Origin of the sequence: Acetatifactor aquisgranensis, assembly GCF_943193215.1 — a bacterium.
Lineage (GTDB): Bacteria > Bacillota > Clostridia > Lachnospirales > Lachnospiraceae > Acetatifactor > Acetatifactor aquisgranensis.
Window position 1 is genome coordinate 57,672 of record NZ_CALPDH010000015.1, and the last position, 57,671, is coordinate 115,342.

The window sequence follows — 57,671 nt, forward strand, 5'->3', positions numbered from 1 at the left end:
AAAAATGCCCACGCATTGGGCATTCCTCCGCTTAGAGCTTGAAAATTCCTCCACGCTCAGTCCGGCCGTTCCTCATATGGGCCATACATGGCGCTCATCTCCCTGGTGGCTCCATTCAAATATATCTGATAGAAATTCCCCGATTCCGCCAGGATGTTCAGGATGCTATAGGTATCGTAGCCTATTCCTTCACCGATTCCCTCCACGCTGACCAGCTTCTCGCCCTCCGCCAGCGGGGCCCTCTCGAAATACCATTCCGCCAGTTCATGATCCGTCATCCCGTCCGGGTTCTCCGGCTTGTTCCACTGTATCACAGGGGAGAACCACACCGTCCGCTCCGTAGCCACGCCCATCTGTTTCACGCAGCTCTCGAACCCGGCATCCTCTCCATACACACGGTCATAGTATATCAAAGACGATTGTAATTCTTCCGGCGTGTTTGCGAAGCAAAAGTCTCCAAAGCGGGTTACCGTGAAGCACGCCTTGTCTATCTTCGTGCCGCTCCACTCGTACAGCTCCGTCAGCGCCTCCTTCGCCCAGTAGACGAACCGCTCCGTCAGCGCGCCGCCGTAGCGAGTGCCGTAATCCCATTCGTCCACCGCGGGCAGTGCATAATACGGCTCACAGTAGGTCAGGTCCAGCGTGGGGAAGACCGCGTCCGGGGACTGGTTCTCCTCCACGTACCGCACCATGTGCAGGATATTCGCCTCGTCAAAACGGTAATATTTCACAGAATGCTGCCCGTTGCCATCATCGGTAGCGCTCTTTATCAGCTGCGCCTCCGAATCCACCTCCACATTGGGAATCATATAGCCGGGCTCGAACCTTTCCCCCTGTGGATTCCACAGATAACAATAGTACGGAATATTGACAGTCCCCGTCCCGGCCTGCACACAGAAGTCCTGGTAGCCGTCGAAATTCAGATCCGCTACCACCACACTGCCGTCCGGCGCATCGGAATACATCTCTCTGTTCTCGTCTGCCAGAAACTTCTCCACCTCACGGGCCGGCAGGTCCTCCTCTGTGTACAGCGGTTTTGCGTACAGCGGTTCCCCCTCCAATGCATAATAGTACATCTGCCCGTTACCGTTCCGGATATCCTCCAGAGACCTTGTATACAAAACCCTCACATCCTCCGGCAGGATAGTCTGCAGCGTATCTTCCATCCTGTCATGGACCCAGTTCAGTTCAATCCGGTCAATCCGGTACTCGCCGTTTCCCGAAACCGCCTCGCCGACAATCTTCAGCGTGTATTCTCTCCCATCTCCCAAGTCGACGGGCCTGATGGCCGTACTCTCGGCAGGGCTGTCAAGAGAATTATCCGCAGAAAACGCATCTCCGGACTCTCCGGGTGCGCCATCCGTCTCCAGTTCCCTGCCGTCCACCTTTCCCGTGAAAGTAGCCGCCGTAAAGAATGCCGTCAGAACCATCACCAGCACCAGCGCTCCCGCCTGCCTTTTGGGCTCCCCCACGATGACCTGAAGTCTCTCCTTCAACAACTTCTTTCCGCTGGACATGGCAGTGGAAAGTTTCCACCCTCTCTGCCATACACTGCCCTGAGCGCTGAAATCCAGCAGGGCCCTGCCATAGCGAATCCGCTCTTCCTGGCCCAGAATCTCCAGCGTCCTCTCATCGCAGGCCAGTTCCCCGTCCTGCTCGGACAGGGCGGCCGCCATCCACACAAGGGGGTTGTACCAGTGGAGGCAGAGGCATGCCGCACGTACCACCACCCACAGATTATCGTGATGGCGATAATGAATGTTCTCATGGCAGAGCACATACCGCAGGGCAGCCGATTCCTGCGCTGCTTCTCTGCTCAGATATACCGCCGGATGTATCAGACCGAACATGCAGGGGCTGTCCACCACCGCGGAGACATAGACGGGAAGCCTGCTCCCTGTTTCCGCTCCGTACCGTTTCCGCGACCTGCGCACCCTTTTCCGGTACTTTCCGTTCAGCCAAAATGTGCCGCCCACGGACAGAAGCACTCCCAAAAACCAGATATGCCAAAGCACAGAATGCCCGGCAAACGCTGTCCCGCATGCCGACAGAAATTCCCTGCCCCTGCCTCCTCCCGCTGCGCGCTCCTCCCCGGGCTTCCTCCCGGCGCTCCGGTTGTCAGCCGCAGCAGACAGACCCTGTGTCAGAGGTTTCTGCCCATTGACGTCTGCGGTTCCTGACAGCAGCTCCGCCTCCGCTTTATGGTCTTTTCCGCCCGCTGCCACGCCTGTTTCCTCCGGCATGCCCATTCCCTGTGCCGACATGCCTGACTGCTCTGCCACCATGCCCGACTTCTCTGCTGCCATGCCCGTCATTTCCACAGGTCCGCTGACCGAAGATTCCTCTGCGTAAAGTCCGGACGCGACATCATTTCGTCCTGTCCGCTCCGCCTCCGGGTCAGCCTCCGTCTCCTGACTGTCCTCACTCCCCGCAAACTCAAAAAGATTCATTACGCTCAGACTGCTCTCCGAAAAGGACACCGGCACAAGCAGCCGCACCGCCACCACCAGCCACAGAGCATACCATACCCTCATGGCCAGCCTCTTCCGAAAGAAATAACGCAGAACAATGAGCAGCACAATCAATACACTTGAAGAAATAATCCACTCACCCATTCCGCTCTTCCTCTGCCTTATCCAAAATCTCCCTCAACTCCAAAAGCTCCTCGGCCGTCAGCCTCTGCTTTTTGATGAAGCTGCTCACCAGCATGCTGGCGCTGCCGTGGTAGACCCTTTTCAGGAAATTGTCCGTCTCCTTCTTCACGGCGGTCTCCCGCTCAATCAATGGCACATAGACCCTCATCCGCCCATTGTCCTCGCAGGCGATTATCCCTTTTTCCGTCATCCGCTTCAGCATGGTCAGCGTAGTGCTTCTGCTCCAGCCCACCCGGCCCGCCATGTCCGCCACGATTCTGCTGCCCGCTTTCGGGGATTCCTCCCACAGACTCTCCATGATATTCCATTCCGCTTCGCTTAACGCTTTCATGCAATCCACTTTCCTTTCGGAGGATTTCCGCTTTCTCTTCCGAAAACTTCTCCAGCTCTGTTGTCTACATTGTAAACATATGGTAACACAGTCTGTCTACATTGTCAACAGTGTTCCTTAAAAACAGAACCGGCGTTATGCAGTCAGGTTACTCGGAAATTTTAACTGTTAAGCAATATAAAATACCGCCGCAGCCATAAATCCCATCCGGATTTACTGCTGCGGCGGCATCTTTCATGTTTTCCCTCATCAGTCATTTGGCCTCTGATAGAACCGGCCTGACAGGCTTTCCGTACGGATCATGTTCACGAAAGCCGCGGGATCCGTCTCCCGCACGCGGTTCAGCACTTTGCGCACCTCGTCCCGGCCCACCACGGAGTAGAGGATATTGCACTCCTGCTTCATGTAGCAGCCCTCCCCCTTGATCAGTGTGGCATCATGGTTGGTCATCTCCTTGATCACCTTATAGACTTCGTCCGGCTTCTTTGTCACGATCAGCAAGGTCTGCTTCTGATACCGCCTGTGCAGCGCGTGCAGGACCTGGGTGGAAGTGAACTGGAAAATAATGGAATACAGCGCCTTGTCCCATCCGAACAGGGCACCTGCGATTCCCAGTATCACTACATTTCCGGCAAAGATGTAATTCCAGGAATCGATGTCCATTTTCTCCGACAGAAAAATCGCGATGAAATCCGTACCGCCCGCCGTAGCTCCTGCCATCAGGCAGATAATCATGGCAATCGCGTTGAACAGACCGCCGAACACGGACACCAGCAGCATATCCGTGGTCACCGCGTAGCTGGGAATCATATCCGTGATGAGACCCGATACCACGATCATCAGACAGGAATACATGGTGAATTTCTTGCCTATGAATTTAAAGCTAACCACGATAGGGATTGCGTTCAGCGTGAGATTGATCACAGTGAACGGCGGCTCGAAATCCCACAGCAGCTCGCAGATTTCCTGTATGAGCCTCGTCAGGCCCGTAAAGCCGCCGGGAATCAGGCCTCCTGTACGCACGAACGTCTTTAAGTTGACGGCCATGAGCACAGATGCCACCAGAATCATGGCTGTCCGCTTTGCGGTATCCAACATCGCATTTTCCACTTTTGTCTTCATTTCTTTTCTTTCTTCCTCCTAGCTTCCTTTGTGGATATTCATTCCACGTTTCCTTACAGTGTCTCAGAGCCTCTCGCCGGAACCGCCCGCGCCATCCCTGTCCGTTTGCTCCCGCTCCGCTTCCTCTGGCTCCGCGGAGCGCTTTTTTCGTCTCCCCATTGCCGTGACCGCGCCAAAAACCGCGATGCTCACCATGCTCACCGCAATTCCCGCTCCAGAGCCCTGGGGGACATATTTCATCTCAAACCGATACTCGCCCGGTTCCAAATCAAATGCCATGAGACAGCCGCCGAACAACTCTCCCTCTGTCTCCTGCCCGTTCACAAGCACCTGCCAGCCAGCCTCATAGGGCACGGAGAGAATCAGCCGTCCCTCTTTCTCCATGGCAATACTGCCTGTCAGGAAATCGCTCTCCCATGTGACCTGTTCCATATGCTGCTCTGAAAGCACTTCCAGCGCTTCTGTCAGCACCTCCTGATCCATCCGAAAGATATCTGCCTGAATTTTCGGATCCTCATCTTCCTCATCTCCATTGGTCAGGGTAATTGTCTGTTCTTTTTCCAGATATCCCAGGTAGAGGACAGAGCCCTTTTTCAGGTCGTTGAATTCCTCTTCCCCCGTACTGCCTCCGATACAGTCCACCTTTCTCGTTCCATAAGCAGTGAGAATAGCATAGTAATACCCTCCCTCCCGTGCCGTAAATTCCACATTATCTCCGCGCTCCTCACTCTCTGCCCGTTCAAACAATGTCCCCTCTATTCCCAAATCTTCCACCATGCGGTTCTGCAGCCTGATTCCGTCATACTCATACCCCTCCGGCAGGTCAAAGCCCACGGGGGCCACATAGCCAAAAGGCAGCGCGGCATTGCACTGATAAAGGAAGATGTCCCCGCTGTGTGTGAGCAGGCTGTAAAGACCGTTCTCATAATCCGCCGACTCTCCGAACATATATCGCACGTTCAGCATGGCGGAGGTGAGCGCCGTGGCTCCGTCAAAGCCGTAATACACCTTGCTGTGGCGCATCCCCAGTCTTTTGTACATGTCCATCACGCCGGAGTTCAGCGTGGAGGAGAACACGCTGGCGGTGGGATAGCCGGTCAGGGTTCCGTCATTTTTCGTCTTCCTGGTGAACTTCTCCAGACGGTAGAAGCCCTCTTCCCGCTTCAGCGTCTCTTCGTACAGCGCCTTATAATCTTCCTGCTGCTCCAGATAAGCGCTGCGGCTCACCGTGCCGATGCTGGTGGCGTACGTGTTGATCGCGCACTCCGCTACCACCACCGTCAGGGCCATGACCGCCAGCCCTCTGTGCAGCGTTTCATCCTTTTTGGTCCGGTACAGATACAGGAGCACCGCGTAAATGCTGACAAACACAAATGTCAGCAGCTTTACCCCCAGTTCGAAATCCTCATGGTCGATGAACTTTTCACAGAACAGGAAAAATCCCACCGCCCATAAATAGCCGTAAAGAATCTGCTGTCCGTCCATCTCCTTCACATGCCTCCAGGCGTCATAGCACATGGTCAGCACGAGAAAAATGTAGATAAAAGACTGCCTGGCCGGCAGGGAATCCGGATAGTTCAGCCCATGCCAGAGAAAATCCAGGATATTCGTGCCAAAGCCGAGCAGCAGGAAGCCTGCCAGCCCCATGCGGCAGAACTTCTCCCGGATGGAGAGATGCCTGTTCATCAGATACATAGGGACAAACATCAACACCGCGCTCCCGCAGTAGATATTGGGCCAGTGGTCCAGCCCCCGCTCCGCGTAGACGCACATACAGTGCCTGGCCAGCATGTCCAGCACGGAAAAATAGGACTCTATCTTCTCCGGAAAATCCATATCCCCGAAATCCGTCTGCAGAATGGCGCACACCTCCGGAATCAGCAGAACCGCCGCCATCCCTCCCGCCAGGAGGGAATACAGGGCGAAACGCGGGATGTCTTTTTTCCCTATGTCGCTGAGCTTCCTCCGCTCCGTCACCAGAAGCATCAAAAAATACAGCACAAGGAAGATGCAGATCATGATGGAGATATAATAATTGGTATAAATAGACAGGGCCAGCATGACGCAGTACAACCCGCAGCGCCCCTGTTTCACCAGACGCTCCAGGCCCAGAACAATCAAGGGCAGCAGCACCACACAGTCCACCCACATGATATTGTAGTTGTAAGCCGCCATGAAGCCGGACAGTGCGTAAAAGCAGGAAAAAAACAACGCTCCACCGTCTTTTCCTCCGGAACGGCTTTGAAGATAAATACAGGAGGTCAGCCCCGCCAGCCCAATCTTGAACACAATCAGATAGCTCATAAATTCCATCAGATGGCTTTCCGGAACCAGCAGGGAAAATATATGAAAGGGGCTTGCCAGGTAATATACAAAAAGCGCCAGAAAATTGGATCCTATCCCCACATTGAAAGAAAAGCTTAAATTTTCCCCTCCCCTTATCTTGTGGAGCAGCTCACTGAAAAAAGGCATGTATTGGTGGTACATATCGGAAAACAGGAAACTCCTGTCCCCAAAGGGATAGATCCGATTGACCACGAATAATGCCAGCATAATAACAGAAGGAATCAGCATTGAAAGAACCATTGCTGCTTTCTGCCAATCTCTTTTTAGTTTTATTTCTTTATTCCTCATCACCGTCAGTTACCACGGCCGGCCCTCAGGCCGGCAGATGCCTCCCTCAGCCGCAGGAATGGATTTTGAAGCGCGCGGCTGATGCCAACGTCATTATAGCTCAATCATACAGAAATGTCTACTTTCTTTTCATACTTTTCATTATCCGTTTTATGATTGTATCTTATACGCTAAAGGCATATAATAGAATCAAAGAACGATTCTATTATCAAAGTGCTATAATAGAATCAAAGAACGATTCTATTATCAAAGTGCTATAATAGAATCAAGATAAAATCATACAGACTTGGAGAGGCGGGAAAAATCCATGAAAATAGCTATCGCAGGAAAAGCGGAAAAAACCGGGAATTATGTCAGATATGTGACCGCTTTCGGCGCGGAGTCCGTCGTGGCTTTGCGGCCAGAGGAGATAGCTGGCTGCCACGGGCTGCTGCTTCCGGGAGGCGGCGACATCACACCGGCTTTTTATGGGGAACAGAACCGCGGCTCTGCGGACATCGACACGGAACTGGACATTCTGCAGCTGCAGGCTTTTGATCTGGCCGTGAAAAAAGGGCTTCCGGTGCTCGGCATCTGCAAGGGACTGCAGGTCATCAATGTAGCCTTAAAAGGCACCCTGATACAGAATCTGGAACCTCCTGTGGGAGAACGGCATCGATATGACGGGGAAGACAAGTATCACAAATCCGTAATCAGCAAGGCCACATGGCTGCACAGGCTCTATGGCGGCGAGACAATCGTAAACAGCGCGCACCACCAGGCCATTGACAGGCTGGGAAAGGGTCTTTCTGTAGTTTCCCGCTGCCCTCTGGACGACTGCATCGAAGCCGTCGCCCATGAGAGCCTGCCCATTATCGGCGTCCAGTGGCATCCGGAACGGATTGACTTTGAGAAATCCCGCACGGACGGAGGGAAAGTTCTTAAATATTTTTTAGAACTGATACATATGACAGGGCACAAAATCCTTTAATCAACAGCATACTTCCCCCTGCCGCTTTACAATGCAAGCGGCATCTGTCCCATGATTTTCACATATTCCTCCGACTTGTCGCGCATGACGCAAAGTCCTCTGTCCAGCTCCTCCAGTGGAAATCTATGGGAAATCAGCCGGCTTATGTCTATGCGCTTCTGTGAAAACAGCTCCAGCGCATAGTGCCAGTCGTCTGCCCGGTGGTGTGTAAAGGAAGAATTCCATGTGCCCCTGACCGTCAGCTGGTTGCGCAGTATCTTCCAATAGACATCCTTTCCCAAAACCATGTCGGAAGCCGGATTCCCCACCAGGCAGATTCTTCCTGACGGAGCGGCACTGTCCACAGCCTGCGTCATTGTCTCGTTTCTCCCTACACATTCAAAGACCACATCCGCGCCATGCCCCCGGGTCTGCTCCATTATCCATTTGCCGGCATCCTGTATGCGGCTGTCGCAGTAATCAGCCTCAGGCAACCCTAATTCACAGGCTTTACTTTTCTGCAGCTCCTTGTTCCCGACGACCAGGATTCTCTTGATGGACTGCAGTCCTGCCGCCCTTCGGGGCTCGGGCTCTGCGCCGGTTCCGCTTTCCCGGCCTGCCGGAACACTGCCCTGCTGTACCGGCACTGCGTCAAATTTCCTTCCGCCCCTGCCCTCTTCCAACAGCAGAGCCAGCAATAAAAGCCCTATTGTCCCCAGCCCAAATACTACTGCCGCCTCTTCCTCATTGTTGCCTGGTGCCCCTGGAACTCCTGCCGGCAGCACCCGCCTCACGGCATGGACTGCCACCGCCATAGGCTCCAGCATAGCTGCCTCTTCAAAGGATACATTGTCTGGCAGTTCTATCAGGTTCTCTGCAGGCACAGCCACATACTCCGCAAAGCCCCCGTCCCTGCGGGAGCCCAGATAACCGTAATTCCGGCACATTTCATACTGTCCCTTTATACAAGGCCCGCAGACCCCGCAGGGAATCAGCGGGAACACGCCTACCCGCTTCCCCAGCCAGGCGGAATCCGTCTCTTTCCCCACAGACTCCACCACGCCGGAGAATTCATGCCCCGGAATCAGCGGATGCCTGTGAGCCCCCGTCCGGTAAATCCTTGGGATATCTGAACCGCAGATGCCCGCAGCCTTTACCGCCACAAGCGCCTGGCCGCTTTCCAGGGCGGGCAGCTCCACTGTTTCCAGCCGTATCTCATTTATGCCGTGCAAGACCCATGCTTTCATCTTTTCATGACTCCTCTCTGGATATCCTGTTGTGTTTACTTCTGTCTGCCGCCGACTGACATTCTATATGCAGACCGCATTTCTTTTTGTGCCTGGTTGTTCCGTGGCTGCCATAGATTTGATGCCGTTTCAATGCCTGGTACAGCGTTTTGCAATCACCTTTTCAGGCAAATATATGGTGTACCCGAATCCGTGAAGTCCAAGTTGGTATGATTACCTTTAAACCCATATTTTACAAGATTTTCGCGGGTTAGAGCCCCCCACAATACCGCACAAATTCAAAATTTTAAGCCTATTTAGCAATCCAGCTTCACGGATTCAGGGGTGTAGATATAGTAAACGACTTTAACATCTTTACTTTGGCATAATATGTTGATTGCCGTTATTAATGGAGGTTTCAGGCTATACTCGGTGCAGAAAATAATGTCGTTTACTATACATTTGGCCCAGGGCAGGGAGATATGCTCGTGGGCGCAGGTATTTGCCGCTTTTTGTCTTACATGGCAGATGCGCTCACTGGTTATGCATTTTCTTCGGCGGATTTTTCACGGCTCTGCCCACGCCGGCGATTATCCTGCGGAACCGCTCCAGGTCTTCCTTAGTGGTTATCTTGAAGTTGCCCTCGTCCCCCGGTATCATGACGATGTCCATCCCGTCCATGATTGCCGGTTCCGTGGAGCCGTTGATGCGCAGGATTGCGTCCGGAAGCAATCGTCTGTTCGCATCCATGTATCTTCCCAGCAGGAACACCTCCGGCGCCTGTCCCCCGAAGATAGTGCTCCTGTCCAACAGGGACGTGATTGAACGGCCATCCTCGCTGCAGTAGACCGTATCCTTCATGGGAAGCACCGGGAGGACGCCGTCATGCCCTCTCACGGCCTCCAGGCAGTCCGAAATCAGTTCAGCCGAAAGCAGCGGCCGCGCCGCATCGTGAATCAGTACATAGTCCGTATCCGCCGCGTATTCTGCTATATCTTCCAGACCATGCAGGATGGAAAGCTGCCTGTTCCTGCCAGCCTGTGAGAAGCCCTTGAATTTCCTTCCCTTGTCCGCCGCTTCCAGCCACCCGGCAATCTGAGGCCGCCAGCAAGGCTCGGCCACGATTTGGATGGCGTCTATGCCGGCATGGAGGGACAATGTCTCCAGGCAATAGGAAAGCACAGGCCTGCCGCCCTCCTCCAGATATTGTTTCGGAATCTCCGTGCCCAGCCTGGCACCTGTGCCGCCGGACAGAATCAACGCAATGTTCATAGGTTCCTTTCCCCTCGTCCAATCAGACATTTCTTTCCTTCAAAGGCAAGGCCGTATTTCCGGATGTTCTCCCGGAGGATGCCGGATGCCAGCAATTCCGCTTCATACTGCTTTTCCTCTATCTGGGCCAGCGCTCTGGCCACCGTGTCCTCCAGCGTCTTTTCCCCGTCATCTTTGTCAAAGACCTTGAATTCGAACAGGAACGCCTTTTCCTCTTTGTCAAAAGGTTCTATTATGACATCATACCTGCCGTATCCACTCTCACGGTTCGACCTTACCTGGTAGCTGTCCGCCAGATCTACCACCAGCCCCAGCACGAAACCATGGAAGAAACGTTCCGGCTCAGCCTCCTGGGACGGCTTTTTTCCGCCGTCAAAGGAACTGAAGGTATTCAGCGCCACCTTGTTCATGAAAGTGTTCATCCGCTTCACATCGTCCCTCAGCAGGGCTTTGATGAACTCATTGTATTCCGCTGCGGTACTTTCGAACCATCCCTCTACCATTCCGGCGAACATGCTCTCTATCTCCATATTCGTCAGCCGCAGGGTGTAGATTTTCTTCTGGAGCCGCCCCCGCCTTCCCACCTTTTCCACCCGCAGATATCCTGTGGCAAGCAGCAGGCTCCAGACAGCGTTTTCATTCTGTGCAAGCTGGTCGAAGACAATCTGTTCGTCAATCTCCGTATCAAAGCTTCTACCCTGCAGCAGCTGTTCCATAATCTTTTTCATGCCGGCCGAGCCCTGCTTTATCAAAGAATTCACGAGCCCATTCCCGCTGCTTTCCGCCCAGTATGCGCCGTATTCTCCCTTTTGTTTCATGAAATTGATAATAGACCAGGGATTGTAGATATCCCTGACGCTCCCGAAGGTAAAGCCGTCATACCATTCCTTTACCCCCTGCTTCTCCGTCCCCAGTCCCACATTGTCCAGCGCCTGGAAGACCTCTTCCTCCGTAAAGCCAAAATGGGCCGCATACGCTTCGGAAGTAGTAGTCACCACCTCCAGGTTGTTCAAATCAGAGAAAATAGATTCTTTCGAAATCCGTGTGATTCCGGTAATGAGCCCCCGCAGCAGATAGGGATTGGTCTTGAACGTGGCATTGAAGAAACTCCTGAAAAAACGCACAGCCTCATCCCAGTATCCAGACAGCCAGGCCTCCTGCATAGGGGTGTCATACTCGTCCAGGAGGATGAGAACCTTTCTGCCATAATAGCGGCTCAGGTAGAATGACAGGTTATAGATCGCATCCACTGCCACTTTTCCGTCCATGCCCGGCTTCACGCTGTTGAAGTATTCCTTTTCATTTTCGCTTAGGCAATCCCCTTCCAGTAAAACTAAGTTTTTCTGATAAGCATGGAACAGGATGCTTGATATGGCATATTCCATATCTTCATAGTTCGTTGCCTTGATCTTCGCAAGGCTGAGAAAGATGATGGGCCAGGTTCCCTGCAGTTCCCGGAAGCGTTCCTCCTTCCATATGGAAAGCCCCTCAAAGAGATCCGCCCTGTGGGCATACTGGTTCGAGAAGAAGCATTCTGTCATGCTCAGATTCAATGTCTTGCCAAAACGGCGGGGGCGGGTAATCAGCGTCACGCTGTCCTCATTATCCCACCACTACCTGATGAAGTCCGTCTTGTCCACATAGAAAATATTTCTGGTTCTGACTGTCTCAAAGTCCTGCAGGCCGATTGCCACTTTTCCTGTCATGTACCTTCCTCCACATTGTCCGTGGCAGCGTCTGTGCGTCTGCCGCTATTGCGGGAAATTGGTGTCCTTCACTTTCCTTTTCTACATTATACACCTTATTGGGAGGTTTGATAATGGGTAAAATGAAAAATCCTGATGTCAGGTCTCGGGGCATGTGTCCGGGCTTGTATCAGGATTTGGGGGCAGTATTGGTTTTGATGCTTTTATCGGTGGCATGTTTGCTGCGGTTAGGTGTTTCTTTTTGGTTGTTTCTTTTTGGGTCTTTGTTTTCGGGTCTTTGTTTTCTTTTTTGGGATTTCCTTTATGGGACTTCTATTGTCCCTCTTTTGGATATGGAGGATTTAAAATTTCAGCGCCCTTATGTCCGCCAGGGTCTCTCCATAGGGCTTGTCTTTTCCGAAGAGGAGCGTGGTGCCAAGGACGAAGCCCTTCACGCCCTTGGGGGCGTATTCTATAATCTTGTCCGCGCTGCAGGCGCCGTCCCAGTAGAGTTCGAAGTCCATGTCGTCTTTCAGGGAGAGGAGCTTGGTGATTTTCTTGCCCACGTAGGGCAGGTACATCTGGCCTGCGTTGCCGGGGTTCACGGACATGACCAGGACTTTTTTGACGATGCGCAGCATCTCCATGACGGTCTCCACGGAGGTGCCGGGGTTGATGGCGATGCCGGGAATCATTCCGGCGTTGATGATGGCCTGGAGGGTGGTGGAGGGGTGGTACTCCGCCTCCGGGTGGATGTAGACCGTGTCGCCCTTCCGCAGATGCTCCAGGAAGATGCCGATGCGGTTGTTGGGGTGCTCTATCACCAGGTGCACGTCCAGGGGCTTCGCCGTGGCGGAGGCTATGTAGCGCATGTCGTTCAAGGACATGGCGAAGTTGGGGACGTAGCGGCCGTCCATGATGTCTATGTGGAAGGAGTCGATGCCGGCTTCTTCCAGGTTTTTTACTTCTTGCTCCAGATGGCCGTAGTCGGCGCACATCATGGAGGCTGTAAGTTCAAATTTCATGTTTATACCTCATAGCTTTGTATAGATTTTGATTTTATAAAAATGATATACATCTTCATGTTTCCCTTTTAATCTGCGGCATCTTAAATTCATCCCTGTTCAGATTCACCGCCACGGCCATGTCTCCATGTCTTCCCAATGATTGGAGGAGATATCCAGCGTCGCTCCCTGCTCCGATATGTCCAGGCGGAAGTCTTTCAGATTGAACCTGTCATAATTCCCCACAATCGAATAATAGAGCTTCGCCCAGTCATACCGGACATCCCCATAAAAACTGCTGAACGGTGTATCCTGTAACTTGCTCTTGTCTGTGAACAGGAAAAAGCCTGCGACGCCGTTTTCACAGGATGGCTCCTCTTTGAATCCTCCGTCCCTATAAGACCAACGACAGGGAAATGCAGCGGATATTCCTATGTAATCATTCTGCGGGCATTTCATGACATCTGCTTTTGTAGAAACGTCCGCACATGGCGCTTGCTTATCGGAATCCTCTGTCGGCACTTCCCTGTCCTCATACTCTTTGGGCAGCCGGAACTCTTCTGGCAGAATCAGATCCGACCATATCAGCATGAAAGGCTGCCTGTCCGGAATCAGCGAAAGGGCCTGCCTGATTCCCGCACAGGTTCCTGTCCCTTCCGCATCCACGATCTGGTATTTCACATCCGCAAAGGCCGCCAAGTATTCGCGGAGCACTTCCTTCTGATAATCTGCAATAATGATGAAACGTCTGTCCGGATACTTCCGGAACAGATGGAACAGCATGGGCAGATTCTCTACCGGAAGCAATGCTTTCGGCTTGTTCTGTGTCAGATGCCCCAGTCTTGTGCCTTTCCCTCCGGCCTGAACTATGATGTATTCCACGGTTTTTCCTCCCTTAAAAAATACAGAAATTATTTCCGGCAACGAAAAAATCCTGATATAAGTTTTCTGCTTACGCATTCCATACTTATATCAGGACTTTCATGCAATATTCCATTAGACGCCCATGCCCTTATAGCCGGCGCTTCTGCCAGGTCATTCCTCCTGGGCGAATTTCTCATAGTACATCTGCGCCCGCTCTTTGGACAATTCGAAATGCCGCTGCAGCTTCTCGATGATGCGCTCCGCCGGAGTGCGCTCTTCCAGATTGTCTCTGATCATCGCACGTATCCCATCTTCCCTTCCATCTTCCCAGACACACTGCCCTAAGCTGAACATACCGTTCGTCTCCTTCCATAACTCCTCGTTCGCCGAAAAATCGATATACTCTGAAACCGTATCCATGAAATCTTCCTCATGGGGATACATAATGGCATTCAGGAACCGCAGAAGCCAGTCCCCTTCGCTTCCCTCATCCCTATTATACACCTTATCGCCCAATCTGATAATGACCAACTTTATCAAATCGTAATCTTTCTTATTGACCGTACAGTCCCCTATGTTCTTCGTATTGGCGATTCCATAGAAAGACACGCTGTACTGCTCCGGCTTCGGTATATCGTCCCTACAGATCCAGATGCTGTAGCATTTCTCCAATCCTCCATAGTCTGTCTGCTCCGTCACCAAGGAAAACTGCGCAGACAGGCTCCTGGCCAGGTAGTACAGCCCCCGCTTCTCGATGGGGTAACCGGGCCTGTAGGTCTTCTGGGGCTCGATGTCTATGTGCAGGTCAACCCGCATGCTGTCGCCCGGCAGCATTCCCTCTTCGGAAAGCACCGGATTCTTCGCCCGGAACAGCAAGTCGAAGAAAGACACTTTCTCGTTCAGCTGCGCGAACTCCGCATTGTCGCCCCGCAACTGGGCGTTGGTCCGGCCGGCCGATACCTCCTTCGCCTCTTCCATGGAATCGTCCTCGATGAAGCCCATGATTTCTTCCATGCTGTATCCTTCATATTCCTCTACCGTGCCTTTCAGGATGATTGAAACCACTTCTTTCCTGTGCAGCAATGCTTTGCACTCTGCATCCAGTCCTGTCGTATCTGCCGTAAGCTGCATGGCGCTGAGCGTACCCATGCTCCCCTGCATCCTGTCCATTTGACGCCTTTCTTTTCAGATTTGGTTCTCCCTGTGGATGAATGATTGATGGTTCTGTTGATTTCCGGAAATCGCCAGCTGATATTTGGATATCAAGATTTGCTGTAGAATTTCTACGCTTTTTATAATAGATATATCTGGGTTCTATTATACGTTATGGGCAAGGGGCTGTCAAGCTGGGATTTCAACAGTAACCTCGGGTCATGTGTCCGGGCTTGTATCAGGATTTTGGGGGCAGTATTGGTTTTGATGCTTTTATCGGCGGCATGTTTGCTGCGGTTAGGCGCTTCTTTTTGGTTGTTTCTTTTTGGGTTCTCAATTTTGAATCTTTGATTTCCTTTTTGGGATTTCTTTTATAGGATTTCTATTATCCCTCTTTTGGATATGGAGGATTTAAAACTTCAGCGCCCTAATGTCCGCCAGGGTCTCTCCATAGGGCTTGTCCTTTCCGAAGAGGAGCGTGGTGCCAAGGACGAAGCCCTTCACGCCCTTGGGGGCGTATTCTATAATCTTGTCCGCGCTGCAGGCGCCGTCCCAGTAGAGCTCGAAGTCCATGTCCTCCTTCAGGGAGAGGAGCTTGGTGAATTTCTTGCCCACGTAGGGCAGGTACATCTGGCCTGCGTTGCCAGGGTTCACGGACATGACCAGGACTTTTTTGACGATGCGCAGCATCTCCATGACGGTCTCTACGGAGGTGCCGGGGTTGATGGCGATGCCGGGTATCATTCCGGCGTTGATGATGGCCTGGAGGGTGGTGGAGGGGTGGTATTCCGCCTCCGGGTGGATGTAGACTGTGTCGCCTTTCCGCAGATGCTCCAGGAAGATGCCGATGCGGTTGTTGGGGTGCTCTATCATCAGGTGCACGTCCAGAGGCTTTGACGTGGCGGAGGCGATGTAGCGCATGTCGTTCAAGGACATGGCGAAGTTGGGGACGTAGCGGCCGTCCATGATGTCGATGTGGAAGGAGTCGATGCCGGCTTCTTCTAAGCTTTTTACTTCCCGCTCCAGGTGGCCGTAGTCGGCGCACATCATGGAGGCTGTCAACTCGAACTGCATAAATCTCTCCTTTTCGAAGATATGAGGAACCGTCTACAGATAACCGTTATTACTACTGCAACTTTATAGCAGTTTTTATTATTTTCCGACAATTCCTAATCAATCTTGTGCCTTGATATCTGCTCCTTGGTAAGCCCTGCCTGCCGAAAATACCCGGAAGCTTAGCATTTATCAGGGCTCATGGGCTCTAATAAGCCGGAAAGCCACGGAACTATATACACTATCCCTTTGGCTTGTCTCATATGCTTGCCTGGTATGTATTTCATCCTCTCAAGCCCAGCCCTTCCGGCTCTCCTCATCCCGGCTGGAAGAAGCGGCGACGTCCCGTGCCCCCGGCTTTCAGTCCAGGAAATTCTTGTCTGAGTATACCATGTTATATCTATCCCTGTTCTTCTCAAAGAAAAAGGAAATCAGGCGCTCCGAAAGGAAGCCGGGATAACGGTTCCCATAGCTGTCATCCTTAGTTCCACTATGCCCCGCTACCGCGAACAGGATAGGAAAAAGCCATCCACATAGCTCGTCCAGCACTTCCCTGCGCATAATGAACATATTACAGGGCGAATACAGATTCGTCCTGAAGAAATCCTCTGCCTCCTGCGCTTCCTTTCCATCCCGTCCTTTCAAGTACGCCATCATATAATCCCAGTCCTCAGGATCATGGCGCTTCCTGAAATTATCTCTAAGATTAGGAACCACATGCAGCGGAACCGGCAGGATGACATCCACTCCGTTTACCATCATCCGCTCCAGCCAGTCCGGCGGCAGAATAAAATGCCTGCGGTAATGCACCAACCCCACAATATCCTCTTTGGCATTCTTCCAAATCCAGTAAAGGGCTGTCAGTTCGCAGAACTGTCGGTTTCTGACAGAAATATTATCTCCTGTATCATCTGTCAAAATTCCAGAGGCAATTCTCTCTTCCGTCAGGGCCGCTCCTACCTGTATTTCTTTTTCATAAGGAGCCAATATGTATTTACTATGCAGACGACAATCCGATATCGCCCTTGCTACATATATGGCGGCTTCTATTTCCGCCAATCCCCCTAATCGGTCAATCTTTGGAAACTCAAGCCCTTTTGCAGAAAAGTACTTTTGCAGATAGTTGTTTCGAAGGTCTTTATCCAGTTCATATGTCACAGGAATGACCGTCCTGACCCCCATTCCCTCCAATTTTCTTCGGATACCTTCGTGGTAGATTCCTCGTGTTGCTATGTATACCGGATATTCTGTGTGGATATATGTCTCTGTATCCCACTTGATAACCGCCGTATCCCCTATCTGTTCAGGGTTCTTATCCATATCGTCATACAAAAAGGCCTCTATAGACACATCCTGATACAGATATTCCAGGTATGCCGCCAATGTCTGCGCCCTGGAATGGGCACCAAAAATATATATCTTTCTCTCACTCATGCTTTTGCCGATTTCCCACTCATTGAATCAATTTCCATCATATAGCTCTGTCAATTTGCCAGCCGCTGTCCTTAAATCATATCCCTGTTCCTGCAGCTTCCTGCCATATAGCTCCCTCGCGTCATTTGCCTCAATATCTGTCAGGGCTTTCTGCCATATGCCTTCTTCCAAAGGCAATAACATCGCCTGATCCGTCAACAAGATTTCTTCTGATACGGCATCTGATATCAGGCATTTTAATCCAGCTGCCTGTGCCTCGATTGCAGAGATTGGCAGACCTTCGAATCTGGAGGGCAGACAGAACACATCCATTGCTTGCAGGTATTCTTCCACGTCTTCCTGCCATCCCATAAATAACACCTCTGCTTCCATATGAAGTTCCTTGGCCAATTCCTTTAGCTGAAGTTCCGCTATGCCTTCCCCCATCAATATAAGGAACAGTTTTGCATTCTGCTGACGCGCTGCTGAAAATGTTCTAATCAGAAATTCCTGATTCTTCTGGTAACAATAGCGTCCGACATTCCCGATTATAATCCTATCATCCAGTCCCAGCTCCCTGCGTTTTTTTAGTCTGATTTCTGGCCGAAAACGATATCGCTCTACGTCAATGGCATTCGGCAATATGTGGATTTTTTCTCTAGGTATCTGTGCGCCAAAAAGCCAGTCCCCTGCCAGTCGCGAGCAGGCGCACACATCCGTCGCATACCGTAAAGTGAACCTCTCTTTATATTTTTCATGCTCCGCCAATCTTTCTGCCCGCTCCAAGTTGTCTGTCACGTCAATCCCTGTGCTATGCGAATGTACAATGACCTTCTTTATCCCCATGTCCATAGCAATTTCCTCAATGGAAAAGCCCCTCCATGAACTTGTATGAAGATGAATCACGTCATACCCTTCCTTTAATGTACTTTTGATTTCCCTTTCCAAGGCGCTTTTGTTTTCCCTCTCTGTATGTTTCAAACTATGAACCGGAAAACGATACTCTCCATACTCCTTTGTCTGCTTTAGCTCTTCTGCAACCTTCGTCAAAAAAGCAAACTGGTACTCCTCCTGATTAATATATCCCATATGATTAAAAATATATCTATATACCCCATTCTTGATTTCAGGCGGAGTCATATGCAATATCCTTTTCATCTCAATCCCTCTATTTTAGAAATCGTCGATAAATATCCAAAGTTTCACGGGCCGCCCGCTCATAGGAGAACAACGCCGCCTGTTTTGACGCCAGCGCCTCCAGCCCACATCTGTATTCAACATCATTTATTACATGTGTTATCGCAGCTTCGATGGAATCTGCATCATGGGGATTACAATATTCCACCGCATTGCCGCCTACCTCTGGCATGGACGTAGTATCAGAACAGATAACTGCTTTTCCTACAGACAAAGCTTCCAATATAGGCAGACCAAACCCCTCATAGAAAGAGACATAAAGAAACGCAATCGCCCTTCGGTACAGCCATACAAGCTGCGCATCGGTCACAAATCCCGTGAAAACAATGTATTTTTCCGCATCCTTATGCTTCTCCAAAATCTCGCGAATCACCTCATATCGGCGTACAGGCCCTGTGAGAACCAACTTCAGATTGCTATCCGGATGATGCTGTCTGTACCGCAGAAAGCCCTCCACCAGTCCTGTCTGGTTTTTATGCGGCCCCACACCGGACACAGACAAAAGAAAGTCTTCCCTCTCCAGCCCTGCGACCGCCTCTCCCACTGCCGTCTCCGCAAAAAGCTTCGGAGGAAACAATCCATTATAGACCACCTTTATTTTTTCTTCAGGAATTCCATAATATTCCACAATATCCCGCTTTGTGTACTCTGAAACGGCTATGATGATATCCGCTTCTGCCGCCCCCTGTCGAATAGCTTCATTATAATAGCCATACTGGCTGCCGTACCATTCCGGAAAAAGCAGCGGAATCAAGTCATGAATCGTCAATATCTTTCCGCATGGGATACGGCTGCCGACATGGAACGGCCTGTAATGGGAATGTATGATATCCAATGGATTGGCCTTCAATAAGTAATTGAGAGATAGCACCCTGTCCGTCGCCGGTACAAAGGGAATACTGTCCAGGGGCAGGGAAAACCAGTCCGTCCTTCCAATAAAGCTGTATTGGTTTTCCTGATCCAGTTTTAGCAGCTCTGTGAGCGTCCCAAGGGTCACCCTGTTAATTCCCGTGATATTCTTTTCCTTGTTTTGCGATAGAATCCCAATCTTCATCTGCCCCTATCCCTTCCTGCCGTATTACATGTAATCAATCATTTTATTAATCTCATTATAGATTCTGATTCCCTGGCAATATAGATGTATATTATGATACTCATATAAATCCTCACCAATCGTACTGCAGAAAACACGTACATCGCCCTGTTGCTGCAGCAATGCGGCGATTTCCATAAAATTTTCATCCCGCATATTTACCGGCTGCTCACTAAAATAAAAGAAGCCTTCCGGTTGGGAGAGCCGCACCTCATCCCCCAATTCCTTCAACACCTCCACTGTATATTTCCCTTTCCAAGCAATAGACGGGCATGCTTCATACCATTGCTTCAACACGGGCACCATGGAAGGTTGGGCGATGAAAACAATCTGCATTCCCGGACTTTCCTTCAAAAGACTGTCCACGCATCTCTTTAGCCTCACCTCTTCATTGACAGCTACCATAAGAAGGCTCTTGCATTCTGAAATGCTTTTATAATCTGTCTCTGTCACACAGGATTCAATTATCCTGCACAATTCATCATATCCATACAGATTTTCCATATCCTCAACCTCATTTCACTGCATATAACATCTGAATCCCACTCGCTTCACCCAGCAGGAACAACTTATAGCCATGCTTTCTGAGCATACCTGTCAGTGGAGCGGAATCCCCATGAACTTCCATCATGACAGCATCTATTCTGCTAAAGCAGGAAGCGGCTTCCAATGATTCGAAAATCTTGAATTCCGATCCCTCAACATCACATTTCAATACCACATTTTTACCATGATTCTCCTTCAATATATCTCCAATGACCTTCCCTGCCTCTCTGCAAACAATCTCCGTCTGCTCCTTGTCCTTATCCTGTGAAAAGATATTGCGCCATCCTGTCTGTTCATACGGAACCGCTACCCTCATCGCGCCCTCTACATCCAATAGCGCTATATTATATGCCTCAATCTTATCTCTGATGGGCTGTTCATTCCTCGCAAAATTCTCTATAGCCTGTTCGTAAGTGTCTGGAAACGGCTCGAATCCATAAACCTTGCTTACCTCTGGTTTCTGCGCAAAATACAGGGAGGCTGCTCCGATGTTCATCCCCATATCGATGACGATATAATCCGAGAACGGCAGTATCGCACGATATGCTCCCTTTACAAATATCTCTACAATAATGTCGAAGTCTGTGATATAACGCTCCTTTATCCGGATTCCATCAATTGATGAAATCACCCCCCCGTCTTCTGCCGCCACATATTCCCAACTTCCGGGAAAGACTATCCTGTTCAAAAACAGTATCTTATCAGGGGCAACATCATTTTCAATTAATGTATAAAAAATCCTATTTCCCACTGCGTAATCTGTACAGATATACACTTTGTCATAATCTACTTTATGTAATTCCCACGGAAGCAATACAGGCTTCCCTTCAAATAGCTTTCCTGTAGCTGATGTTGCTGACTCCACAAAGCTGTCTGCATAAGCAATTATCTCTATATCTGATGGCAATTTGTCCCTATGCTGTCTGTAATAACCACCTCTGCCATAAATAACTGCCTTTTCCATTTTCCTACTTCCCTTCACTGTTTATCCCTCCGGAAATGTTGTTTCATTCCCTATCCCGTTGCGCTAATATCTTATTTCCCTATTCTGTTAAGTTCCCCATAGTATTTCATAGTTCTTCTGATACCCTCCTCTAATGTTACCTGAATCAATTGCCCTATGTTTTCCTCATATCTGCTTATATCCAGTATATTAATGGGTACATCCGCTTTTCTCCCCTTTTCAAACCGAACATTCAATGTCCTTCCTAATATCCTTTCTATTACGCAAATTATCTCATTTACACTTGTCCCAATTCCAGAACCCACATTAAATATTTTATATTCCCCATCATACTTGGTAATATTTTTTATGGCACTTATAGCATCGTCAATATATATGTAGTCTCTGACTATTTTTCCATCCCCATATACACATATCTCTTCATCCCTCAAAGCCCGATACAAAAAAGAAGCAATAACTCCCTGAACCCCATCAGGACGCTGATACCTTCCATATGGATTTGCCAACCTGATAATTCTGTAGTCCATTCCATAAGTATAGTAGTATAAATATAATAACTTCTCTATCGCTATCTTTTGCATACCATAGGCGGAAATTGGCATCGTTATAACGCCTTCATGAAAGGGAACCTGCTTGCTTAAGCCGTATACAGTCCCCCCCGATGAAAGAAAAACTATCTTCCCCACCTTATTTTCAGCACATGCCTCTAAAAGCTGTGCCGTTACCATGACATTATCCCTGATGCCATCCGAAACTTTTTTCATTGATGTATTGGGCAAAGTAGTGCTTATTAAATGGTAGACGATGTCCATCCCTTTGGTCAGATTATTGAAATCTGTTTCTGGAGAAAAGTGACCAAAAATCATATGGCAATTTTTCTCTTGAGCCAGGAGCTGCCCCTGTAAGCTATTTCTATCAAACAAATATAGCTCATGCTCCATATTGCCAATAAGGTTTTCAACCAAATTCCTTCCAATAAATCCAGCGGCGCCTAGGATTAATATTCTCATCCACCCGTCCTCAATACCTTTTCCTTCTCTTCAAGCTCTTGATATCTGTCATCGACTGCTTCATAATAAGCCTCACTTTTATCTACATATCTGATAATTCTGTCAATGCCTATTCCCATATCCTCCAATTGTTTTTTAATTTCTCTATGGTAGTTTTGACTTGTTATTATCCATAGCCCACAGGGATAGTTCTCATTTGCCCCTTCTATGGACAGAACTTCCTTTTGTTTATATATCTTACCCTGTTTCTTCCTGTCATTATCACAAAAGCATCCTATCTTATTGGCTTCCCTCCACAAAAGCGCATCTGCCACATTCTTTCCAATATCGGAAAAGCCAACGATAATGATATCTTTATATTGCCTAATCTTTTCCAGTAAATATGACCAGTCACTTTGAACAGATAGACTTTTAGCTGCATCATACATTGCCACATAGTCGCTCTCCGCTAAAGCCTCCCTTGCCGCATTCCACCATATCTCACTTCTATTCACTCTGACATATTCCCATGGCTTAAATCGACCCGAAAAGTGGATAATCATTTCATTCTCATTCAAATCATGGAGTTCACCCTCGCTGTATCCACCCTCTTTTAACTTCCCCTCTCTTCCAAAAAATTCCGCAAAAAAATTGTACTTTATATTTAACAGTTTTATCTTTCCGTAGCAGCACTTATTGAGGATATCATTATCCATACTCGGATATCCCTCACCGATATATGAGAGAAACTTTAAGTACAGATTGTCTTCTCTCATTTTTTTAAGATTCCACACCAATACGCCAGCATTCACGTATTTATCCATCGTTGGAAGATTGATGATTTTCTGATGTTCCAGAAACCTTTCTAACCTGCACTTTATTCCGCAATCGGGTACACCGGCAATATAACTTCCCTCTAAATCTGTTTGAAAAAGCTCAGAAATATCAGTCCTGACTATAATGTCCCCATCCAGGAAAACACATTTTTCTGCCTCTATCACTTCTGTCATAATAAGTCTATAATAAGATGCCATCGTATAAAAGGAAGTGAGCTTTGATTTCTCAAAGATGCTTCTTTCCACCTCTATAAAATGTATTGAAATATTGTCAAATAAATATTCCATCTCAAGCAGCTTGTTTCTGCTGACAGGCGAAAGTGCTCCGTCACACAGGACATGAATTCTATATTCGTATTCAGCGGCGGAAGCCTTTGCCATAGACCATATCGTAACCCGTGTCTGCAAAATATAGTTCTCATCTGTTGTCATCACGATGTCTATCTTATCAAGATTTGATTTACTTTTCACAGTTTCTTCCACCCCTCCTCATACAGCCTTCCTCCAAACCACTTTCTAGGTGCTATTACAATCTTTTCCGGATTTGCATTCAGCCAAGCTCCCCAATAACTGAATGTGCTTTCTGCGATAATATTGTGCCTACACTTTGACATAATTGCCAGTTCTTCGTAATCTGTACATCCTTCTTCGTTCACCCAATAAATGTTTTCTCTAAAACGGTATCTTGCTTTCGCCATATGCAAATCATCTGTAAAGATAAGAAAACATGGATTCTCAATTTTCTCTTTTATACATTGTATTGCCCTGTCATAGTATTCCTGTCGGCATATTGCTATCGGATTCCGTAAGTAATCTGTAAGCCTAATATGGATGGAAACTGTATTATCATCTCGCAGTATTTTCTTTAAATCATTCGATATGCGCACTTCTCTCTTCAGCTTAAGTTCTCTCAGCAAGCCTTCTCTGTAACCACTATAATACTTTCTGTTCATGCAATGCGCATTTACATAGGTGAACGCCCTTGGTTCCATGATGTCTTGGAGACAGTCCGTTATTCTATCTGCATCTTCTACTATTCCCCATCTACCGATTCTCTGTTTCAATAAACCATACTGAGGAACATATATTTTCCTTGTATTTTCAAGACATCTTAAACTGAATATTTTTCGTGTGTCAATGTGCTTCATGGATATCGAAAAATGTTGGATTCCCACTTCTCTTTTTACAATATCTTTCTTTTCAAAGGGAAAATCCCCCCTGTTGCAATGACGCAGGTCAAGGCAGACCGTATGCCCTGTCCTCTGCCGCAATGCATAGGCATACGCATATTGGAACATCTGGTTTCCCAGCCCTTCCCAAATACGAACAACCACCATGTCTCTATTCCTTTCTGAACTTATACCCTCAAAAATAGTCCAAGTCCATTCTCCCTAAACACCCTTCACACAGATGAGAGGATTCTGCAAAATAAGAAATAAACGATACTACTCACATCTTCCCAGAGCCGAAACATCAAACACATCAGCAAGTTCACTCTTTGAAATTTCATCCATAAGGTATTCTTTAATATCACTTTTTTCCGTTGACAGTAAAACTGTATATTTTTCTTTTGCCTTTGCCAGCTCCGCTATTGAAATAATGCCCTCCTCCGTTGCACAGAGATGATTATCCACAACCGCCATTTCCCGAATACCAAAAATCTCATTCAAGACGCTTTTAACAAGCCTACCCTTTTCTCCATACGGGCACACTACCAAGTTCTGCTTCCTGCCCTCTCTCTTTATCAATCTGCCTATCGCCAAAACAGCCTCCGCAAATCCCAGCTTTCCCGATGCTCCTTGGGCCATATGTAAAACATCAAAAAAGAAGTCATCTTTTTGTATTACCTGAGATTTATATTTTTCTGATAGGTCTATCAGCCGTCCGTTATCCATTGTCAGAATATACTTGTAGCATTCTGCCGCGACAGTCACTCCATGGACATCCCCATCAAAGGCAAATGGATAAATACCTTCTTCTACCGCGTCCTTAGCCAGGACAATCTGTTCCTCATCCTGTTTGCAATATGCCGGATAGAAATAAAATACCCCCCCAGATTTTTTTAGCAAATGCTCCGTTCCATACCATTTGTTGTAATCAGAGTCTCTTTTATATAGCTGTAACATAGGTTCTTCATTTATTCTATTCCAACAAGAAAACTGCCCCGAAAAACTAAAAATCCTTTCTGCACCAATTTCTTTTCCTACAAGCACAGCCATATAGCCTCCAGCTGAATTGCCGCAAGTGACAATATGCTCTCCTTGGGTCAGGTGACGCATCAATTCAATCAATTTTGTAACAGAATTGACTTTATGATTGATTCCTTTTACATACCACTGTTTATATATATCCCTTATAAAAATGATTTTCGAAAAGCATCTTTGTATCAATGGAGACTTCGCAACATTTTCCCATTCATATCTGTCTTTTTTGCAGATGGTATCATAAAACGTTTCCGTTTCATCAGGAAAGTATAGACCGTTTCCAGAGAAGAATAAAATAGCATTTCCTGACTGAGAGCAAGTTGTAATAACCTTATAATTCTGTTCTTCATACATCTTTTCAACTAAAGAATTGCCATTCCATGGAAAGGGATATATCTTTTCTGCCACTTCTTCCCCCCGCCTACATCTCATACAGAATATTTTCCAATGAAACAACAGGGCAGTCCAGCTTCCTGCCAAGCTGCTCCTCCACTTCGTCAAAATAGGTGATGGCTGTGACCACGACCGCATCTACATCTCCCAGTTCCGATTCCAATGGAAGGACATCCACATCCGCGTAGATAGAGCCAGCGCTCCTGTCGATGGCATAGGCCACCTGCACCCCTGTGCCCTTGAGCTCATCCAGCAATGTTTCCCCTGCATAGCTCATTCCATAAATGGCAATCTTTCTATATCCGTTCGCTTCAAAATACGATGCCAGATGCTTCCCTTCCTGCTTCACCTTCACCCATTGGTTCATCATCAAAAACAGAGCCAGATGCTTGTCCGACATCATCTGTAGCTTCTCGCCCTTCTCCGATGCCGTCTTTCCTACTGCCGCCGCTCCCACTGCAGCCCCTGCTAACGCCGACAGTACTGAAATAATCCCTTTTTTCATTGACGACTCCTTTCGCCTGCATAGCCTTTTCCGTTTCCGGCCTCAATCCCTCTGCTGTAGTTTTATCACGCGTGTATATATCTTTTCCATTTTTTTGGAGTAGCTCTCTAAGTCCAATCCCTCTATCTTTTTCCTTGCCCTTATGGACACAAGCTCTTTTTGTCCCGGCTCCATCCTCAGGACTCTGTCCACACATCTGCATAGCTGTCCCGGATTGTTTCTTTCCACAAGGTATCCGTTCACGCCATCCTGGATGAACTGCTCCAGGCTGCTGCCGTCCGTTCCAATCACAATCTTCCCCAGCGACATCGCCTCGGCACATGCATTGGGGAAATTGTCCGCCAACGAAGGCATCAATATCAACTCCGCACCATCAATTACAGGCAGCAACCTCTCCTTAGGCAACAAACCCAGAAAGACCACCCTACTGCCATGCTCTCCTGCCGCCTCCATTAGCTCGTCAGAGACCAGAACCCCCTCATGCCGATTTATCCCACCTGCAAAGACAATATGTATTTCCCGATATCTGTCCAATATTTCGTGCAGCATATCCCTGATGACATATATCCCCTTATCTACTGTCATGCGTCCAAAGAACAGAAGATACCTCTTTGATTCCAATCTGCTCCGGAGGATACTGTCGTCCCATTTCGTCTCTTCCTGACGGAAGGGGGTCTCCATCACGACCACAGCCCTCTGAATGTCCTTCTCCAGTCCTGCTGCCGTAATCCTGCTGGGCGCGAACACGAAGTTCATCCTTTTTGCAGCCAGGTATTCCACCGCTTCCAGCAGGAACCTTTTCCCGGTAGAAAAGTTATTGGACAACTGTACTTTTGTATAGGACGACATACGCATCACTGCCGGTATGCCACATGGATGCAGCAGCCCTACCCCGAACCAGCCCGTATACTGCACGATATCAATCGCTTTCTCACAGTCCAGTTTTTGGACGTATCTCCTCACTGCCAACTCCCGCTTTAGGATATCTATCAGCATAGCCCCTGCGGCCTTCTCTTCTATCCCCTGGCCAACACGGACAGATATCACGTCCAATCCCTGATATCTCCATCGGCGCTCACGGCCTGCACATGCCAGAATCCTCACACTGTGCCCTCGTTGCTGCATCCCCAGTGCGCTTTTATAGACAGCACCAGGCATTCCGCCTAACGCCGTATCCCTTTCATCATTTGCAAATAGACCAGTTACAAATAAGATGTTCATGCCCTGTCAGATTCTCCTGTCCGAAACATTCCCTTGCTTAAGTCACCTATAATAATCCGAGTACCACTCCACGAACCGTTTCAGCCCTTCCTGCAAACCGGTTTTCGGCCTGAAGCCGAAATCCCTCTCTGTCTCCGATATGTCGGCATATGTGCTTTCCACATCCCCGGGCTGCATCCCCACCAGCCTCATCTGAGAGCCCAAATCGAACCCGGCCCCCAACAGGCCGGCGCGTTCAAGCTCCCCGCACAGCAGATGGACAAAATCCAGCAGTTTCACCGGGGAATGGTTCCCTATGTTGTACACTTTATACCTCACTGAATCTTCATCTTCCCGGGGGGCGCGCTCCATTGCTGACCTTATTCCCGCCACAACGTCATCTATATAGGTGAAGTCCCTTCTACAGTTGCCGTAATTATAGACTTGTATCGTCTTTCCGGAGGTAAGCCTGTTGGAGAAATCAAAATATGCCATATCCGGCCTCCCTGCAGGGCCATACACCGTGAAGAACCGGAGCCCCGTCATCGGTATCCCGTATAGTTTTGCATAGGAATATGCCAGTAGCTCGTCCGCCTTTTTCGTAGCTGCGTACAACGAGACCGGACAATCCGTCCTGTCACTTGTGGAATAAGGTATGGATTTGCTGTTCCCGTACACAGAAGAAGAGCTCGCGAACAAAAAATGCTCCACTCCCCCATCCCCGCTGCTGTGCCTGCAGGCCTCCAGCATGTTGAAGAAGCCTGTTATATTCGATTCAATATATGTACCAGGGTTTTCTATGCTGTGCCTCACCCCGGCCTGTGCCGCCAGATTGACTGCTACAGTTGGCTTATATTTTCTGAATGCTTCCCTGACTAAGTCCTGCTCAGCGATACTCCCCCTGATGAACGTGAACCTGCTCCCCCGCCCTGCGGCGGACTGCACGAGCCCTAGCCTGTGCTCCTTCAAAGCAACATCGTAATAGTCGTTCATGTTGTCGATGCCCACGATGTGCACACCTTTTGTCTCCCGCAGCAGTTCCACCGCAAGGGCTGCGCCGATGAAGCCGGCACACCCCGTAATCAGAATCGTTTTTCCGTCCAGCGACATGTCCTTTTCCAACATATAAGAGTCCTTTCCCAGTAAGCCGCTGTCTGTCCACAGAAGATAATGGTATGAACGGATGCAGACTCACGCTTTATTTATATGCAACGATAATGCACCTGTTTTCATCGGAAGCTTTCCCGCCTATTTCGCAGATTGCCTCAAATAGCTGAGGGCTGACTTCCCGTCCGATTTCAGGATAGTGTTTCGGCCATACCTCCTGCACGTTCTGTACGGAATGTACAAAATACCCGGCGGCTTTGAAAAGATTTCCAAGGGTCAGGCAGTTCTATGTATAGAGGTGGTTATTGGGTTCGCTCCTGACATATTCCGTGCTGCAGGATTCGTTCGGAACATGGAACACTGCTTTGCCATTTTCCTTCAGCTTGTTTCTCAGCTCCCTCAGCGCCCCAAGCGGGTTCTCGACATGTTCCAGGGTATGTGTGGAAATGATGACGTCCGCGTATCCGTCCGGAACATCACATATCCTCTTCACGCCATATATCCCTCCAAACTGTACGCAAGAGTTTTTCCCTTGCAGTGTCCCCTGCCCCCAAATAATCCGTTGGCATGTTGAACCCCTGTTTTTTCCTATAGGCAATCCCTCTCCCCAATTCCTCCTGATATGCTTTCTTCAGCAGGCCTTTCAACAGTCCACACGGACACCTGTCTTCCTGGGACAGTCCAAATGCAAATTCGATAATCTCCCTGTCCAGCAGCGGCACCCTCGTCTCCAGGGAAACGGCCATACTGGCTCTGTCGACTTTAGTCAGTACCGAACCTGGCAGATATGTCTTGAAGTCCAGGTACTGCCCTCTGGTGATTGCAGGAAGGTCCTTCACATAATATTTTCTCATATGCCAGAATCTGTCATAGTCTTTCGGTATGCCAAGCTTTTTCCTCAATGCGCGGTCGCCGCTCGACAGCGGCTCCCCATAAGAGCTCAGCAGACAGCTTAAATCATCCATGAAAACAGTTTCCCAGCCTGTGAAAGCCCTTCTACGGTTCAGATGCTGGAATATGCCGGATACCAACAAATTGTCAATGCCATTCTTTTCTCTTTCCTGAAGCATGGTATATCTTGGATATCCCCCGAAAACCTCATCTCCCCCGTCTCCTGTCAATACCACATCCACCTTCTCTTTTGCCAGAGACGACACAAGATACGTCGGGAAAGCAGAAACATCCGCGAACGGCTCATCATACCACTCGCGTATCTTGCCAACAAGCATGGTGCAGTCTTTTCTTTGGAAAACCCTTTGGTTCATCGTCAGGCCATATTTATCCACCAGACTCTGCGCATACCTCAGTTCATCATATCTCCTGTCCGCAAATCCCATGGAAAACGTTTCTATCTTCGGATTCTGCAGACTGCTCTCATAGGTGACAATACTCGAATCAATCCCTCCGCTCAGGAAGGTTCCGACTGGCACATCCGCTGTCATGTGCCTCCTAACAGACATTCTGATAAGGTTTCTGAGTTCTTCTACCAGTTCATCTGCCTTTTTCCGCTTTCCCTCGGCACCGCTTACCCTCAGCTTCCAATAGGCTTCCCTTACAGATATCTTCTTTTTCCTCAGACTATACACCAGACGGTGAGCTGGTTCGAGCTTGAATATGTTCTTATAGACAGTTTTTGGTTCAGGTATGTATGAATAATTCAGGTAGTCATAAATAGCAGTATCATCCTTCTGCAGCTTCATATCCGTACAGAGATGGATGATTCCCTTCATCTCTGACGCAAACGCAAAATCACTTTCCAGGCAATAGTAATACAGTGGTTTAATGCCTGCTCTGTCACGGTAGAGCTTTATCGTCTCATCGCGGAAGTCATATATGGCCAATGCAAACATTCCATCTATCCTGTCGATAAATCTGTCTCCCCAGGCAAGATACGCATTCAAAATGACCTCTGTATCCGATTCCGAACGGAATCGAAACCTCATCTTTTCCAATTCCGCTTTCAGTCCCTGATAACCGTAAATTTCACCATTATAGACAATCCCCACGCGCCCATCTTCGGAAAACATCGGCTGCATGCCGTTTTCAGACAAATCCATAATTGCAAGACGCGCAAATGCCAAAGTAAAACCAGGTCTTTCAACAATCCTGATGCCGTCTGGCCCTCTGTGCTGCATATGCGCGATTCCTGCCCCATAATCCCAACCTGTGTTGTTTCCGCCTAAAATGCCACACATGAATCCATTTCCTCCGTCATCGCCACCGCAAGAATAAAGAAACTTATCCTGCCACTTTTTGGGCATAAATCAGCCCCATTCCATTTTCTTTCTCAAAAAAGAAATAAGAATACCCCAATCCGTCAATGAAATCTGTAATCTTCTTAAATCCTTCATAATGCCATTCCAGCATAATCACTTTGAATCTCCCTAAAATCCCGGCCGCATTCAGTTCCTCTATGATGCTGTATTCCTCTCCCTCACAATCCATCTTCAGAATATAGTTATGATTCGGATATTGATTCATTGCATTTCCCAAAACTTGCGATGCCATTTTTACTTCTATTTCTTCCAATCTGTTGTTGTCTGCATGCGCCAGCCCCAATGCATCGTAATATGCATAGGCTTGTTCCCACATATCCATGTTGGTACTCTGTCCACAGGTCATTCCTTCATTAAAGATGATTTTCCTTTTTTCCTCTTGTTTGCTCAAGCCATATTGGCAGATTTCATACCGCCCCTTTTCACCACACTTCCCCAGATTCTCAACCGCCAGCTGGAATGTCTCTCGAAAGGGTTCATATCCATATACTTTTTCGACATTTTTATTTTCCAGAAAAAACAAAGTAGCGTCCCCGATATTCATGCCAACATCAAAAACGATATCCTTTCTGGTGTTGCTTATATAATAGCGATAAATCTTTCCAACCAGTACTTCATATGCGTTATAAAACTGGTCAGCACTTGCTATGCACAGAGTTACCCCCCCAAAGTGATTTCCCATCTTCCATCCCCTTTGACAAAAACATTTTTTATCACATTCTGATATATCCCATAATACTGACATCCCAATTCTATTTTTTCTATCGCGATTCCATATTTTCCTACAAGCTCTTTGCATACCTTCATGCATTCGTTAATATCCTGAATCATTATCAGAATCTTGCTGATATCGCCAATCCTTCCTATTTCTTTAGCCTTAAAAATCTTCTTTCCTGCATAATAACCCGTCTTCAAGTTATCAATAAAACATTCTATAAAGTAATTCTCATTGATGCTCTTTTCATTGCTGATAAAGAAATTCCCCAATCCATATACTATGATTTTTTCCTTGTCCTCGCTGTAGCTGGTGACTGCTGTATAGCTCCCGAAGAGCCCTGCGAATGCCTTTTTTACCTCTTCTGTGAGCTCTATCTTATCAACAAGCTTATAAGAATCCTTTACAAGATTATCCTGTTCAACATCATAGCTGTCCGTAATCCCACAATGAACTCCCGAGCCGTCCATTCCTATATTCCGGATTAGCGATTTATACGGATTAATACATAAGGCATTTTTTTCTATAGCCTTCATCACCCAGAACAGTCCCCAAGAATCCGTCATCCCCGTAACGTTCCCTATTACTGTCTGCTCTATGTCATTCCCCCACGTTGCAAGCCTTTCTGAACTTTCCCTATCCATTTTCAATTTTTTGTACAATGAATAGTCCTTTTCATATTGGCACCATCTGTCCCTCCATGTCCCCCAGCCCCAGGATGAGGTTCTCCCACAGAAATATATGTCGCTTTCAGCATCACCCAATTCTATCGGCCAGCTATACCCGCTCACCGAAAAGACTCTTTTTTCCGTTTCGTATCTTTCAAAGCACTGCGTCATAAAACGGATAAAATTAGGAGCAGCCACGCAATCGTCTTCCAGCACAATGACCGCGTCGTTCTCTCTGAAAGCATACTCAATCCCCGACACGATAGACTCTGCCAGCCCCTTATTGTATCCTGACACGATGACCTCTTTTTCACACCAGTCAATCTCATGAACCAGACTATTGACTTTTTGCCATTCCTCAGCATCCTCGTCCTGCCTGACCCCGTCCTGAAAAACAATCAGCTTCTCCGGCAATACCGTATTATTCTTTAACGATTCAATCACCTGTCCTGTATGCCTGCTCCTGTTATATGTAAATAATAATGTAGCTATCTTCATTTACTGCAATACCTCCTCAAAAGCTTAGCAACATGCATCATAAATCAATTCCTGCAAAGATATGGTACGCAGAATCCCTTCTTTGTGCAGCTCTCCAAGTATCTCCTCATAATATCCCATAGCTGTGATTACGACACACATATCTTCCGATTCTATTTTTTTAATATCACGTATTGATACCAATGGAATTCCGCAATAAAAGTCTCCTTTTGAGCTAATCTTCTTGTCTGAGATTCCTAAAATCTCGATGATGCCTGCTTCATTTTCGCACTGTTCCAACAACCGCAGGGCAAACTCCGAGGCTCCATATAAAACTATCTTTTTAATTCCCCTTGTCCTCAAGTGCTGCGGAATGGATATGCCTTTATTTTGTAGTCGAATCCATTTATTCGCCAATTCAAACTTCTCCAAATTGATATCTGAACTCATCTTACCTCACCTTTTACAATCCCATTGCCTTTTTCCAGAGATAGGGAACCAAGGAAACCCAGATACTTTCCCCATCTGTATAGGATGCCTGCTCCAGTTTATAAAATTCGCTGACTTTGATGCATGTATCCAAAGAGTTCAACAGTCCACACTCAAGAAAATCCCTGGAATGAACCGTATCCAGAACAAATTCCTTCATTTCCCCTTGCAGCCATTCTGTCATGGGAGAATTGAACCCGACTTTTGGTTTTTTATACATGACTCTTCTGTCCATGAAAGGCGCTGCCATATCTCTGACAATCTTTTTCGTATATCCGCCATTTGTTTTTGACTGCATCGGAACTGAAAACGCAAAGCAGACAATCCGATAATCCATAAAAGGCATCCTGATTTCAAGGCCATTCCCCATGCTGTACCTGTCGTAGCATCTTAAAAGTGTCGGCAGAACCTCTCTATGTGTCTGCCTGTACAGCCTCCTGTTGAAGACTCCAATCTTATCTTCATTCCTGTCCTCTGTCATGTCCGCCGCATTTCTCAGGGCTTCCACCCTCTCCCGCAACTGCTGGAAGGTAACCCTGTGTTCCGCCAATGCCATATTATTAAAGGTCTTCAAAACCTCCCTGCATGCCTCATCATCCTCTCTCACTTCCAGCGCGGCGTAAAAAAGATCTGAACCATACCCTCCAAACAATTCATCCGCCCCATGTCCATCTATCGTGACTTTTATCCCCTCCTTTACAATGCTCCCATATGTCTGCATAAAAGGAATAGGGCTGGTTATATAGGGATCTTCACATATATACATATATCCAAATAAATCTGATGGAGAAATCGCTGCATTGACCATCACTTTTTGAATCTCTACTCCAATATGTTCAGCCGCCATTTCTGCGTATCGAGTCTCATCAAGAACTGTATCCGGCATACTTGCCACAAAAGCATGCTGCCAGTCTTTATTAATATAAGAAGCTTTATTCTGGGAGAGATACCTCATCGCACCGGCTACCGCGCTGGAATCAACCCCCCCACTCAGAGCCGTTCCAATTGGCACATCACTTCTCATCCGGATTTTACATGCATCCAGAAAAAAATCTCTAAGTATTCCAACCTGCTCGTCATATTCGTCCGGCACTTCCATAAGATGCTCTAAAGTATTCCACCATCTTTCTGTATACAGCTGCCCACTTCTGTAACTGCCACAGTGCCCGGCCAGGATTTTTTTGATGTCTCTGATACAGCAGTTTTCGGTGGCTTCATATGTAAAATAATCCTTTTTTTCGAATATACGATAATTTATCTTCCTCTCATTCATAATCGGGAAGAAAGCCTTCATCTCTGATGCGAAATAGAAATTGCCGTCCTGTTCGAAATAGTAGAAGGGCTTTACCCCAAACCGATCCCTGCTGAAAAAACATTCCTTTTTCAGATTGTCCCAAATCGCAACGCTCCACATTCCGTTGCATTTATATTGGAAGTCCATCCCCCAGGCTATATATGCATATAAGATGACCTCCGTATCGCTGTCTGTTCTGAACCGATAGCCTTTTGCTTCCAGCTCCCTCCTCAGCTCAAGGAAATTGTAGACCTCACCATTATATACAATCCAATACCTGCCTGTTGAATCGGCCATAGGTTGGTTGGCAGATTCTGATATATCCATAATAGACAACCTGGCATGGGCAAGGGTTATCCCTTCCAGTTCTTTCACAACTACAGCATCCGGCCCTCTATGAGATATGCTTTTGATACATTTCTTTGCATTCTCTTCAGATATTCTGCCGATACAACCAAATATTCCACACATTTTCTCTCTTCTCCAATTCCTTACCCTCAAGCCATACAGTTTCATTGAAGTGCAGCATAAATCAATCTGTTGCTCAATATCAAGGCTTCATTATTATCCATGCCTTATCATATAAATAGAAAGGAATAGACTCATCACCATACCATTTCCCTGGTGCAACTACAATCTTATTTTTGTTTTTGCTCAGTCTCTGTGCCCACCAGGAAAATGTACTATTCGAGATAACAAAATGCTTGCACAAACTCATTTTAACCAGGCATTTACTTGCTGCTTTTTCATTCTCATAGACAACCGGATATGCAAATTGAAACTCCTTCTTAATAGTCTCTATATCATCCGAAAAAATATGGAAAACAGGATTTTTTACTATACTGGCAATATACTCTATAGCACTATAGTAATATTCTTTTGTGCATACTTCATAATCATCATTATTCACATAATCACCTAATCTAATATGTACACAAATATGTTCCCCATATATAATATCTTTCTCCCACAGCTTCATATCAACACTCACATTCTTCAGTTTTACCTGAATATTCTGTCTAAATCGTGGATGTTGAAAATATCCATACAAAAAAATATCTTTCCTTTTTATAAGATTTAGCGGAAGCCGTGTATCCCCTATCACCGTTCCACCACAAATATAAATTCCCTGTTTAGCTAATATAGACTTATAAAAATTATTCAGATTCCTATTGTCATCTCCGCTACTTGGTGTAATTCTTTGTCTGTAAGCATCTATCTTTTTTTTGGCGATCCTATACTTCATTTTCTGTTTGTCTTTTTCTGATGCGATTCTAATACCGGAAAACCTGAATTTATTGAGCTCATATCTTCTATCCCCAAATCCCTTATAAAAGTCAGTATCAATGATAATATCATCATTCTCTCGTAATTTTGATAATGTCCTCGCCGCAGCATACTGAAAGAGCTGATTTCCCAAACCACCCTCCAAAAATAAGACTATCATCTTCCATTCTTCTTTCTATCTTGAGCCTGCTCAGGATTTTTATGTGCAAAAAAGTAATTGGTATTACAAAAACACTCCAACCGTTCTGTGTAATTCGTTATTTCCCAAAGACCATCCTTTAAAATCCGATAGGCAGAATAATCTTCATGCAGCAAGTTCCAAAAGTCTCTAAAATATGTTCGTGAGTCGATATTGCAGCCGCCGAATTCAATCTGGATTGCCCCTATGCAGCCCTTTCCAAGGAGCTTCTGCCCCCCCGCAAAGCGTTCCATTCATTTCCTTCAATATCCAGCTTCAGGAAATCTATCTTCTCTATATGGTTCTTTTCGCAATAACCATCCAATGTCTCAATCTGCACCTTTTCGCTTTTTGAAAAATCTATCTTGAAATAATCCAATTGTCTTTTATATAGACTTGCCAGACCTGACGTCTCCATGTCATAGTATAGAACACCTTCCCCCCTTTCATCGCTTATGCCAAAATTGTTCAGGACAACATTGCCATTATCGCGCATATTGTCAGCCAATATGGAAAACGTCGCTCCTGCAGGCTCGAAGCAGTGAATCCTGGCATCCGGGAAGTAGCTGCCCAGCATCCTCGTATATTCTCCTGTGTTTGCCCCTACATCAAATATTGTTTCTACATTTCCCCTTTTGTCCAAAAAAGCGCATACGTTTTCTTCTCCACTGGAATGGATATTTCCCCCAAGCCCAATGTTCATTCCCAGCAATGCCGTTTTATACAATTCATACCACAGCCCATAGGTCTCCTTTTTTCCGTAAAATCTGTCATCCATACCGCCCCTCCTATTTTTTCCAAATTCTACGGCCAATCAGCCTGGCAACTCTATTCCGCAGTTTTCACAAATTCGAACAGCCCACAGCTATCTTCTTGTATATCCTGATAATCCTGTCCTCCGATTGGCTTTGCCGCCACTCCTTCCGGTTCCACGATTGCAATATCCCGCAATGCCATCCCTTCAAATAGCGACAGCACTGTCTGGACAGAAAATATCCTGTGGGCATTGAACAGCAGCCTGTCTGCTGGCCCTATGGGGACTCCGATATACAGATGCCCCCCTTTCCTCAAGACCCGCTGCATACTTTCCGCCGCTTTCCGATATGCATCCGGATCGATCTTGTCCCCATATCTGCCGAGGCCGAAATGCTCCATGGCATGAAGACACGACAGGCTTTCGATGGAGCCGTCTTCCATTCCGCTCAATATCGTGGCGTCGCCTTGCACGAAATGCAGACCCGGTATCTCATAGGGCAAGGGACGGATATCTATGTAATATACCTCACGGAACGTAAGCAAATGCGCTATGAAGCCATCCAGTCTTGAGCCGATGTCATAATGGCGTTCCGGGGCATTGCGGAATATCTTATTGCCCCCCCAAATATCCTGTGCAAAATAATGATGGCACGGAGTCCCTGCCTCCTTGTGCTTTTCATCCGCAATCAGGCATAAGGAGTCCTCCGCTATCACGAACCTGCTGTCTGTGGCAGCCAATCGGTACAGCTCCATGTCCCGGATCACCTCTTTGAAATCCGCACTGACGATGTCCTTTTCCAGGTAATCCAGATAGATGATACGGTCTTCCGGGAAACCTGCCTTCACCAGCTGCACTTTTATGGCATCCTGATATTTTCTGCTGCATACCAATATTTTCTCGAAATCCAGATTGCATATTGCATCCGCCGGAACATAGCATCCTTTCCAGAATTCTTCTTTGGGAACTACAAAACTATCCGTGCACGCAATGACATCAAATGCTTGCAAAATAGACCGCTTATTGCATTCAAAATCCTGCCCCAAACCAAACACGATAATCTTTTCCATCACAGTACCTCATGTATCCATTATCCTTGCAAAAATAGCCTGCCCGACAGCTTTTTCCCCAACATCCTTTCTGTTGTATTGCAGCCTGCTGTTTACATAATTTGCAATGTTGTCTAATCTGTTCTGCCTTTCATACACGCTCCCTTGCCATGACACACTCTCTCCGCAGTCCTGGCAGATGCTTATCTTCCCTCCGTAACTATCCTTTTCTCCAAAGCAAAATACTTCCCCTTTTGAAGAAGAGACCAGCAATACCTCCTGTCCTCTTTTCCAGATATGGGCAAAATACATGTATCTGTCAAAAAAGTTTCCATTGTCCCTATCCACGTTCCCTGTTGCCAGCTTTCGCATAGTACCATTTTCTTTACTGACCGCTATGCACATGTTCGCATCCCTTGGCAACAGGTACAGTTCATCGCCCAACTGCACCTTATAGAAGCTCCACTCCCCTGCTTCATATCCGTCTGGGAATTCGTCATATATTTCCAGCCGCTTTTCGCGTCTGTCCCAACAAAGTATTTTGTCTGCCCTCTTCGGAACAATCCATATGCAGTCCTCATCACCGCATATCCCAGAGCCTCCTCCGTCCAGCAGCCCACATTCATAAACCGTCTTTGCCTCTGACTCGAAATCCATGCAAATCAGCTTATTGTCCGTTATCTTCGTAAATATGGCCTTTTTCCCATCCCAAAAGACGCTCCCCCATGCATATGCGTCCACCGTTTTGTGCACAGATGTCCCTTTTTCATCACCCACCACAATATTCCTGAACTGTTCTGTTTCCAAATCAATGCACACAATATAATCATACCCGCACGGAATCAGGTACAGCTTGCCCCCATATTCTATCTTTTCTGCAAATACAGTCCCCCTGCATGGGTCACTTTTGCCATACCTTATATAACGAACTGCATCCTTTTCCATATCATATACGGCAATTTCATCTCCAATCATCGGTATTACGAATATTTTGTTTTGATACAAATGAATCTTTCCGTATTGTGGATGGTCTCCCAGGAAATCCGCCCCATAGGGAATCCGTTTCACAAGGGTAGCCTTCAAGGTCGTCCTTTCCATCTTATAGATGCTATTGTCTTTTAAGGCAAGGAACCACCATTCGCCCTTATATTCCACAATATTGTCCATGGCAAGGGAATGGTTGTCCTCCATTACCGAATATGCGTTCTGAATCATAACAGGTTTTCCAGTCCTTTTGTACAGCCATACTACGCTGCTCCCGTCCCCATAATACCCATCGCTTAAACAGACCGCCCGATCCATATCGCTGGTGTCGTCATAAATTCCCCAGCGTCCCTCCCTGTACGTCTTTACGATTTCTCCATACTCCTCTCGCAACTCCTGGCGCATGGATTCTATGGTAGCTCCCATCAGCGGATGCGGCCTCCACAACAGCGCCACCTCACCCCGGTTCTCATAAAAAATGCGGAACACATCCCGCATCTTCACCAAATACTGCTCATTATACTGCAACAGCGCCGTCACCGTAGTATTATAAAAAATAACCTTCTTCCAACTCCCATCCGCCTTCCGGATGACCCGCATCCACTCCTCCGGAATCTCCAGATCCTCCTTCCGGGTACTCAGCACCTTATCCACCTTCGGCGACCCCAGCCCCAGTATCTTCTTCTCCCAATAAGCCCTGCTCCGCCCCTGCCCCGACATGAATTCCGTCAGCACATTGACATAAGCCTGCCGCATGTCCTCAGACTGCACAATCACCTGATCCGCATACGCCACCCCCGGCACCAGGCAGAACTTCTCGATATCCTTCAGCGCCTGACTGTCCTCCGGATCAATCTCCCCCAATATAAAATAAGGCACATATACTAACTTATCCGTAAACTTCTTCAAATTCTTCGAATAAAAAAACGGATGCACGCTGGTCACAATATTGCAGTCATCATAAGGATTATGTATGAATACCATATCCGGCCTGCGCGTCTCGAAATCGTAATCCTCATACCAAACCACCGGCACGTCCTTGGGATACTCCCCGCCCTCATAATGCAGCTCCCGGAAGCTCCCGTCCGGATTCTTGTCATAATAGGGAATGGGAATCACATAGGCATCACAGTCCGGATCCTCATCCGCAGCCTTCCAGATGCTCTCCAGGCTGTCCCACATGGAAGCCTTGTAAGGCAGGAACACCACCTCTGTCCGAATCCTGATATCGTTCTTCACGCTGCTCTCAATCTTGAACAACATCTGCCGCAGGCTCTTATATGCTTTGCCGACAGCAATCGGCTGCCCTTTCTCCAGTTCCCCGTAAATCCGGTAGACCTGCTCACAGTAGGATTCCAACAGGGCAATCGTGCCGAAGCCCTTCCCTTCCGCTGCTTCAATCAGGTTTCCCAGCGCAATGGCTCCGTCCTGGCAGTCCGCCAGTAGGCTCAGGGCAGCGGAAATATTCTTTTTTTCAATGGCTTTGCGGATTTCATCATGGGCTTCTCCCAATATTTTTATGAAATCCTCAGCCTGCTGCTTCTGCGCTTTCCGCATGTCCGCCTCTCCCTGTGCCGGATTTCCTGACAGGATTCCGCCTGTCCTTATTCGGAAAATCCACAGCACCACTTACAATGTATACTGCACGTCAATGAAAATGGCAGCAAACCACACCGAAAGACCCCAGGCCACATATGCTCACTATGGACAGATTTGCAAATCCTGGCGGTCTTAAGGAATTGTCTGCAACTAACTGCTGCGGGTTGAAAGCCGTTTTCCTTGTGTTTCAAGGCTTTTTCCGACAGAAATTGCAGCAGTTATTTTCCGACAGTTCCTAAATATAAATAAGGTATATTGGTCATCCATAGCGTCTCGCCGGATGATGCGGCGTCAAGCCGCTTCGCTCCCTGGTACGTCACATCCCGGACTTTCTGTCCGGTTGCCCGAAGCCGCGCTCCAGGCCTGCGGTATGTACCGCGCTGTGTTCCCAGGATCCTGGCATACCCAATCCGCAGCCGCCCAAAGGGTTCCTGCCTTCTAATGCCGTCCATCGCGCCCGCAGGCACGACTTTTTATATCATGGACAGACTCTCCAGTCCTCCCGGAGCATGGCTCCAAGTCGGTAAAACCCCGGCTCCCCGCCGGAATTCATCTGAATCGTCATCCCTATGATCCCATTCACGTTTCATGCGCACAAGCTTCTGCCCAACTCCTCCCTGGTGGAGACGATGTTCCAGACCGGCATGTGTTTCCGAGTGGTGAAGAGCAAAATCTTCGGGCTGCTGCAGCTCGAGATGAATTTTACTCCATCATTCCCGGAACCTTTTGCTCATGCGCCAGTTTGCCTGGCAAGTTTTCAGAATCGTCAATATCTATCCAAAAATCAGTTGACAACCCTGCCTTCCATCCCCCGCTTCAGCACGTTCCTGGCAGTATTCGTCTTCTCCTCCGCCGAATACCCGCAGGCATTGCAGAGGAAAATCCCTTTCTTCCTGCCGCCGCTCTCCACCGCGCCGCAGCTGCTGCACTCATTGCTGATGTCCTTCCCCAGCACCTCCACGATTTCCACCGACTGCTCTCTGCATTTCTGCTCCAGGCGGCTGCGGATGTAGCCTCTCTGCCACATGGCCACGGAATGGTTGATTTTCCGGTTGATGCCGCCCGCCTTTGGCCTGGGCATTCTGACGATGTAGATCCTCCTGGGCTTCTCTGTGCGCAGGAAGCGGTTCAGCTCCTGGTTGATATAGCTGTGGAGCCGCTCCTCCATCCGATGCCTCCGGGCATTGTACTTCCTGCGCCCCGGGTTGTCGGCTCTGTTGCGGTTATAGCTCCTGGTCTGCTGCCTGACCCATTCGGCATATTCCGTCTGCAGAGCGCCCAGTTCCTCGCCATAATGATGCCCTTCCTGGGTGGTGAGCATGGTGAACATCCCCATGGCCAGTCCTATCCGGTTCACATAGTCCTCATGAACCCGCACCGCCACATCCACCGCGGTCATGATTTCAACATTCCCTTCCTGGGGATACAGTCTGACATAAAGCTGACGCTTGTACTGGTTCCCGTCTGTCAGGGGCACGAAGACCCGCTTCCGGTTCTCTTTGGTGGAAATGTAGATTCCTCTGCTGCCGTCCTTCTCCCCGTAGCGGTAGGCTCGCTCCGCAACGGAAAATCCCCATGGCGGCTGCACCGAAGCCTGTGGCTCTGTCTCCGCCTTGTCCGTTTCCCTGCTTTTCACCCGGTACTTTCGCACCTGTCTGCACAGATAGCGGTGGAGCTTTTCCGCATCCACTTTGGATGCCAGTTCCTCCTGCTTCCTCTGCAGCTCCCGGGGCAGGACGATGGGCTCCTGGTTCAGCACGGCGGTAAAGGCGTTGTTCACCTTCAACAGGAACCGGAGGTAATGCTTCTCCTCCTCGGTCAGACCCTCATTCCTGCCAATCAGCTGCAGCACCCGGGATTTTGTCCGGGCCCACTGGCTTTTGATGTCCCCCAGCGCATCGAACACGGCCAGGTAAAAGTACACCGACGGCAGCCCCAGCTCTCCCCGCAGGCCGCTCTCCGTCATCTCATTCTGGACGGTGTAGCCGGGATACAGTTTGGACAGCCCTCCGATGCCGCTGTACCTCTGGTATACATAGCGCTTCACCTTGCCGTAATCCGCCGCAATCTCCTGCAGCTTCTTCATATCCTCCGCGCAAAGCGGGGTCTTGCTGTACTGGTGGACGGTCTTGCATACCTTGTCTGACGGCATTTTGGAGTTCCCTTTACTCTCTATAAACACATGACAATGCGCGATTCCCAAAAAGTGTACTTTTTGGCTACTATCAAAAGATGGGCACAATTACCAAGAAAAATATCTGTTTACGCTTGATTTTATGCCCATCTTGTATTAAAATAGGATAGGTTAACAGCCATATAGCCGATTCTCAAAAAGTACACTTTTTGGTATCATTTCAGACAAATCGAGTAGGAGGAAATTTCTCTAATTGAGAAATTTCCGACCTCTCACACCACCGTGCGTACCGTTCGGTACACGGCGGTTCAATCAACTTAACAAGTTACTCGCCTTTCGGCGTAGTAGTCCGACATGGAAACTAATCCAAACCGGGTTAGTCTCTCTTTCGTAACAGCCACATTCATTGCTCCTCTTTGGCATACATAGGCAATTCTTGCTCCTGTATATGCCGTTGACCATGCATATTTGCAGCTGATACCTAATTCTATCAGGTTCTTTGCTCTATTCTGCGGTGTTTTCCAATGCTTCCATATGCACATACGAAGCCGGTAGCGGATTTGACTGTCTAGCCGTTCGCATAACCCTTTCATGCTGCCGATTTTGAAATAGTTTATCCATCCTCGGATAAGTTGGTTGAGCTTCTTGACTTTGTATCCATTGCTCACTCCCCAACTCCTGCATGTGAGTTTCTTCATCTGCTCCCTGAACTTTGCCGCCGCTTTCGGGTGGGGTCTGGCTTTATACCCTTTGGCAAATGAGTCATAGTAGAATCCAAATCCCAGATACCTGATTCCCTTGGGCTTATCCACCTTACTTTTCTCCCCATTTACTTTCAGGCCCAGCCTTTCTTCGATAAATCGGGTGACGCTCTTCATTACCCGTTCTGCCGCCTGCCTGCTTCCAGCCATGATAATCAGGTCGTCTGCGTAGCGGACGAAATCCAGCCCCCTTGCTTCCAGTTCTTTGTCCAGTTCGTTCAGCATGACGTTCGCTAACAGCGGCGAAATATTTCCGCCCTGCGGCGTGCCCACTATGGTATCTTCATACTCGTCGTCTATCATCACTCCACTGACCAGGAACTTCCTTACTACCGATATGACATCCCCATCCTTGATTGTACGCCCGAAGATAGTCATCAGCTTGTCATGGTCTACTGTGTCAAAGAACTTTGCAAGGTCAATGTCTACAACCCAGCTGTGTCCGTCATTCATCATCTCTAATGCTTTCAGGACTGCCTGCTGTGCACATCGGTTCGGCCTGAACCCATAGCTGTGGTCGTGGAACTGCTCTTCAAATATCGGAGTGGGCACCTGTGCTACTGCCTGCTGCACAAATCTGTCTACCACCGTTGGTACTCCGAGTTTTCTTGTCCCGCCCTCTGGTTTGGGTATCTCCACCCTGCGGACTGGCTGCGGCTTATATTTCCTCGTCCGCAGCTTCTCCCTGATGCTTTCGCCGTTTTCCCAAAGGTATGCGCCAAGCTCTTCGACAGTCATCCCGTCCACGCCTGCCGCGCCTTTGTTCCTTACGACTTGCAGGTACGCGGCATTAAGGTTATCCTTGCTCAATACCTGCTCCATGAGACTACTCGTGTCCATGCGTTGTTTCCTTTCTGCCCCTTTTGCCTTTGCCGCCTTTGAAGTCATCGACAGGCGTATGCTCTGGCTACGAAGTGGAACGTACTTCAACTGATTGATTGTTCAGCCCTTCGCTCCATTCCCATTACAGGAACTTCTTCACTACTATGGCTTCTGCTGACTCCTCACAGTTCGTTGTTACTACGGCTGATGAGACCGCCTGTGAGACCTCCACGCTTAAGGCGCGCGCTCTTTCCCCTCACCTATCCGCCACATCTACTCGTACTTCCGGCAACTTTTGGACTTCATCTCTTTTGGCAGACTTATCCGTATTTCCGAGCCTTATATGTGATTTCTGTCCGTCGGACCAAGGGTTTGCCTACAGCTTCTTTCAGATTCCACCTCACGATGGACACCCTTGCTGTTCAGCTATACACTTCCTCGTTGCCTAGGCGTGTTAGGGACTTTCACCCATTAGAGCGCGCCCATGGCGCGCAAACCAAAAAAGCCGGGACATTTCATCCCGGCTCCCTTTATACCATTCCCCTTCCGCGGCTTCCCGGAGCAGAAGCATCCCGTTCCAGGCTCCCGGCAGCGCCCCGAACAGCTCCCGGCATCTGCACCCACAGACTCAATTTCAGCCTCCAATCAACACCTGTTTTCCCCTGAACGCAAATCCATACTTTTGAATCCGCTCTGCCGGGAATCCCTTTTCCAGCAGCGCGGCATCATACCCTTTCTCCTCAATCTGCTGCAGCGCAGCCTGTACCGTATCCTCAAGGCTCTTCTCTTTTCTCGGATTGTTTACCTTGAATTCTATAATAATCGCATCTCTTCCGCAAGTATTTGATACCGCGTCCCCGGCGGGATTCCTCGGCTCCAACAGCACATCATAGCGCCCAAAGCCACTCTCCCGGTTGGAGGTAATGCTGTATCTATCCGCCAGATCCACCATCAGTCCCAGCACAAAACCGTGGTAAAAACGCTCCGGCTCCGCTTCCTCCGATGGCTTCACCCCCGCGTCAAAGCTGCTGAAGGTAGCCAGCGCCACCCGGTTCATATACAGATTCATGGCATCCAAATCTCCCAACAGCAGAGCTTTGATAAAGGTATTGTAATGGGGCGTATGGTCGCGGAACCACCCGTCTATCATCCGCTCGAACATCAGCCTCACTTCCCGGTTGGTAAGCTTCAGCCCATACTTCCAGCTTCCGTAAGGAGGCCTTTCACAGCTCTCTACCCTTAAGTATCCACTGGCCAGAAACAGGCTCCAGACAGCGCTCTGGCTGTAATCAAGTTGGTCAAAAACGATTTGTTCGTCAATCTCCGTATATAAGATTCCATCCCCAAGCAAAAGCTCCATTGTCATCTTTATATCCGGGCTGCCCTCCCGAATCAGCTTGCCCACCAGGCTGTTAGAACTGGTGTTTGCCCAGTAAGCGGCAAATCCACCATTTTTTAGATAATTCAGAATAGACCAGGGGTTATAAATATCTCTCTGCCTGCCAAAAGTGAAGCCGTCATACCAGTTCTTCACTTCCTTCTGCCTATCTCCCATCCCATATTCGTCCAGCGCGGCAAATACCTCCTGTTCCGTAAAGCCAAAGCTGTCTGCATACAAATCAGACGTAGCAGTCACCACCTCCAGATTGTTCAGATCGGAGAAAATCGACTCCTTGCTGACACGAGTGATTCCGGTCATGATTGCCCGTTCCAGATAAGGGTTCGTCTTAAAGGAGGCATTGAACAGGCTCCGTAAGAACTCCACTACCTCCCGCCAATAACCGTGTACATAGGCTTCCTGCATGGGCGTATCGTATTCGTCCAACAGGAGGATGACTTTTTTGCCATAATAGCGTGAAAGGAAGGACGACAGCGCATGCAGCGAATTCGTAGCCAGATAGTCTGCCATGTCCACAGATACTCCCCGGAACCTTTCCTTCTCCCGCTCATTCAGGCATCCACTGTCCAGAAGGAAATCATATTTGTCATACAGTTCTGTAATAATCTGACAGATCTGCGTCCTGGCGCCCGGAAATGTGGTCTCCTTCACCCTGGCAAAAGAAAGGCTGATGACGGGATATGTCCCCTGCAGCTGCCGATACCGCTCTTCCTTCCAGATGGAAAGGCCTTCAAAGAGTCCTGCCTTCCCTGCACATTCCACGGAAAAGAAATATTCCAGCATGCTCATCGTCAATGTCTTACCAAAGCGTCTGGGGCGGGTAATCAGAGTAACGGCATCCTGATTCTCCCACCATTCCCTGATGAAATCCGTCTTGTCAATATATACTGCTTAACGATTTCACTTGCCGTGAAATCAGACTGCATAACGCTGACCGGTTCAATCGCATGATTGCATTAGGCAGTATTCAGCGTTATGCAGTATAAAAGCAGTTCGCCTGAATCAATTGCTCGAAATTTTGATGTCCGATTCCTACAGTCCTTGCTGCCATACTACGCCTCCCATATCCTGAACCGCTTTCGCGGTTTCCCAGCATCCCATTACGAAGAAACCCTCTTTTTCATTCACATTATCCTACAGCACCCCAAACAATCCCCTGACATCCTCATCCGCAATAATCCGATCACTGCCCTTCCCCTCATTCGCCAGCATCGCCTCCACCTTGCCCGCAATGGTCACATCGATGAACCGCCCCACATCGATCCCCCGCAGCTCGAAGAACAGCAGCGGCTGCTCGTCCAGGCGCACTCCCACTCCGTACAGGGCCGCCGCCACATGCTTGCACAGAAGCGCCCAGTCCGGGCAGCTGCAGCTGAAGCTGATCTCCCGGGGCGTGGGGAACAGGCCGTCCTTCCCCTGGAACAGCTCCTGCATCTGCTCCGGGAAGTTCCCATTCAGCAGCTCCTCCATATTTTCAATCTTGCTGCCGCATTTCTCGATGATTCCCTGGCATTTCTCCTCGGAAAGGGGGCTGATGCGGATTTCCACCTTGTAGGGCACCTTTCTGGTTCCCTGCACCCTGGCCTGGATTTTTCCCTTCTGAATCTTCAGATCCAGCACCGCTCCGGCTCGGACATAGCGCTTGCCCCTGTCCAGACGGCTTTCATAGTCCGCATACCGCTCCAGGTTCTCGCACCAGGCCTTGCCCCACCAGTTGCGCACAATCGTCCTGCCCTGCACCGTGACGGGCTCCAGCGCCGCGCCCTTCTTCTTTTCCTTTTTTCTGCTCTCTGCCGCGTTCTTTTTGATTTCCGCCGCGGTAGGCTGCTCATACGTTGCCGTCTCCCAATATCTGTTCATCCTGTTCTCCTTCCAAGGCCTGGACTTCCCTTTATGCCGATTACAGGGCCTGCCCCAGCAGCATCAAAATGCGTCACGCCGCTCACGTCTTTTCGCCATGCCGTCTGTCTAATCGGCGCCATTCGGAAAGCACCGGCCAATCCCATGAAATCCGGCTCTTCTTCCGTGTGCAGTTTCGGATTTCTTTACACGCTCAGCTTCAGCATGGCCATCAGCTCCTCATTGCCCAGCTCCGTGATCCACTTCTCCCCGCCGGAGCCGATCACGTTCTCCGCCAGTTCCTTCTTGGATTCGATCATGGCGTCGATCTTCTCCTCGATGGTTCCCTGGCAAACCAGCTTATGCACCACCACGTCCTTTTTCTGGCCGATCCGGAAGGCCCGGTCTGTGGCCTGGTTCTCCACGGCGGGGTTCCACCAGCGGTCGAAATGAATCACATGGTTGGCTTTGGTCAGGTTCAGGCCGGTTCCACCCGCCTTCACGGACACCACCATAAAGGGCACATATTTCTCCCCCTGGAAATCCTCCACGATCTTCCCCCGCTTCGCCACCGGCGTGCCGCCATGGAGCACATGTCCTTTCCTCCCGAAGACCTGCTCCAGGAACGCCGCCAGGTATTCCGTGATTTCCTTGAATTGCGTGAACACGATCACTCTTTCCCGTTTCTCGTATATGGTCTCGCAGATATCCTTCAGCATCAGGAGCTTCCCGCTCTCCTCCATGGCATAGGCGGACTGCCCCAGGAATTGATCCGGATGGTTGCAGATCTGCTTCAGCTTCATGATGGTGGTGAGGATGATGCCGCTGCGCTGGATGCCCTCCACCTTATCGATCATCTGCTCCATGTCCGCCACCGCTTTCCGGTAGAGGACGACCTGCTTCCTGCTCAGTGCCACATAGTCCACGCTCTCCAGCTTCTCCGGCAGATCCGAGATGATTTTTTTGTCCGTCTTCACCCGCCGGAGCATGAAGGGCGACACCATTGTCTTCAATCTCATGTAGCCCTCCGGATGCTCGTTTAAGCCCTTGCAGTATTCATGGAATTCTTTTGCGGTGCCCAGGAGCCCCTTGTTCAGGAAATCGAACAGCGACCACAGGTTCATAAGCTCGTTCTCGATGGGCGTGCCCGTCATCACGATGCGCATCCGGGCGCTCAGCTTCTTGATCTCCCGGGTCTGCTTGGTGCCGGGGTTCTTGATGGCCTGCGCCTCGTCCAGGATGACGCAGTCCCATTTAATCTCCTGCAGGCCCCTGACACGCGCCGCCATGCCGTATGTGGTGATGGTCAGGAACGCCCGGCTTTCCGCCAGCTCCTCTTCCAATACCCCGGCGCTGCGTCCGTGGAGCAGCATGAAATCCAGTCCGGGCGCAAATCTCTCCGCCTCCCGCTGCCAGTTGCCCAGAAGGGAAGCCGGCAGCACCAGAAGGGCTCTGGCCGTCGGGTTCTGGGTGCGCAGCCTCTCCAGATAGGCCAGCACCTGGACCGTCTTCCCCAGCCCCATGTCGTCCGCCAGGCAGGCTCCGAAGCCCAGCCCGTCCATGTAGTTCAGCCAGGTATAGCCGTTCTTCTGGTAAGGCCGCAGGGTAGCCTGGAATGTCTTCGGCACCGGGGCTTTCCGGATGGTCTCGGGCTTGCGCATGTGCGTCAGGAATTCCGCCAGCCACTGTCCGTTGGACACCGCTGCCCCCACGTCCTTCTGTCCCTTCCCCTGCCCCAGCTCCAGCTGCATGGCATCCAGCAAGGTCATCTCTCCCGGCATTCCCTCCAGCCTCGCAAGCAGCTCCCGCAGCTTCTCATGGTCTACCTCCACCCATTTCCCTTTCAGCAGCGCTAACCCTTCAGTCTGCTCCAGGAGCCTTCGCACCTCCTCCTCGGTGAGCTCCTCCCCGTCCACCACCAGCTTGGGACGCACGCCGATCAGCGTGTCAAAGCCCAGCATGGAGGGCTTCTCGTCCCCCAAGCTGGCCTCCAGGGTGACGCCCGCCGCCTTCCTTTTCCACCAGTTGGGTATCCGGCACAGGATCCCCGCCTGTTCGATGTCCTCGATCCGTTTCAGGAAATCGTAGGCCTCCTGTGCCGTCAGCCGCAGAGGGTGGAACATCTCGCCGCTCTCCATGAAGCCCGCGATCAGCTCCGATACCTCCGCGGCGCGGTTCAGGCAGGACAGGAGCTTCAGGAGCTTGTCCCGTTCATCCTTATACTCTGTCAGGGCATATTTCAGCGGCACATGGCGCACCTTGCCCGCCGCGTCTCTGGTGGCATAGGTGGCCAGGAAGGCAAAGGGGTATTCTTCCCCCCTGTTCTCCACCAGGTGGAAGAAAATCCGCTCGGGCACATGGAGATGCTGGCTCTTCTCCGTCAGGTACATCTCCACCGTCCCCTGATAGCCCCGTATCTCCTCCCTGAAGATCTTCAGCAGCCTGCGGAAGACCGCGGCGATCCACTTCCCGTCCACATGCTCCGCCCCGATGGCGAAGGGCACCGCCCGCAGGAGCGCCTCCACATCCTCTTCCAGAGCCTTCACCTCCACCTTTTCCCGGGCCAGTTCCAGCTCCGGCAGCCTGGTCAGGCATCTCAGGAAGGTGTCGGATACCAGGTACAGGAAGCTTCCGGAGGCCGTAGGATTTTCGCTCCTCTCCTCGAATCCCATCTGGTACAGGGCATAGTATCTGTCCGCCTCGAACCGGCTCCTCCATGCATCCCCGCCGCTCTCCTCCTGAAGGGACGGGGCGTCCGGATAGAAATCTTTTTCCGTGAAAATGAACTGCAGCCCTTCCCCGCTGGTATTTGTCTTATCCATAAAAATCGTCCTTCCGTGTTTTTTCTTTCGATATATTGTTATCTGTCCTTGATTTCAAGGCTGCCCTGCCGTTCCCGCGGCTGTCTGCCCCCGCTCTCACGAATCCGCCTTTGGCCTCCCGTCCTTCCCTTTCGCCCCCAGGGCCTCAAGGGCCGCCTCCGCCTTTGCCGCCACCTGCTTCTTCCGATTCTCCCTGGCGATCTCGAACAGCGACCCCACGATCTCCTTCAGCGCCTTCACGGTCTCTTCATCCACCTCTTTCAGCGCGGCGATCACCCCGTTCATGCTCTTCTTCCACTCCGCCGTGAAATCGATCAGATTGTCCGCCTGCGAAGCAGTAATCACCTGATACAGCGTGTCCACGAAGGTGCGCAGCTGCTGTTCGTTCAGGGACAGAATCCACTGGTTCAGGTTGTTGTCCATCTGCTGTCTGCGCTCATACAGACGGTCTGCCCGCACCAGATGGTTCCCCGTCACCAGCCAGGTATAGGGGTCGTGCTGGAGCAGCCCGAAGGTCTTGCTCTTCACCACCTGGAAATACATGCCGGACTCGAATATCATCCCCACCAGGGAGGAATTGGGCAGAATCTTCACCACCCTGTCCGCTATCTTCCCATAATCGCACTCCCGCAGCACCTCCGGCCGAAAGCCCGGCCCGTCCATGCTGTAGATTTTCAGGATACGATCCTGTATATCCGGCTTGCAGTTCATGGCGCTGTACACCGCCAGGTTCCCGCCCTTGGAGTGGCCTCCCACATAGAGCGGGCCGCCGAATCTCCCGGCCACCCTGTTCAGATACTCCACGCTTATGGCCTGTCCGGGCACCGGCGTGAGGAACGCCATGTTGAAGTCCTCCTTCCACCCTACGATAGTCTCGTCCGTACCCCGGTAGGCCACATAGCGGCTCCCGTCCCCCAGGGTAAAAGTCACCGCCGAGAACTGGGTCTCCCACCGCTCCTCTATTACATTTACGTAGTAATTCAGTTCCAGGTTCCGGAAGCGCTTCCCCTGAACCATCCTCTCGTAGAGGGCGCGGTTTGGCTTCTCATAGCGCACGTCCGCAAAGAGCTTCTCAAAATCCGGATGCTCCTTCAGGCTCTCCAGCGTGACACCCGGCCTCTCAGACGGCTCCACCAGAAATCCCTTCGAGACTTCCGCTTCGGCCTTATCTGCCGTTTCCCTTTCCGCCCCCATCGCTTCGGATGCCCCCGCTTTGGATGCCTCCACTCCAGATGTCTCCGCTCCAGATGTCTCCGCTTTACACGCCTCCACTCCAGATGTCCTCACTTTGGACACCTCCGCTCCAGATACCTTCACTTCGAACGCCTCCGCTCCAGATGCTCCAGATGCCCCCATTTCAGATGCCCCCGCTCCGGCATGTAATCCGCCTCCCGCCCCCGGTACGCCGGGCATGCCATCCTCTGCCCCAGGCACCATCCCGTCAAACTTCAGATACGCAAGCTGGCACAGCGCCAGGCTGTCCACATCCGTCATGGGCATTTCCCGAAAAGTGTATTTCCCATATTTTTCCAGATAGTTCAGCAATGTCCCCATCTTACACCTCTCCCGCAAAACATCCTCATTCCTGTCCCGGATTCGGCGCTCCGGCATCCCCATATCCCTTCCGGCCCGGCTTCCCCCCATGCCCCATATGCCGCCTCCGGCACTGCCCTGCAGAACCGCATCGACCCCAAATCAATACTTCCCTGCCTTTTCCGCAGCCGGGAGGGGAATCAGAGCACGATGCATATTATAACCACAATCATGAAAACAATGATATACAGCGCCCATGCCCACTTATTTCCCAGATTCACAGTCCAGCTGCACTCATGATTCCGTCTCTTGACAATCAGCCTTTTATCCTCTCTGTTGAAATATATCCTTCCCGTTATCCATCCTTCGTCCCTGTGGCCTGATTTCACAAAAATCCTCCATGCCGCCCTGGCGGCTCAAATCGAAACGTGAACCCCCTTCCTGCCAGATTTCATACCGGACTTCACGCGTTCCTGGTATACCTGCACCGCGGAAAGGAGCTGCAGCCCCAGAACGCGCCGAATTTCCCCTTGCGCTTCACCAGGGCCCCGCCGCAGTTCGGGCAGCTTTCCTCCGTTGCGCTGGCCCTGCTCCCCGAAGCATTTCCCCCCATGCTCTGCGCCCTGCTCCCCAGTATCCTGCCCATGCATTCGTAGCACTGCCGGTTCATGTCACAGTCCTTCAGGGCTCTGTGCGCCCCCTGGGTATCAATCCCGAAATGGGCTGCCAGATCCGTCAGCCTGTATCGGTACAGCCCGGGCAGACAGCTTTTGGCCAGATACAGCGTATCCACATAATCGTTTGGCACCGTCCGCTTCAGCGCCCTGGCAGCGCCGTTATAGAGGAAGAGCATGTCGAAGGTATGTATATTGTGTCCTACAAGCACGTCTTCTCCTATGAAGGCAAGGAACCTGCCCAGCGCGTCCCGCAAATCCGGGGCCTCCCGCACCATCCTGTCCGTGATGCCATTGACCCTGGAGGCCGCATAGGGAATGGGCCTGCCGGGATTCACCAGCGTGGAGAACTCCTCCGCCGCTTTTCCCTCCCGCACCCGTATGCCGGAGATTTCAATCATCTCATCCGCCTCAGGGCTCAGCCCCGTGGTCTCCAAATCGAATACCACATAATCCTTTGTGTACAGGCTCAGCCTTTTTCCTCTTTCCGCCGCCATCGCATCCTCCTTGGTCCTTTTACCCTTTTCCCCTGCCCTGCAGGACAGGCTTTTATATGAGGAAAAGAGGCTGCAGCAACAGCCCCTTTCCAAACGATACGTTTCTCTTACGTTATTTTTCCTTCTTCGGAAGGAATTTCTGCCGGAACACATACCACAGGCTTCCCGCCAGGCAGATGGAGGAGTATGCGCCGCAGACGATGCCCACCATCAAAGGCAGCGCGAAGTCCCGGATGCTGGTGACGCCCAGCACATACAGCACCGCCACCATGATGAATGTGGTCAGGGAGGTGAAGATGCTCCTGGACATGGTCTGCGTGACGCTCTTGTCCACGATGTCCTTCAGGTCGTCCTTGTGGCTCATGGTCGCCATATTCTCACGGATACGGTCGAAGATGACGATGGTGGCGTTGATGGAATAGCCCACAATGGTCAGCATACAGGCCACGAAGGTATTGCTCACGGAGACCCTGGCCACCGCGTAGAACGCCAGCACCACCAGCACGTCGTGCAGCAGCGCGATGATGCTGCTTAAGCCGAACCGGAGATCCTTGAACCGGATGCGGATGTAGAGCAGCATGAATATGATGGCCACCACCACCGCGATTACGGTGTCCGACTTCATCTCACTGCTGATGACGGAGCTGATGGTCTCGGAGGTGATCATATTTTCCTCCACGCCGAACTTGTCCACGAACATCTGGTTCAGCTCTTCCCTCTGCTCCACGTTCAGGGTGGAAGTCTTGAAGATGACCTCATTGGAGTCCTGAACCGTCTGGATCTGAACCGCGCCTCCCGCGATCTCTTCAATAAAAGGCGCCACCTCGGCATTGGCCTTCTCCAGCGTCATAGCCTCAGGGAACGCCACCGTGGTAGCCGTACCGCCCTTGAATTCCAGGCTGTAGTTCAGCGCGTCCCCGGAGGATGCCTTGTGCACACCCATGACGATGAATCCGGCCGCGATCACCGCCAGGGAGACACCGAAGAAGATGCCTTTCCTGGAAACAATGGACAATGCCTTGCGCTCCCTGCCCACGCCGTAGAGCTTCTCGCTCTTAAGTCCCAGGGCATAGAACGCGTACAGCAGATATCTGGTCACCACCAAAGCCGTGAACATGGAGAGCACGATGCCCAGCGCCAGAGTCTGTGCAAAGCCCTTCACCGTGCCGGGTCCCAGCAGGAGCAGTACGCCCGCGGCGATCAGCGTGGTGATGTTGCCGTCGATGATGGCGGAAAGCGCCTTGTCGAAACCGATTTTTATCGCATTGCGCACAGTCTTGCCCGATGCCAGTTCTTCGCGGATACGTGCAAAGATAATCACATTTGCGTCCACCGCCATACCGATGGACAGGATGATGCCCGCCACGCCCGACAATGTCAATGTCATGTCAAAGCCGTTCAGCAGCAGAATCACCAGCGCCACATAGCACAGCAGCGCGATTCCCGATGCCAGGCCAGGAATCAGATACACCACTATCATGAAGATGATGACCAGCGCCAGGCCGATGGCCCCTGCCTTCAGGCTGGTGTCGATGGCCTCCACGCCCAGCTGGGCGCCCACCACCTTGGAGTGCAGCTCCTCCAGCTCCAGCTTCAGGCCGCCGATGCGGATGGTGGATGCCAGGTTCTCCGCCCTTTCATAAGACTCCATGGGGGAAATCTGGGCGCTGCCGTCGGTGATGACCGCGTTCACCCCGGGAGCGCTGATGATGTTTCCGTCATAATAAATCGCCAGGGACTCATTCTTGTCAAAGGCCCTCTGTGTGACTTCCGCGAATTTCTTCGCGCCCTCGTCCGTCATGGTCAGGCTCACCGCGAACTCAGAGCCCATGTTGGTCTGGAGGCTGCCCGCGCTGGCTTCCTTCACATCCGTGCCCTGCACCTGGATGGAACCGTCCTCCAGCAGCTCGTCGATGGTCTTGTTCAGCACATACCCCACGCCGTAGGTGCCGTCCGGGTTCTGTACTGTCTGCTGGCTGTAGTTCTGATTGCCCTGGTCGTCCGTCTGGGCGATGAAATACAGCGTACCGGGCCTGCCCAGCTCCTGCAGGATGGCATTGGCATCGCTGACGCCGGGAATCTCGATATTGATCCTGTCAGTGCCCTCCTGATAGACAATGGCCTCCGTGCTGTAGTTCTCCACGCGCTTCTGCAGCTTCGCTATGGTATCGCTCATGTCCGTGGCGCTGGGATCTTCGTCCCCCACCACCTGATAGGTGATGCTGACGCCGCCGGCCAGGTCCAGGCCTAAGTTGATGTCAGACATGCTCCCCTCACCCTCCGGATTCACGCCGAAGACGTCCACATAGGTGACGCCTATCAAAGCCAGCAGGACACAAAGCAATACTACAATCGCCTTGTTCTTTTTCATGTTCTTTTATCCTTTCTTTAATTTATGGTTCTGCAAGTATCCGTCAGGTACCAGGGCTCTCGGCTCGGCATAGCGCACACGCCCGCCTGTGTCCGCGCGTTTCAAGAGCATCTGGCGGATGCCTGCCAGTTTATAGCTCCGCCTCCGCGACTTTCAGCATAATCGCGCATTCCACGCGCTTGCGCTCCAGCTCACAGCCCACATCGTAAGCATCGTTGATATTGCCATGGAAATTATAGGAATTTGCTGCGCAGCCGCCGCTGCAGTAGAATTTGGCAAAGCACTTCCTGCACTTCTCCTTGGCATAGACATTGCAGCTCTTGAATTCATCCCGGATATCACTCCGCAGAACTCCTTCCTCCACATTGCCCATGAGGAATTTTTCATTCCCTACGAACTGGTGGCAGGGATACAAATCACCCCAGGGCGTCACGGCCAGATATTCCGTCCCCGAGCCGCAGCCGGAGAGCCGCTTAGCCACACAGGGCCCTCCCTCTAAATCTATCATAAAGTGAAAAAAATTGAAAGCCTTTCCCTCTTTCCTGCGCTTTATCATTTCCGCCGCCAGCCTGTCATATTCCTCCTTCAGCGCCGGCAGGTCTTCCTCCCGGATAGCGTAATCGTCCTCCGGCCCCGCCACCACGGGCTCCACGGAAATCTGCTGAAAGCCCAAATCCGCCAGATGCAGCACATCCCTGGAAAAGTCCAGATTATTTCGGGTAAAAGTGCCACGCACATAGTACCTTTCCTGCCCTCTGCTCTCGGCCACCTTCTGGAACTTCGGCACAATCAGATCATAACTGCCCTGTCCGCCTCGAAAAGGACGCATTTTATCGTTAATTTCTTTACGGCCATCGATGCTTAAAACGATATTTGCCATCTCGCGGTTGGCGAATTCCAGAATCTCGTCATTCAAAAGCACACCGTTGGTAGTCAGAGTAAAGCGGAATTTCTTGTTGTTCGGCTCTTCCAGGCTCCGGCCGTACTCTACCAAATCATGCACCACCTGCCAGTTCATCAGCGGCTCCCCGCCGAAGAAATCCACCTCCAGATTCACCCGGTTCCCGGAATTAGCTACCAAAAAATCCAGCGCTTTCTTCCCTGCCTCCAGGCTCATCAGCGCTCGCCTGCCATGGTACTCTCCTTCTTCCGCGAAACAATACTTACAGGCCAGGTTGCAGTCGTGAGCGATATGGAGGCACAGCGCTTTCACCACTGTATGACGCTTCTTAAAGTCAAAGACATAGTTCTCGTAGATATCCTTTGCAAACAGCGTCTCGTCCCCCACAAGCTCCAGAACCTCATCCACAGCCTCCGAAATCTCCCCCACAGGATAGGGCAGGTTTTCCCCTTCTAAAAGAGAGTTTCTGACGGCATCCGCATCCCTCACGCCCTGTTCCACAAGGGATTCCACCAGCGGAATGATGTCGTAGACCACATCGTCCACCACATGGATGGAACCGCTGTTGACATCCATGACGATATTGTATCCATTGCTTTTATATTGGTGTATCACTGAAATATCCCTTTCCCTGTGCCTAAATATAGCAACAAAGTTCAAGCAGCGAAAGAATCCGCTGCTTGCCCTGAATGAAAACGCACGCTTATGTAACTATTGTAGTTACAATTCACGACTCCTTCTGCGTCACAGCCGTAAATAGCAACACTATTTTACCTTCTCACAGCTCTGATTTCCCACTGTGCAGGAAGTCTTACATGCAGACTGGCAGGAGGTCTGGCACTCACCGCAGCCGCCTTTCTTCATGGATTCTTTCAGGTTCCTTGTGGTCAAAGTCTTGATATGCTTCATCTCAAAAAAGCCTCCTTACATTTTCTTGAAACTTTTTGTAGTATATCATAAAATATCTATTTGTAAAAGGGTTTTTTCAAAAAAAGTGGCACTCCTCCGCAAACTGCTGCTTACTTTTAGATGGCATAAAGATTTTCCGCTAAATCAGTTTGATTTTTCAAGTCTTATAAAACATATAGAAAAGGAATCGCTCATACCGGATATTATTGTTGACACGGACACAGGGATAGAGTTTTATGGTGCAGATACCGTTTCAAAAGAAATTCTGATCAGCATTCTTAAAAATTTTAATATGCTTGATAACCTTGCCCAAAATGACAGCAAACAACAATATGAAAAACATACACATCTTGGTGTCAAAAGTCATCGCCCTGTTTGCAGGCATTGCCGCTCTGCGGAGAACACCGGGCATTCCGGCGTGCTGTCCCTGCTGACAGCCCCGGAATGCCTGGCTTGGGGATGCAGATCTGGATGCCGGTCTCTCCTGTACGGATCTCCTCACCTCCTGCCGCCGCAGGCGCCCTGTCCGGGGAAAACGACTATGCTGCCCGGGAGCCTTCCCCGGTTCACGGTTCGTCCTCCCAGTATTCCTCCAGCCGCTCCAGCGCGGCCTGGACTTCCGCGTCCCCCTGTTCGGCGGCCTTTTCATACCATTCCGTGGCCGCATACACATCCGGCTCCACGCCCCTTCCGGTTTCGTAGCATAATCCCAGGTTGTACTGGGCGGTAACGGAGCCCTGCACGGCTGCCTTGGCGAACCACAGGGCAGCCTTCCGGTCGTCCTGCGCCACGCCGTTGCCTGTGATGTAGGCGATGCCCGGGTTGAGCTGTGCCTGCATATGCCCC

The 57,671-nt window shown here is 49.9% G+C and carries 46 protein-coding genes and 3 pseudogenes (1 of these 49 only partly in view); 1 reads left to right on the forward strand and 48 read right to left on the reverse strand.

Annotation, left to right across the window (positions count from 1 at the left end; genetic code table 11):
• Positions 1-56 precede the first annotated feature (56 nt).
• The 4 genes from NFS35_RS14090 to NFS35_RS14105 all read right to left on the reverse strand — a co-directional run bounded on the left by NFS35_RS14090 (position 57) and on the right by NFS35_RS14105 (position 6,693).
• On the reverse strand, positions 57-2,615 hold the full coding sequence (locus tag NFS35_RS14090) for a M56 family metallopeptidase (protein ID WP_251207761.1): 2,559 nt from the start codon (positions 2,613-2,615) through the stop codon (positions 57-59).
• Positions 2,608-2,985 (reverse strand): BlaI/MecI/CopY family transcriptional regulator, encoded by a 378-nt coding sequence (locus NFS35_RS14095; RefSeq protein ID WP_251207762.1) that lies wholly within the window; start codon positions 2,983-2,985, stop codon positions 2,608-2,610. Before NFS35_RS14095 ends, NFS35_RS14090 begins: the two co-directional genes overlap by 8 nt.
• Positions 2,986-3,234: 249 nt before the next feature.
• Positions 3,235-4,107 (reverse strand): YitT family protein, encoded by an 873-nt coding sequence (locus NFS35_RS14100; RefSeq protein ID WP_251207763.1) that lies wholly within the window; start codon positions 4,105-4,107, stop codon positions 3,235-3,237.
• Positions 4,108-4,170: 63 nt separating this feature from the next.
• Positions 4,171-6,693, reverse strand: a complete 2,523-nt coding sequence (locus tag NFS35_RS14105) for a YfhO family protein (RefSeq protein WP_251207764.1) — start codon at positions 6,691-6,693, stop codon at positions 4,171-4,173.
• 355 nt (positions 6,694-7,048) lie between these two features.
• On the opposite strand from NFS35_RS14105, the gene NFS35_RS14110 reads away from it, so the two are divergent.
• A complete protein-coding gene (locus NFS35_RS14110) occupies positions 7,049-7,711 on the forward strand; it encodes a gamma-glutamyl-gamma-aminobutyrate hydrolase family protein (protein WP_251207765.1) in 663 nt (220 codons plus the stop codon).
• Between the two features lie 26 nt (positions 7,712-7,737).
• Here the strand turns inward: NFS35_RS14110 and NFS35_RS14115 are convergent, their stop codons facing one another.
• The 44 genes and pseudogenes from NFS35_RS14115 to NFS35_RS29915 all read right to left on the reverse strand — a co-directional run.
• Positions 7,738-8,937, reverse strand: a complete 1,200-nt coding sequence (locus NFS35_RS14115; RefSeq protein ID WP_251207766.1) for a galactitol-1-phosphate 5-dehydrogenase — start codon at positions 8,935-8,937, stop codon at positions 7,738-7,740.
• 513 nt (positions 8,938-9,450) lie between these two features.
• Positions 9,451-10,188 carry an IspD/TarI family cytidylyltransferase gene (locus NFS35_RS14120; protein WP_251207767.1) on the reverse strand — a complete coding sequence of 246 codons (738 nt, stop codon included), beginning with the start codon at positions 10,186-10,188 and terminating at the stop codon, positions 9,451-9,453.
• Positions 10,185-11,894, reverse strand: a pseudogene (locus NFS35_RS14125) (AAA family ATPase). Before NFS35_RS14125 ends, NFS35_RS14120 begins: the two are co-directional and overlap by 4 nt.
• Positions 11,895-12,235: 341 nt before the next feature.
• Positions 12,236-12,898 (reverse strand): ribulose-phosphate 3-epimerase, encoded by a 663-nt coding sequence (locus NFS35_RS14130; protein ID WP_251207768.1) that lies wholly within the window; start codon positions 12,896-12,898, stop codon positions 12,236-12,238.
• A gap of 105 nt (positions 12,899-13,003) precedes the next feature.
• On the reverse strand, positions 13,004-13,759 hold the full coding sequence (locus NFS35_RS14135; protein ID WP_251207769.1) for a nucleotidyltransferase family protein: 756 nt from the start codon (positions 13,757-13,759) through the stop codon (positions 13,004-13,006).
• A gap of 153 nt (positions 13,760-13,912) precedes the next feature.
• The gene (locus NFS35_RS14140) at positions 13,913-14,911 is read right to left on the reverse strand and encodes a hypothetical protein (protein WP_251207770.1); all 999 of its coding nucleotides are present in this window, start codon (positions 14,909-14,911) and stop codon (positions 13,913-13,915) included.
• Positions 14,912-15,304: 393 nt separating this feature from the next.
• The gene (locus NFS35_RS14145; protein WP_251207771.1) at positions 15,305-15,967 is read right to left on the reverse strand and encodes a ribulose-phosphate 3-epimerase; all 663 of its coding nucleotides are present in this window, start codon (positions 15,965-15,967) and stop codon (positions 15,305-15,307) included.
• 339 nt (positions 15,968-16,306) lie between these two features.
• Positions 16,307-17,380, reverse strand: a complete 1,074-nt coding sequence (locus NFS35_RS14150) for a DUF4422 domain-containing protein (RefSeq protein WP_251207772.1) — start codon at positions 17,378-17,380, stop codon at positions 16,307-16,309.
• Between the two features lie 27 nt (positions 17,381-17,407).
• On the reverse strand, positions 17,408-18,517 hold the full coding sequence (locus NFS35_RS14155) for a glycosyltransferase (protein WP_251207773.1): 1,110 nt from the start codon (positions 18,515-18,517) through the stop codon (positions 17,408-17,410).
• 10 nt (positions 18,518-18,527) lie between these two features.
• Positions 18,528-19,610 (reverse strand): glycosyltransferase family 4 protein, encoded by a 1,083-nt coding sequence (locus NFS35_RS14160; protein ID WP_251207774.1) that lies wholly within the window; start codon positions 19,608-19,610, stop codon positions 18,528-18,530.
• Positions 19,611-19,634: 24 nt separating this feature from the next.
• Entirely contained in the window at positions 19,635-20,153 is a 519-nt protein-coding gene (locus NFS35_RS14165) for a hypothetical protein (protein WP_251207775.1), read from the reverse strand.
• 10 nt (positions 20,154-20,163) lie between these two features.
• Positions 20,164-21,159 (reverse strand): FkbM family methyltransferase, encoded by a 996-nt coding sequence (locus NFS35_RS14170; RefSeq protein WP_251207776.1) that lies wholly within the window; start codon positions 21,157-21,159, stop codon positions 20,164-20,166.
• Between the two features lie 71 nt (positions 21,160-21,230).
• A complete protein-coding gene (locus tag NFS35_RS14175) occupies positions 21,231-22,169 on the reverse strand; it encodes an NAD-dependent epimerase/dehydratase family protein (protein WP_251207777.1) in 939 nt (312 codons plus the stop codon).
• Entirely contained in the window at positions 22,166-23,455 is a 1,290-nt protein-coding gene (locus NFS35_RS14180) for a glycosyltransferase family 8 protein (RefSeq protein WP_251207778.1), read from the reverse strand. Before NFS35_RS14180 ends, NFS35_RS14175 begins: the two co-directional genes overlap by 4 nt.
• A complete protein-coding gene (locus NFS35_RS14185) occupies positions 23,452-24,321 on the reverse strand; it encodes an alpha-1,2-fucosyltransferase (RefSeq protein WP_251207779.1) in 870 nt (289 codons plus the stop codon). The genes NFS35_RS14180 and NFS35_RS14185 overlap by 4 nt, the downstream gene beginning before the upstream one ends.
• Before the next feature lie 108 nt (positions 24,322-24,429).
• Positions 24,430-25,596, reverse strand: a complete 1,167-nt coding sequence (locus NFS35_RS14190; RefSeq protein ID WP_251207780.1) for a hypothetical protein — start codon at positions 25,594-25,596, stop codon at positions 24,430-24,432.
• 13 nt (positions 25,597-25,609) lie between these two features.
• On the reverse strand, positions 25,610-26,086 hold the full coding sequence (locus NFS35_RS14195) for a hypothetical protein (protein WP_251207781.1): 477 nt from the start codon (positions 26,084-26,086) through the stop codon (positions 25,610-25,612).
• Positions 26,087-26,128: 42 nt separating this feature from the next.
• On the reverse strand, positions 26,129-27,307 hold the full coding sequence (locus tag NFS35_RS14200; protein WP_251207782.1) for a glycosyltransferase family 4 protein: 1,179 nt from the start codon (positions 27,305-27,307) through the stop codon (positions 26,129-26,131).
• Between the two features lie 42 nt (positions 27,308-27,349).
• On the reverse strand, positions 27,350-28,411 hold the full coding sequence (locus NFS35_RS14205) for an NAD-dependent epimerase/dehydratase family protein (protein ID WP_275564688.1): 1,062 nt from the start codon (positions 28,409-28,411) through the stop codon (positions 27,350-27,352).
• A gap of 268 nt (positions 28,412-28,679) precedes the next feature.
• Entirely contained in the window at positions 28,680-28,886 is a 207-nt protein-coding gene (locus tag NFS35_RS14210) for a methyltransferase domain-containing protein (RefSeq protein WP_251207783.1), read from the reverse strand.
• On the reverse strand, positions 28,870-30,588 hold the full coding sequence (asnB, locus tag NFS35_RS14215; protein ID WP_251207784.1) for an asparagine synthase (glutamine-hydrolyzing): 1,719 nt from the start codon (positions 30,586-30,588) through the stop codon (positions 28,870-28,872). Before asnB (NFS35_RS14215) ends, NFS35_RS14210 begins: the two co-directional genes overlap by 17 nt.
• Before the next feature lie 43 nt (positions 30,589-30,631).
• Entirely contained in the window at positions 30,632-31,351 is a 720-nt protein-coding gene (locus tag NFS35_RS14220) for an FkbM family methyltransferase (RefSeq protein ID WP_251207785.1), read from the reverse strand.
• A complete protein-coding gene (locus tag NFS35_RS14225) occupies positions 31,327-32,550 on the reverse strand; it encodes a glycosyltransferase (protein ID WP_251207786.1) in 1,224 nt (407 codons plus the stop codon). The genes NFS35_RS14220 and NFS35_RS14225 overlap by 25 nt, the downstream gene beginning before the upstream one ends.
• Positions 32,551-32,574: 24 nt before the next feature.
• Complete coding sequence (locus NFS35_RS14230) at positions 32,575-32,979, reverse strand: hypothetical protein (protein WP_251207787.1); 405 nt, start codon at positions 32,977-32,979, stop codon at positions 32,575-32,577.
• Between the two features lie 13 nt (positions 32,980-32,992).
• Positions 32,993-34,783 carry an asparagine synthase (glutamine-hydrolyzing) gene (asnB, locus tag NFS35_RS14235; protein WP_251207788.1) on the reverse strand — a complete coding sequence of 597 codons (1,791 nt, stop codon included), beginning with the start codon at positions 34,781-34,783 and terminating at the stop codon, positions 32,993-32,995.
• Positions 34,784-34,862: 79 nt separating this feature from the next.
• Positions 34,863-35,759, reverse strand: coding sequence for an alpha-1,2-fucosyltransferase (locus NFS35_RS14240; protein WP_251207789.1), 897 nt, complete (start codon positions 35,757-35,759; stop codon positions 34,863-34,865).
• A complete protein-coding gene (locus NFS35_RS14245; RefSeq protein ID WP_251207837.1) occupies positions 35,756-36,031 on the reverse strand; it encodes a hypothetical protein in 276 nt (91 codons plus the stop codon). The genes NFS35_RS14240 and NFS35_RS14245 overlap by 4 nt, the downstream gene beginning before the upstream one ends.
• Positions 35,983-36,555, reverse strand: a complete 573-nt coding sequence (locus tag NFS35_RS14250) for an FkbM family methyltransferase (protein ID WP_251207790.1) — start codon at positions 36,553-36,555, stop codon at positions 35,983-35,985. Before NFS35_RS14250 ends, NFS35_RS14245 begins: the two co-directional genes overlap by 49 nt.
• Positions 36,556-36,605: 50 nt before the next feature.
• The gene (locus NFS35_RS14255; RefSeq protein ID WP_251207791.1) at positions 36,606-37,601 is read right to left on the reverse strand and encodes a DUF268 domain-containing protein; all 996 of its coding nucleotides are present in this window, start codon (positions 37,599-37,601) and stop codon (positions 36,606-36,608) included.
• Positions 37,602-37,610: 9 nt separating this feature from the next.
• Positions 37,611-40,121: a hypothetical protein gene (locus NFS35_RS29300; protein WP_330640221.1), complete on the reverse strand. Its 2,511-nt coding sequence runs from the start codon at positions 40,119-40,121 to the stop codon at positions 37,611-37,613.
• Positions 40,122-40,381: 260 nt separating this feature from the next.
• Complete coding sequence (locus tag NFS35_RS14265; protein ID WP_251207792.1) at positions 40,382-40,615, reverse strand: hypothetical protein; 234 nt, start codon at positions 40,613-40,615, stop codon at positions 40,382-40,384.
• A gap of 332 nt (positions 40,616-40,947) precedes the next feature.
• Entirely contained in the window at positions 40,948-42,315 is a 1,368-nt protein-coding gene (locus NFS35_RS14270) for a transposase (protein WP_251207793.1), read from the reverse strand.
• A 299-nt stretch (positions 42,316-42,614) separates the two neighbouring features.
• Positions 42,615-43,898 (reverse strand): group II intron reverse transcriptase/maturase, encoded by a 1,284-nt coding sequence (gene ltrA / locus NFS35_RS14275; RefSeq protein ID WP_251207794.1) that lies wholly within the window; start codon positions 43,896-43,898, stop codon positions 42,615-42,617.
• A gap of 616 nt (positions 43,899-44,514) precedes the next feature.
• Positions 44,515-46,164 (reverse strand): annotated as a pseudogene (locus NFS35_RS14280) (AAA family ATPase); the annotation flags it as partial.
• A 249-nt stretch (positions 46,165-46,413) separates the two neighbouring features.
• Positions 46,414-47,139, reverse strand: coding sequence for an SWIM zinc finger family protein (locus NFS35_RS14285; protein ID WP_251207795.1), 726 nt, complete (start codon positions 47,137-47,139; stop codon positions 46,414-46,416).
• 185 nt (positions 47,140-47,324) lie between these two features.
• A complete protein-coding gene (locus NFS35_RS14290; protein ID WP_251207796.1) occupies positions 47,325-49,940 on the reverse strand; it encodes a DEAD/DEAH box helicase in 2,616 nt (871 codons plus the stop codon).
• A 96-nt stretch (positions 49,941-50,036) separates the two neighbouring features.
• A complete protein-coding gene (locus NFS35_RS14295; protein ID WP_251207797.1) occupies positions 50,037-51,584 on the reverse strand; it encodes a DUF2974 domain-containing protein in 1,548 nt (515 codons plus the stop codon).
• 89 nt (positions 51,585-51,673) lie between these two features.
• Positions 51,674-51,862 (reverse strand): hypothetical protein, encoded by a 189-nt coding sequence (locus NFS35_RS14300; RefSeq protein ID WP_251207798.1) that lies wholly within the window; start codon positions 51,860-51,862, stop codon positions 51,674-51,676.
• Between the two features lie 74 nt (positions 51,863-51,936).
• Positions 51,937-52,644, reverse strand: a complete 708-nt coding sequence (locus NFS35_RS14305) for a 3'-5' exonuclease (protein ID WP_251207799.1) — start codon at positions 52,642-52,644, stop codon at positions 51,937-51,939.
• A 112-nt stretch (positions 52,645-52,756) separates the two neighbouring features.
• Positions 52,757-55,015, reverse strand: a complete 2,259-nt coding sequence (gene secD, locus NFS35_RS14310; RefSeq protein ID WP_251207800.1) for a protein translocase subunit SecD — start codon at positions 55,013-55,015, stop codon at positions 52,757-52,759.
• A gap of 130 nt (positions 55,016-55,145) precedes the next feature.
• A complete protein-coding gene (gene scfB / locus NFS35_RS14315) occupies positions 55,146-56,531 on the reverse strand; it encodes a thioether cross-link-forming SCIFF peptide maturase (RefSeq protein ID WP_251207801.1) in 1,386 nt (461 codons plus the stop codon).
• A 150-nt stretch (positions 56,532-56,681) separates the two neighbouring features.
• Complete coding sequence (scfA, locus tag NFS35_RS14320) at positions 56,682-56,825, reverse strand: six-cysteine ranthipeptide SCIFF (RefSeq protein WP_251207802.1); 144 nt, start codon at positions 56,823-56,825, stop codon at positions 56,682-56,684.
• Between the two features lie 566 nt (positions 56,826-57,391).
• Positions 57,392-57,664: a tetratricopeptide repeat protein gene (locus NFS35_RS14325; protein WP_304710885.1), complete on the reverse strand. Its 273-nt coding sequence runs from the start codon at positions 57,662-57,664 to the stop codon at positions 57,392-57,394.
• A 6-nt stretch (positions 57,665-57,670) separates the two neighbouring features.
• Position 57,671, reverse strand: a pseudogene (locus NFS35_RS29915) (hypothetical protein) (its annotated part continues 56 nt past the right edge of the window); the annotation flags it as partial.

Bases quoted from the DNA above. Each gene is read 5' to 3' on its own strand.
- NFS35_RS14090 (WP_251207761.1), bottom strand. From the start codon at position 2,615: ATGGGTGAGTGGATTATTTCTTCAAGTGTATTGATTGTGCTGCTCATT.
- NFS35_RS14095 (WP_251207762.1), bottom strand. From the start codon at position 2,985: ATGAAAGCGTTAAGCGAAGCGGAATGGAATATCATGGAGAGTCTGTGG.
- NFS35_RS14100 (WP_251207763.1), bottom strand. From the start codon at position 4,107: ATGAAGACAAAAGTGGAAAATGCGATGTTGGATACCGCAAAGCGGACA.
- NFS35_RS14105 (WP_251207764.1), bottom strand. From the start codon at position 6,693: ATGGTTCTTTCAATGCTGATTCCTTCTGTTATTATGCTGGCATTATTC.
- NFS35_RS14110 (WP_251207765.1), top strand. From the start codon at position 7,049: ATGAAAATAGCTATCGCAGGAAAAGCGGAAAAAACCGGGAATTATGTC.
- NFS35_RS14115 (WP_251207766.1), bottom strand. From the start codon at position 8,937: ATGAAAGCATGGGTCTTGCACGGCATAAATGAGATACGGCTGGAAACA.
- NFS35_RS14120 (WP_251207767.1), bottom strand. From the start codon at position 10,188: ATGAACATTGCGTTGATTCTGTCCGGCGGCACAGGTGCCAGGCTGGGC.
- NFS35_RS14130 (WP_251207768.1), bottom strand. From the start codon at position 12,898: ATGAAATTTGAACTTACAGCCTCCATGATGTGCGCCGACTACGGCCAT.
- NFS35_RS14140 (WP_251207770.1), bottom strand. From the start codon at position 14,911: ATGGACAGGATGCAGGGGAGCATGGGTACGCTCAGCGCCATGCAGCTT.
- NFS35_RS14145 (WP_251207771.1), bottom strand. From the start codon at position 15,967: ATGCAGTTCGAGTTGACAGCCTCCATGATGTGCGCCGACTACGGCCAC.
- NFS35_RS14150 (WP_251207772.1), bottom strand. From the start codon at position 17,380: ATGAGTGAGAGAAAGATATATATTTTTGGTGCCCATTCCAGGGCGCAG.
- NFS35_RS14155 (WP_251207773.1), bottom strand. From the start codon at position 18,517: ATGAAAAGGATATTGCATATGACTCCGCCTGAAATCAAGAATGGGGTA.
- NFS35_RS14160 (WP_251207774.1), bottom strand. From the start codon at position 19,610: ATGAAGATTGGGATTCTATCGCAAAACAAGGAAAAGAATATCACGGGA.
- NFS35_RS14165 (WP_251207775.1), bottom strand. From the start codon at position 20,153: ATGGAAAATCTGTATGGATATGATGAATTGTGCAGGATAATTGAATCC.
- NFS35_RS14170 (WP_251207776.1), bottom strand. From the start codon at position 21,159: ATGGAAAAGGCAGTTATTTATGGCAGAGGTGGTTATTACAGACAGCAT.
- NFS35_RS14175 (WP_251207777.1), bottom strand. From the start codon at position 22,169: ATGAGAATATTAATCCTAGGCGCCGCTGGATTTATTGGAAGGAATTTG.
- NFS35_RS14185 (WP_251207779.1), bottom strand. From the start codon at position 24,321: ATGGTGGTTGTTCGTATTTGGGAAGGGCTGGGAAACCAGATGTTCCAA.
- NFS35_RS14195 (WP_251207781.1), bottom strand. From the start codon at position 26,086: ATGAAAAAAGGGATTATTTCAGTACTGTCGGCGTTAGCAGGGGCTGCA.
- NFS35_RS14200 (WP_251207782.1), bottom strand. From the start codon at position 27,307: ATGAACATCTTATTTGTAACTGGTCTATTTGCAAATGATGAAAGGGAT.
- NFS35_RS14205 (WP_275564688.1), bottom strand. From the start codon at position 28,411: ATGTTGGAAAAGGACATGTCGCTGGACGGAAAAACGATTCTGATTACG.
- asnB (WP_251207784.1), bottom strand. From the start codon at position 30,588: ATGTGTGGCATTTTAGGCGGAAACAACACAGGTTGGGATTATGGGGCA.
- NFS35_RS14220 (WP_251207785.1), bottom strand. From the start codon at position 31,351: ATGGGAAATCACTTTGGGGGGGTAACTCTGTGCATAGCAAGTGCTGAC.
- NFS35_RS14225 (WP_251207786.1), bottom strand. From the start codon at position 32,550: ATGAAGATAGCTACATTATTATTTACATATAACAGGAGCAGGCATACA.
- NFS35_RS14230 (WP_251207787.1), bottom strand. From the start codon at position 32,979: ATGAGTTCAGATATCAATTTGGAGAAGTTTGAATTGGCGAATAAATGG.
- asnB (WP_251207788.1), bottom strand. From the start codon at position 34,783: ATGTGTGGAATATTTGGTTGTATCGGCAGAATATCTGAAGAGAATGCA.
- NFS35_RS14240 (WP_251207789.1), bottom strand. From the start codon at position 35,759: ATGATAGTCTTATTTTTGGAGGGTGGTTTGGGAAATCAGCTCTTTCAG.
- NFS35_RS14245 (WP_251207837.1), bottom strand. From the start codon at position 36,031: ATGGAACGCTTTGCGGGGGGGCAGAAGCTCCTTGGAAAGGGCTGCATA.
- NFS35_RS14250 (WP_251207790.1), bottom strand. From the start codon at position 36,555: ATGGATGACAGATTTTACGGAAAAAAGGAGACCTATGGGCTGTGGTAT.
- NFS35_RS14255 (WP_251207791.1), bottom strand. From the start codon at position 37,601: ATGGAAAAGATTATCGTGTTTGGTTTGGGGCAGGATTTTGAATGCAAT.
- NFS35_RS29300 (WP_330640221.1), bottom strand. From the start codon at position 40,121: ATGCGGAAAGCGCAGAAGCAGCAGGCTGAGGATTTCATAAAAATATTG.
- NFS35_RS14265 (WP_251207792.1), bottom strand. From the start codon at position 40,615: ATGGACGGCATTAGAAGGCAGGAACCCTTTGGGCGGCTGCGGATTGGG.
- NFS35_RS14270 (WP_251207793.1), bottom strand. From the start codon at position 42,315: ATGCCGTCAGACAAGGTATGCAAGACCGTCCACCAGTACAGCAAGACC.
- ltrA (WP_251207794.1), bottom strand. From the start codon at position 43,898: ATGGACACGAGTAGTCTCATGGAGCAGGTATTGAGCAAGGATAACCTT.
- NFS35_RS14285 (WP_251207795.1), bottom strand. From the start codon at position 47,139: ATGAACAGATATTGGGAGACGGCAACGTATGAGCAGCCTACCGCGGCG.
- NFS35_RS14290 (WP_251207796.1), bottom strand. From the start codon at position 49,940: ATGGATAAGACAAATACCAGCGGGGAAGGGCTGCAGTTCATTTTCACG.
- NFS35_RS14295 (WP_251207797.1), bottom strand. From the start codon at position 51,584: ATGGGGGGAAGCCGGGCCGGAAGGGATATGGGGATGCCGGAGCGCCGA.
- NFS35_RS14305 (WP_251207799.1), bottom strand. From the start codon at position 52,644: ATGGCGGCGGAAAGAGGAAAAAGGCTGAGCCTGTACACAAAGGATTAT.
- secD (WP_251207800.1), bottom strand. From the start codon at position 55,015: ATGAAAAAGAACAAGGCGATTGTAGTATTGCTTTGTGTCCTGCTGGCT.
- scfA (WP_251207802.1), bottom strand. From the start codon at position 56,825: ATGAAGCATATCAAGACTTTGACCACAAGGAACCTGAAAGAATCCATG.
- NFS35_RS14325 (WP_304710885.1), bottom strand. From the start codon at position 57,664: ATGCAGGCACAGCTCAACCCGGGCATCGCCTACATCACAGGCAACGGC.